The sequence below is a fragment of the Enterobacter sp. RCC_40 genome (assembly GCF_041360735.1).
Lineage (GTDB): Bacteria > Pseudomonadota > Gammaproteobacteria > Enterobacterales > Enterobacteriaceae > Enterobacter > Enterobacter ludwigii.
On sequence record NZ_JBFUPR010000010.1, the window covers coordinates 57,672 to 104,641 of the forward strand.

The 46,970-nt window shown below is 55.7% G+C and carries 41 protein-coding genes and 1 riboswitch (1 of these 42 only partly in view); of the genes, 20 read left to right on the top strand and 21 right to left on the bottom strand.

The features are described from left to right. The 5 genes from fieF to AB6731_RS21770 all read left to right on the top strand — a co-directional run. Nucleotides 1–754, top strand: the 3' portion of a protein-coding gene (gene fieF, locus AB6731_RS21750; protein WP_020883958.1) for a CDF family cation-efflux transporter FieF. 140 nt of this gene lie to the left of the window's left edge; the window shows 754 of its 894 coding nt (coding positions 141–894); its start codon lies beyond the left edge, outside the window; its stop codon occupies nt 752–754. 173 nt (nt 755–927) lie between these two features. Then, nucleotides 928–1,890, top strand: coding sequence for a 6-phosphofructokinase (gene pfkA, locus AB6731_RS21755; RefSeq protein WP_014172210.1), 963 nt, complete (start codon nt 928–930; stop codon nt 1,888–1,890). A 209-nt stretch (nt 1,891–2,099) separates the two neighbouring features. Further along, nucleotides 2,100–3,089 (top strand): sulfate ABC transporter substrate-binding protein, encoded by a 990-nt coding sequence (locus AB6731_RS21760; protein ID WP_371006793.1) that lies wholly within the window; start codon nt 2,100–2,102, stop codon nt 3,087–3,089. Nucleotides 3,090–3,198: 109 nt separating this feature from the next. Continuing rightward, nucleotides 3,199–3,942 carry a CDP-diacylglycerol diphosphatase gene (locus tag AB6731_RS21765; protein ID WP_047954827.1) on the top strand — a complete coding sequence of 248 codons (744 nt, stop codon included), beginning with the start codon at nt 3,199–3,201 and terminating at the stop codon, nt 3,940–3,942. Nucleotides 3,943–4,015: 73 nt separating this feature from the next. After that, nucleotides 4,016–5,320 (top strand): SLC13 family permease, encoded by a 1,305-nt coding sequence (locus AB6731_RS21770; RefSeq protein ID WP_149377051.1) that lies wholly within the window; start codon nt 4,016–4,018, stop codon nt 5,318–5,320. A 33-nt stretch (nt 5,321–5,353) separates the two neighbouring features. On the opposite strand, the gene tpiA is transcribed toward AB6731_RS21770, so the two are convergent. Then, nucleotides 5,354–6,121, bottom strand: a complete 768-nt coding sequence (gene tpiA, locus AB6731_RS21775; protein WP_014172206.1) for a triose-phosphate isomerase — start codon at nt 6,119–6,121, stop codon at nt 5,354–5,356. 111 nt (nt 6,122–6,232) lie between these two features. Then, on the bottom strand, nt 6,233–6,829 hold the full coding sequence (locus AB6731_RS21780; RefSeq protein ID WP_020883954.1) for a DUF1454 family protein: 597 nt from the start codon (nt 6,827–6,829) through the stop codon (nt 6,233–6,235). A 112-nt stretch (nt 6,830–6,941) separates the two neighbouring features. Here AB6731_RS21780 and AB6731_RS21785 point away from each other — a divergent pair, with 112 nt between their 5' ends. Then, nucleotides 6,942–7,361: a DUF805 domain-containing protein gene (locus AB6731_RS21785; protein WP_025202755.1), complete on the top strand. Its 420-nt coding sequence runs from the start codon at nt 6,942–6,944 to the stop codon at nt 7,359–7,361. Here the strand turns inward: AB6731_RS21785 and fpr are convergent, their stop codons facing one another. From fpr to AB6731_RS21805, 4 genes are all read right to left on the bottom strand, one after another. After that, nucleotides 7,362–8,108 carry a ferredoxin--NADP(+) reductase gene (fpr, locus tag AB6731_RS21790; protein ID WP_014172203.1) on the bottom strand — a complete coding sequence of 249 codons (747 nt, stop codon included), beginning with the start codon at nt 8,106–8,108 and terminating at the stop codon, nt 7,362–7,364. 96 nt (nt 8,109–8,204) lie between these two features. Further along, nucleotides 8,205–9,215, bottom strand: a complete 1,011-nt coding sequence (glpX, locus tag AB6731_RS21795; RefSeq protein ID WP_040018287.1) for a class II fructose-bisphosphatase — start codon at nt 9,213–9,215, stop codon at nt 8,205–8,207. Between the two features lie 108 nt (nt 9,216–9,323). Continuing rightward, on the bottom strand, nt 9,324–10,832 hold the full coding sequence (gene glpK / locus AB6731_RS21800; RefSeq protein WP_014172201.1) for a glycerol kinase GlpK: 1,509 nt from the start codon (nt 10,830–10,832) through the stop codon (nt 9,324–9,326). A 21-nt stretch (nt 10,833–10,853) separates the two neighbouring features. Beyond that, nucleotides 10,854–11,699, bottom strand: coding sequence for an MIP/aquaporin family protein (locus AB6731_RS21805; RefSeq protein ID WP_014885705.1), 846 nt, complete (start codon nt 11,697–11,699; stop codon nt 10,854–10,856). Nucleotides 11,700–12,097: 398 nt separating this feature from the next. On the opposite strand from AB6731_RS21805, the gene zapB reads away from it, so the two are divergent. Continuing rightward, nucleotides 12,098–12,337, top strand: a complete 240-nt coding sequence (zapB, locus tag AB6731_RS21810) for a septal ring assembly protein ZapB (RefSeq protein WP_008501806.1) — start codon at nt 12,098–12,100, stop codon at nt 12,335–12,337. Nucleotides 12,338–12,397: 60 nt separating this feature from the next. On the opposite strand, the gene rraA is transcribed toward zapB, so the two are convergent. From rraA to priA, 7 genes are all read right to left on the bottom strand, one after another. Then, entirely contained in the window at nt 12,398–12,883 is a 486-nt protein-coding gene (gene rraA / locus AB6731_RS21815; RefSeq protein ID WP_014172197.1) for a ribonuclease E activity regulator RraA, read from the bottom strand. A gap of 92 nt (nt 12,884–12,975) precedes the next feature. Beyond that, nucleotides 12,976–13,896 carry a 1,4-dihydroxy-2-naphthoate polyprenyltransferase gene (gene menA, locus AB6731_RS21820; RefSeq protein WP_014172196.1) on the bottom strand — a complete coding sequence of 307 codons (921 nt, stop codon included), beginning with the start codon at nt 13,894–13,896 and terminating at the stop codon, nt 12,976–12,978. A gap of 68 nt (nt 13,897–13,964) precedes the next feature. After that, nucleotides 13,965–15,296 (bottom strand): HslU--HslV peptidase ATPase subunit, encoded by a 1,332-nt coding sequence (hslU, locus tag AB6731_RS21825; protein ID WP_014172195.1) that lies wholly within the window; start codon nt 15,294–15,296, stop codon nt 13,965–13,967. A 9-nt stretch (nt 15,297–15,305) separates the two neighbouring features. Then, nucleotides 15,306–15,836 (bottom strand): ATP-dependent protease subunit HslV, encoded by a 531-nt coding sequence (gene hslV / locus AB6731_RS21830; RefSeq protein WP_014172194.1) that lies wholly within the window; start codon nt 15,834–15,836, stop codon nt 15,306–15,308. A gap of 94 nt (nt 15,837–15,930) precedes the next feature. Next, on the bottom strand, nt 15,931–16,938 hold the full coding sequence (gene ftsN / locus AB6731_RS21835) for a cell division protein FtsN (protein WP_134180245.1): 1,008 nt from the start codon (nt 16,936–16,938) through the stop codon (nt 15,931–15,933). Nucleotides 16,939–17,031: 93 nt separating this feature from the next. Beyond that, the gene (gene cytR, locus AB6731_RS21840) at nt 17,032–18,057 is read right to left on the bottom strand and encodes a DNA-binding transcriptional regulator CytR (RefSeq protein WP_020883949.1); all 1,026 of its coding nucleotides are present in this window, start codon (nt 18,055–18,057) and stop codon (nt 17,032–17,034) included. 119 nt (nt 18,058–18,176) lie between these two features. Then, entirely contained in the window at nt 18,177–20,372 is a 2,196-nt protein-coding gene (priA, locus tag AB6731_RS21845) for a primosomal protein N' (RefSeq protein WP_371006794.1), read from the bottom strand. Between the two features lie 200 nt (nt 20,373–20,572). On the opposite strand from priA, the gene rpmE reads away from it, so the two are divergent. Further along, nucleotides 20,573–20,785 carry a 50S ribosomal protein L31 gene (rpmE, locus tag AB6731_RS21850; RefSeq protein ID WP_003862040.1) on the top strand — a complete coding sequence of 71 codons (213 nt, stop codon included), beginning with the start codon at nt 20,573–20,575 and terminating at the stop codon, nt 20,783–20,785. A 48-nt stretch (nt 20,786–20,833) separates the two neighbouring features. Here the strand turns inward: rpmE and metJ are convergent, their stop codons facing one another. Then, nucleotides 20,834–21,151 (bottom strand): met regulon transcriptional regulator MetJ, encoded by a 318-nt coding sequence (metJ, locus tag AB6731_RS21855; protein WP_007369220.1) that lies wholly within the window; start codon nt 21,149–21,151, stop codon nt 20,834–20,836. Nucleotides 21,152–21,427: 276 nt separating this feature from the next. On the opposite strand from metJ, the gene metB reads away from it, so the two are divergent. The 4 genes from metB (at nt 21,428) to katG (ending at nt 28,530) form a co-directional block, all read left to right on the top strand. Beyond that, nucleotides 21,428–22,588 (top strand): cystathionine gamma-synthase, encoded by a 1,161-nt coding sequence (metB, locus tag AB6731_RS21860; RefSeq protein ID WP_014172189.1) that lies wholly within the window; start codon nt 21,428–21,430, stop codon nt 22,586–22,588. Between the two features lie 2 nt (nt 22,589–22,590). Beyond that, nucleotides 22,591–25,023: a bifunctional aspartate kinase/homoserine dehydrogenase II gene (locus AB6731_RS21865; RefSeq protein ID WP_020883947.1), complete on the top strand. Its 2,433-nt coding sequence runs from the start codon at nt 22,591–22,593 to the stop codon at nt 25,021–25,023. Nucleotides 25,024–25,249: 226 nt separating this feature from the next. Continuing rightward, nucleotides 25,250–26,140, top strand: coding sequence for a methylenetetrahydrofolate reductase (gene metF / locus AB6731_RS21870; protein ID WP_014172187.1), 891 nt, complete (start codon nt 25,250–25,252; stop codon nt 26,138–26,140). 209 nt (nt 26,141–26,349) lie between these two features. Beyond that, nucleotides 26,350–28,530, top strand: coding sequence for a catalase/peroxidase HPI (gene katG, locus AB6731_RS21875; protein WP_025202761.1), 2,181 nt, complete (start codon nt 26,350–26,352; stop codon nt 28,528–28,530). Between the two features lie 49 nt (nt 28,531–28,579). On the opposite strand, the gene AB6731_RS21880 is transcribed toward katG, so the two are convergent. The 5 genes from AB6731_RS21880 to argE all read right to left on the bottom strand — a co-directional run bounded on the left by AB6731_RS21880 (nt 28,580) and on the right by argE (nt 35,388). Further along, the gene (locus AB6731_RS21880) at nt 28,580–29,683 is read right to left on the bottom strand and encodes a glycerol dehydrogenase (protein WP_371006795.1); all 1,104 of its coding nucleotides are present in this window, start codon (nt 29,681–29,683) and stop codon (nt 28,580–28,582) included. 12 nt (nt 29,684–29,695) lie between these two features. Further along, entirely contained in the window at nt 29,696–30,358 is a 663-nt protein-coding gene (gene fsa, locus AB6731_RS21885; RefSeq protein ID WP_032679238.1) for a fructose-6-phosphate aldolase, read from the bottom strand. A gap of 128 nt (nt 30,359–30,486) precedes the next feature. Then, nucleotides 30,487–31,251, bottom strand: coding sequence for an AraC family transcriptional regulator (locus AB6731_RS21890; protein ID WP_032680079.1), 765 nt, complete (start codon nt 31,249–31,251; stop codon nt 30,487–30,489). Between the two features lie 63 nt (nt 31,252–31,314). Further along, nucleotides 31,315–33,966, bottom strand: a complete 2,652-nt coding sequence (gene ppc, locus AB6731_RS21895; RefSeq protein WP_014172182.1) for a phosphoenolpyruvate carboxylase — start codon at nt 33,964–33,966, stop codon at nt 31,315–31,317. 270 nt (nt 33,967–34,236) lie between these two features. Further along, nucleotides 34,237–35,388: an acetylornithine deacetylase gene (argE, locus tag AB6731_RS21900; RefSeq protein ID WP_020883942.1), complete on the bottom strand. Its 1,152-nt coding sequence runs from the start codon at nt 35,386–35,388 to the stop codon at nt 34,237–34,239. Between the two features lie 88 nt (nt 35,389–35,476). Between argE and argC the strand changes: the two genes are divergently transcribed. The 4 genes from argC (at nt 35,477) to oxyR (ending at nt 39,960) form a co-directional block, all read left to right on the top strand. Then, on the top strand, nt 35,477–36,481 hold the full coding sequence (gene argC, locus AB6731_RS21905; protein WP_020883941.1) for an N-acetyl-gamma-glutamyl-phosphate reductase: 1,005 nt from the start codon (nt 35,477–35,479) through the stop codon (nt 36,479–36,481). A gap of 6 nt (nt 36,482–36,487) precedes the next feature. Further along, nucleotides 36,488–37,264, top strand: coding sequence for an acetylglutamate kinase (argB, locus tag AB6731_RS21910; RefSeq protein WP_086462987.1), 777 nt, complete (start codon nt 36,488–36,490; stop codon nt 37,262–37,264). A 78-nt stretch (nt 37,265–37,342) separates the two neighbouring features. Beyond that, on the top strand, nt 37,343–38,716 hold the full coding sequence (gene argH, locus AB6731_RS21915; protein ID WP_371006796.1) for an argininosuccinate lyase: 1,374 nt from the start codon (nt 37,343–37,345) through the stop codon (nt 38,714–38,716). Between the two features lie 326 nt (nt 38,717–39,042). Beyond that, on the top strand, nt 39,043–39,960 hold the full coding sequence (gene oxyR, locus AB6731_RS21920; protein WP_014172176.1) for a DNA-binding transcriptional regulator OxyR: 918 nt from the start codon (nt 39,043–39,045) through the stop codon (nt 39,958–39,960). Here oxyR and sthA read toward each other — a convergent pair. Continuing rightward, nucleotides 39,943–41,343 carry a Si-specific NAD(P)(+) transhydrogenase gene (gene sthA, locus AB6731_RS21925; protein WP_014172175.1) on the bottom strand — a complete coding sequence of 467 codons (1,401 nt, stop codon included), beginning with the start codon at nt 41,341–41,343 and terminating at the stop codon, nt 39,943–39,945. The two genes, oxyR and sthA, sit on opposite strands and share 18 nt — an antisense overlap. Before the next feature lie 196 nt (nt 41,344–41,539). Between sthA and fabR the strand changes: the two genes are divergently transcribed. Both fabR and AB6731_RS21935 read left to right on the top strand, forming a co-directional pair. Then, nucleotides 41,540–42,178 carry an HTH-type transcriptional repressor FabR gene (fabR, locus tag AB6731_RS21930; protein WP_008501784.1) on the top strand — a complete coding sequence of 213 codons (639 nt, stop codon included), beginning with the start codon at nt 41,540–41,542 and terminating at the stop codon, nt 42,176–42,178. Nucleotides 42,179–42,187: 9 nt separating this feature from the next. Next, nucleotides 42,188–42,547: a YijD family membrane protein gene (locus tag AB6731_RS21935; protein WP_020883939.1), complete on the top strand. Its 360-nt coding sequence runs from the start codon at nt 42,188–42,190 to the stop codon at nt 42,545–42,547. Nucleotides 42,548–42,588: 41 nt separating this feature from the next. Here the strand turns inward: AB6731_RS21935 and trmA are convergent, their stop codons facing one another. Next, nucleotides 42,589–43,689, bottom strand: a complete 1,101-nt coding sequence (gene trmA / locus AB6731_RS21940) for a tRNA (uridine(54)-C5)-methyltransferase TrmA (RefSeq protein ID WP_371006797.1) — start codon at nt 43,687–43,689, stop codon at nt 42,589–42,591. A 104-nt stretch (nt 43,690–43,793) separates the two neighbouring features. After that, nucleotides 43,794–43,970, top strand: a riboswitch (cobalamin riboswitch). A gap of 65 nt (nt 43,971–44,035) precedes the next feature. On the opposite strand from trmA, the gene btuB reads away from it, so the two are divergent. Then, nucleotides 44,036–45,883, top strand: a complete 1,848-nt coding sequence (btuB, locus tag AB6731_RS21945; protein WP_371006798.1) for a TonB-dependent vitamin B12 receptor BtuB — start codon at nt 44,036–44,038, stop codon at nt 45,881–45,883. Next, nucleotides 45,828–46,679 (top strand): glutamate racemase, encoded by an 852-nt coding sequence (gene murI, locus AB6731_RS21950; protein ID WP_014172170.1) that lies wholly within the window; start codon nt 45,828–45,830, stop codon nt 46,677–46,679. The genes btuB and murI overlap by 56 nt, the downstream gene beginning before the upstream one ends. Nucleotides 46,680–46,970 lie beyond the last annotated feature (291 nt).

Here is a 46,970-nt window from a genome sequence, read left to right on the forward strand (position 1 = left end):
GATGGATATTGCCGCCTCGCTGACGAACCTGCTGGTTGTGCGCTACTCGCTGCAACCGGCAGATGAAGAACACACATTTGGGCACGGGAAAGCCGAGTCGCTGGCCGCGCTGGCGCAAAGCATGTTTATTTCCGGCTCAGCGCTGTTTCTGTTTTTAACCGGTATTCAGCATCTCGTCTCGCCGTCACCGATGAACGATCCCGGCGTGGGTGTGGTCGTGACGATTGTGGCACTTATATGCACACTTGTTCTGGTAACGTTCCAGCGCTGGGTTGTTCGCAAAACGCAAAGCCAGGCTGTACGGGCGGATATGCTTCATTATCAATCTGATGTTATGATGAATGGCGCTATTCTTATTGCGCTCGGTCTGGCCTGGTATGGCTGGCATCGGGCCGATGCGTTGTTTGCGTTAGGGATTGGCATCTATATTTTATATAGCGCCTTACGGATGGGGTATGAAGCGGTGCAATCGCTTCTGGACCGCGCCCTCCCGGACTCAGAACGTAATGAAATTTTTTCTATCGTGACCTCCTGGCCTGGTGTCAGAGGTGCACACGATCTTCGAACGCGGCAGTCAGGGCCGACCCGCTTTATTCAGATTCATATTGAAATGGAAGACAACCTGCCACTGGTTCAGGCTCACGTTATTGCTGAGCAGGTCGAGCAGGCGATTTTGCAGCGTTTTCCTGGTTCAGACGTCATTATTCACCAGGATCCCTGCTCGGTTGTACCCGGACATGTTGAGCTTTCGTAATTGGTTGTAAAAAAGTGAGCCAGGCCAGCATTTTGTGTATAAATTACCGCCATTTGGTCTGACCTGAATCAATTCAGCTGGAAGTGATTGATATACTATTTGCAGTATTCGTTGGTCGATAAATTCTTCCGGCAACAGATTTCAATTTTGCATTCCTAAGTTCAGAGGTAGTCATGATTAAGAAAATCGGTGTGTTGACAAGCGGCGGTGATGCGCCGGGCATGAACGCGGCAATTCGTGGGGTTGTCCGTTCAGCGCTGACGGAAGGCCTGGAAGTTTTTGGTATCTATGATGGTTATCTGGGCCTGTATGAAGATCGCATGGTTCAGCTCGACCGTTACAGCGTGTCCGACATGATCAACCGTGGCGGTACCTTCCTCGGTTCTGCGCGCTTCCCGGAATTCCGTGATGAACACGTCCGTGAAGTGGCTATTGAGAACATGAAAAAACGTGGCCTCGACGCACTGGTTGTTATTGGTGGTGACGGCTCGTACATGGGTGCAAAACGTCTGACTGAAATGGGCTTCCCGTGCATCGGGCTGCCGGGTACGATCGACAACGACATCAAAGGCACTGACTACACCATCGGTTATTTCACCGCACTGGGCACCGTTGTTGAAGCGATTGACCGCCTGCGCGACACCTCTTCTTCCCACCAGCGTATCTCCATCGTGGAAGTGATGGGCCGTTACTGTGGTGACCTGACGCTGGCTGCGGCCATCGCCGGCGGTTGTGAGTTCGTGGTGGTTCCGGAAGTGGAATTCAGCCGTGAAGATCTGGTGGCTGAAATCAAAGCGGGTATCGCAAAAGGCAAGAAACACGCCATCGTAGCCATCACCGAGCATATCTGTGACGTTGACGAGCTGGCGAAGTACATCGAAACCGAAACCAAACGTGAAACGCGCGCTACCGTTCTGGGCCACATCCAGCGTGGGGGTTCCCCGGGTCCATACGACCGCATCCTGGCATCACGTATGGGTGCATACGCCATTGAACTGCTGCTGCAGGGTCATGGCGGTCGTTGCGTGGGTATTCAGAACGAAAAACTGGTTCACCATGACATCATCGACGCCATTGAAAACATGAAGCGTCCGTTCAAGGGTGACTGGCTGGACTGCGCAAAAAAACTGTACTGAGCGGTGACTTTCCCCCGGTCACGCTGAGTTAACCGGGTCTGCAGTCCACGCTCATAAAGGCCGGGTAAGGCGATATCGCCGCCCGGTTTTTTTATGCCTACCCGTTTTTTATTCCTCTACGTTATAGCCAATCTTTTTTTATTCTTTAATCATTGGTTAGCTTTCTGGCACGCTGCAAGCATCAAAACACTACACAAGAGATCCGGGCGATGAATAAATGGGGCGTGGGGTTAACATTATTGCTGGCATCGACCAGCGTTCTGGCTAAGGACATCCAGTTACTGAACGTGTCATACGACCCGACGCGTGAGCTGTACGAGCAGTACAACAAAGCCTTCGCGGCACACTGGAAACAGGAAACCGGCGACAACGTGGTGGTGCGTCAGTCTCATGGTGGCTCCGGTAAGCAGGCGACTTCAGTCATCAACGGGATTGAAGCCGACGTGGTTACCCTGGCGCTGGCCTATGACGTCGACGCCATCGCCGAGCGTGGGCGTATCGATAAAAACTGGATCAAACGCCTGCCAGACAACTCAGCGCCTTACACCTCGACCATTGTTTTCCTGGTGCGTAAGGGCAACCCAAAACAAATTCATGACTGGAACGATCTGGTTAAGCCGGGCGTTTCCATTATCACCCCGAACCCGAAAAGCTCGGGTGGCGCACGCTGGAACTACCTGGCGGCCTGGGGCTACGCGCTGCATCACAACAACGGTGATCAGGCGAAAGCCCAGGCGTTCGTGAAAGCGCTGTATAAAAACGTTGAAGTGCTGGACTCGGGCGCACGTGGTGCCACGAACACCTTCGTTGAGCGTGGGATTGGCGACGTGCTGATCGCATGGGAAAACGAAGCCCTGCTCGCCACCCACGAACTGGGTAAAGACAAGTTCGAGATCGTTACGCCAGGCGAATCTATCCTCGCCGAACCTACCGTTTCTGTGGTTGATAAAGTGGTTGAGAAGAAAGAGACCAAAACGGAGGCGGAAGCGTACCTGAAGTATCTCTACTCGCCAGAAGGCCAGGAAATTGCGGCGAAAAACTACTATCGTCCACGCGATCCGGCAGTGGCGAAGAAATATGAAAGCGTCTTCCCGAAACTGAAGCTTTTCACCATTGATGAAGAGTTCGGCGGCTGGGCGAAAGCGCAGAAAGAGCACTTCTCTAACGGCGGAACTTTCGACCAGATCAGCAAGCGCTAAATGTTAGCAGGACAGACACGGTGACCCGGCGCGAGAAATCCGCCGGGTTTTTTATTTGGTCATCATTTTGCGTTACTCTTTCGCCACTATCGAAAACAGGGAACGCATTGTGAAAAAAATACTATTACTGATTCTGGTTGTCATCATTCTTGCCGCGGGTGGCTGGTACTGGATGAAAGCGGGTAATCCGAATGCGTTGCGTCATATCGTTCTCGACCAGTGTCTGCCGAATCAACTCCAGCACCGTAACCCGGCCCCGTGCGCGCAGGTGAAGCCTGATGCGGGTTATGTGGTGTTTAAAGACCGCAACGGGCCGCTGCAGTATCTCCTGATGCCGACTTACCGTATCAAAGGAACCGAAAGCCCGCTGTTGACCGAACCGAATACGCCCAACTTCTTCTGGCTGGCCTGGCAATCACGCAACTTTATGAGCATGAAGCGCGGGACCGAGGTGCCGGACAGCGCAATTTCGCTCACCATTAACTCCCCGACAGGCCGTACTCAGAACCATTTTCATATCCATATCTCCTGCCTGCGCCCGGACGTGCGCGAGAAGCTTAATGCCGCACAGGGGCAAATCAGTACCCAGTGGTTACCGTTCCCGGGCGGGCTGGAAGGGCATGAGTACCTCGCCCGTCGCGTGACGGAAAATGAGCTGGTACAGCGCAGTCCGTTTATGATGCTGGCTGAAGAGCTGCCGGAAGCGCGTGACCATATGGGGCGCTTCGCGCTGGCCATGGCGCAGCAGTCGGATGGATCGTTTGTCTTACTGGCGACCGAACGTAACTTGCTGACCCTGAATCGCGCGTCGGCTGAGGAATTGCAGGATCATCAATGCGATATCCTGAAGTGACCTCACCATAAATAGCGTTTACTCGTCCTGCCTGTCGCCGTAGACTTGCTGAAAAAAACGACAGGAGACAGAAATGTCGCTCTGGTTAACGCATCCTCTGTTTGTGCCCTCATTGATAGTCGGCGTCACCATCGTGCTGTGGGCGACGTCGCTATTGCCGGAATTTATCACCGCGCTGCTGTTTTTCACGGCAGCGATGACCGCCAGAATCGCCCCGGCGGAGGTGATTTTTGGTGGTTTTGCCTCGTCTGCATTCTGGTTAGTGTTTAGCGGCTTCGTGCTGGGGGTGGCAATCCGTAAAACCGGTCTGGCGGACAGGGCCGCACGGGCGTTGTCGGCAAAACTCACTGATTCGTGGGTATTGATGGTGGCAAGCGTGGTGGGGCTGAGCTACGCGCTGGCGTTTGTGATGCCGTCGAATATGGGCCGTATCGCGCTGCTGATGCCGATTGTCGCCGCCATGGCCAAAAGGGCCGCCATCCCCGACGGTTCCCGCGCGTGGTATGGCCTGGCGCTGGCCGTCGGGTTCGGAACCTTCCAGCTCTCGGCGACCATCCTGCCTGCCAACGTGCCGAATCTGGTGATGAGCGGCACCGCGGAGGGCTCGTACGGGATCCATCTGAACTATGTCCCGTATCTGCTGCTGCATACACCCGTCCTCGGGATCCTGAAAGGGGGCATTCTGATCGGCCTGATCTGCTGGTTGTTCCCCGGCAGCCCGAAACCGGCCACCGATCTTACGCCGTCTGAACCGATGGGGCGGGATGAAAAACGTCTCGCCTGGCTGCTGGCGGTGGTGCTGGGGATGTGGGTGACAGAGAGCTGGCACGGCGTTGGACCGGCGTGGACGGGGCTGGCGGCATCGGTCATCGTCATGTTGCCACGCGTCGGGTTTATCACCGGTGAAGAGTTTTCTGCGGGAGTGAACATGCGCACCTGCATTTACGTGGCGGGGATTCTCGGGCTGGCGATTGTAGTGACCCAAACGGGTATCGGTTCCGCGGTGGGGGAGGCGTTATTGCGGTTTATGCCGCTTGATGCCAACAGACCGTTCACCAGCTTCCTGGCGCTTACCGGTATTACCACAGCGCTCAACTTCATTATGACCGCGAACGGTGTACCGGCGTTGTACACTACGCTGGCACAGAGTTTTTCGGACGCCACCGGCTTCCCGCTGTTGTCGGTGATCATGATTCAGGTACTGGGGTATTCCACGCCGCTGCTGCCGTATCAGGCGTCGCCGATTGTGGTGGCAATGGGTTTAGGGAAGGTGCCTGCAAAGGCGGGGATGTTGCTCTGTCTGGCGCTGGCGATTGCAACGTATCTGGTGCTGCTGCCGCTGGATTATCTGTGGTTTAGCGTGCTGGGGAAAGTGTAATTTCCCTCCCCGGTGGGGGAGGGAAGTCGGTTTTTACGCCTGTTTAGCCGCTTCTGCTGCTTTAACGATCACCGCGAAAGCGTCAGCTTTCAGGGATGCACCGCCAACCAGCGCGCCATCGATGTCTGGCTGGGTGAACAGCTCAGCAGCGTTGGATGCGTTAACGGAACCGCCGTACTGAATAATTACCTGCTCAGCCACTTTCGCGTCCGCTTTAGCAATGTGGTCACGGATAAATTTGTGAACCGCCTGCGCCTGCGCAGGGGTCGCTGATTTGCCGGTACCGATCGCCCAGACTGGTTCGTACGCGATAACCGCGCCTTCGAATGCTGCAGCACCCTGCGTTTTCAGCACGGCGTCGATCTGACGAGCACACACTTCTTCCGTTTTGCCTGCTTCGTTTTCGGCTTCGGTTTCACCGATGCACAGAACCGGGATCAGACCCTGCTCTTTCAGCACCGCGAATTTCTTCGCGATAAATTCGTCGGATTCTTTGTGGTAAGTGCGACGCTCAGAGTGGCCGATGATGATGTATTTCGCGCCGATATCTTTCAGCATTTCAGCAGAGGTTTCACCGGTGAATGCGCCTGACAGGTTAACGTCAACGTTCTGTGCGCCCAGAATGATGTGGCTGCCGTCAGCGGCATGTTTAGCCAGATCCAGGTACATATCCGGCGGAGCGATAGCAACCGCGCAGCCCGTCACGCCCGCCAGCTCTTTACGCAGGTTCGCAACCAGTTCGTTTACCATGTGGCGGCTGCCGTTCAGTTTCCAGTTACCCATCACTAAAGGATGTCGCATTTCAATTCTCCACGCTAAATTAGCGAATTAAGGAATATGGCCGCCCTGTCGGGCAGCATGGTCTGTGAATCAGTATAGAGATTTTCCCTCGAAAGGCTTTGCTTTTTGTCATTAATTCGCCCCTCCGAGTGTGTCTGATAGTGCCAGCTTAATCGGTTCAACAGCGAAGGTCAGTCCTTTTTCGCCGTTATCTGCCACCACATAGCGTATGGCCCCTTCGGTATCGGCGTAGTAACGCTTATTTTTACCGGCGGTGAGGAGTTTTTGCAGCTTTTGCTGGCTTTGCTTTTTGGTCAGCGCGGGCGTAAAAGCCTGCAGTATCGCGCTCATGTACTCGAGCGCTTTTGCCTTAGCGGCTTTCTGCTCTGGCCCCTGAATCGGCAGCCAGGTTATTTGCATGCTTTTGATTTTTAGCGTGCCGCGCTCCAGCGCAGTGGAGGCATATAAATTCTCGTTGATCTTGCTCGCAGCCCGGGTCAGGGTTGGCGTATCCCGGGAGCTGTCAATGGCGCGGAATTCATCCAGCGGTAGCGTGGGGTTGGTTTTATTGAAGGTTTCACGAAACTGGCTGATTGACTGATCGAACGAGGGCGCACCTGCCAGCAGATAGGGAGCTGTCGTCGGGGCAGTGGTTTCGGCGGCGTGCAGGGGGACACCCGCGATGAGCATCGCTAAACACAGGAAAAGAGAACGTGCCGAACTTTTCATCAACATTGCCCCTGGCCGTAAGTGTTCATGATTAAATCGATATCTGGTCGGCTTGTCAAAAGGTCACAACTCCAGGGTAAAATGCGCGCTATATGATAATAAGGAACCTTACATGACCATACAGCAGTGGTTGTTTTCATTCAAAGGGCGTATTGGACGCCGTGACTTCTGGATCTGGATGGCGACGTGGATCGTTGCCATGCTGCTTCTGTTTTTCGTGGCCTTCAACGCATGGCTCAGCACACAAACGGCGGCGTTTGCGCTGGTCTGTTTACTGTGGCCAACCGCGGCCGTGGTGGTGAAACGTCTGCACGATCGCGGCCGTTCCGGCGCGTGGGCTTTTCTGATTATTCTGGCGTGGATGCTGGTGGCCGGGAACTGGTCGATACTTCCGTCCATCCTTCCCTGGGTGGTGGGCAGACTGCTACCAACCATTATTTTTGTCATGATGGTGGTCGATCTGGGCGCGTTTATCGGCACCCAGAGCGAAAACAAATACGGCAAAGACACCCTTGAGGTGAAATACCGCTGATCACCAGTAGTGTTCGGCAGTCATATGGCCCGGCCGGCGGCGAAGATGTTTCGTCATCTGCCGGGTATCCTTCAGAAGCTGCTGCGTGTCGCGAACCATCTGCGGGTTGCCACACAGCATGACGTGGCTGGTTTCAGCGCTCATCGGCAAGCCAATTGCGTCTTCCAGTGCACCACTCTCAATCAATGCCGGTACGCGGCCCGTCAGTGAACCCGCTGCGGTTTCGCGGCTGACCACGGTCTGAATTTTCAGTTTCCCGCCGTACTGCTTTTCCAGCGCCTGCATCTGCGGAAGATAGCTCAAGTCTGCGGCATAGCGCGCGGCGTGAACCAGCACGATGTTTTTAAAGCGCTCAAGGTCTTTGCCGTACTGCAAAATAGAGAGATACGGGCCAATGGCCGTGCCGGTTGCCAGCATCCAGAGGGTGTCGCAGTCCGGGATTTCGTCCAGTACGAAGAAACCGGCCGCTTCACTGACAATTTGCACATCGTCACCGGGCTTAAGCGCGGCAAGGCGTGGGCTGAGTTTGCCGTCCGGGACGGTGACCAGATAGAACTCGAGATCCGGGTTATCGGGGGCATTAACGTAGGAATAGGCGCGCTGCACGCGCTCGCCGTCAACATCCAGCCCCAGCTTCGCAAATTGCCCGGCCGTAAACGGATGGACGGGAGCATGCAGGGTGAGACTAAATAGCGCATCGGTCCAGAACTGTATCTTTGTGACTTTACCTGTTACCCAGTCCGCCATGATCTTCTCCTGTGCTTTTTCTCTGTTCTATCTTCCGGACTTGTGGTGAAGATTTCCAGCCCATTTGGGCCGGAAAGCTCTATCGATCAAACGGTTTTACAGAATGTGCGCCTGCACGTCAGGGTCTTTACGATCCAGATAGTGAACAGACTGAATGCGGCGAATGGTGCGCGATTTACCGCGGATCAGCAGAGTTTCAGTGGTGGCCATATTGCCCTTACGGGTGATGCCATCCAGCAGGTCACCTTTGGTGATGCCGGTTGCGGAGAAGACAACGTTGTCGCTGCGCGCCATGTCATCCAGCGCAAGCACCTTGTTGGCTTCAATACCCATCGCTTCGCAGCGTGCCAGCTCTTCTTCCCCAATACGGCGATTCTCTTCGCTGTCGCCTTTGACTTCATGACGGGGCAACAGACGGGCCTGCATGTCGCCATCCAGAGCGCGGATCACCGCGGCGGAGACCACACCTTCCGGCGCGCCGCCGATGCCGTAAAGCACATCCACTTCGCTGTCTGGCATGCAGGTCAGGATAGACGCTGCCACGTCGCCATCCGGAATGGCAAAGACGCGAACACCGAGCTGTTGCATCTGGGCAATGGTGGCATCGTGGCGCGGTTTCGCCAGAATAGTCACGGTGAGCGCGCTAAGCGGTTTTTCCAGCGCCCTGGCAACGTTACGCAGATTCTCTTCCAGCGGCAGGCTCAGGTCGATAGCCCCTTTGGCGCCGGGGCCGACAATCAGCTTTTCCATGTACATATCCGGTGCGTTCAGGAAACAGCCTTTGTCCCCTACCGCCAGCACGGCCAGCGCGTTAGCCTGGCCCATTGCCGTCATGCGGGTACCCTCAATCGGGTCAACCGCGATATCCACGGCATCACCTTTGCCGGTGCCCACTTTCTCACCGATATAGAGCATTGGCGCTTCGTCGATCTCGCCTTCGCCAATGACGATGGTGCCATCGATATTGACCTGGTTAAGCACAATGCGCATGGCATGGACAGCCGCACCGTCTGCGGTATTTTTGTCGCCACGGCCAAGCCATTTATAGCCCGCCAGTGCGGCAGCTTCGGTGACGCGGGAAAACTCGATAGCCAGTTCACGTTTCATGAGGTACTCGTGCAATCAAAAGGAATTGCACGAAGTTTATCACAGAGTGGGAGTGGGTGCGGTTGGTCCCCTCTCCCCGCGGGGAGAGGGGACGGGTGAGGGGAGAAATTACTGCTCGTGCTCTTCCCACGCCAGGGCGCGTTTCACCGCTTTCTTCCAGCCGCTGTAGCGGTAGTTACGCTCAGTGGTTTCGATGCCAGGGCGGAATTCGCGTTCGATAACCGCTTTTTCCTGCAGTTCATCCAGATTCTGCCAGAAGCCGACAGCCAGACCTGCAAGATACGCCGCACCCAGCGCGGTGACTTCACGTACTTCCGGGCGCTCTACGCGGGTGCCCAGAATGTCGGACTGGAACTGCATCAGGAAGTTGTTGGCAACGGCGCCGCCGTCCACGCGCAGGGCGTGCAGACGAATGCCGGAGTCAGCCTGCATCGCTTCCAGTACGTCGCGCGTCTGATAAGCGATGGATTCCAGCGTAGCGCGGATAATGTGGTTCGAGTTTACCCCACGGGTCAGGCCGAAAATCGCGCCGCGTGCATACGGGTCCCAGTAGGGTGCGCCCAGACCGGTAAAGGCCGGAACCACATACACACCGTTGGTGTCCTTCACTTTGGTTGCGAAATACTCGGAGTCAAACGCATCGCTGATGAGTTTCATCTCGTCACGCAGCCACTGAATAGACGCACCTGCCATGAACACCGCACCTTCCAGCGCATAGTTCACTTCACCGCGTGGGCCGCAGGCGATGGTGGTCAGCAAGCCGTTTTCTGATTTCACCGCTTTCTCACCGGTGTTCATCAGCATAAAGCAGCCGGTACCGTAGGTGTTTTTCGCCATCCCTTCCTTAACGCACAGCTGGCCAAACAGCGCCGCCTGCTGGTCACCGGCAATACCGGCGATTGGAATACGCGTGCCGCCTTTGCCGCCGATATTGGTCTGACCGTAAACTTCAGAAGATTTACGGACTTCTGGCAACATCGCGCGCGGGATATCCAGCGCGTCCAGCATCTTGTCATCCCACTCCAGGGTATTGATGTTGAACAGCATGGTGCGCGAGGCGTTGGTGTAATCAGTGACGTGGACACGCCCCTGGGTCATCTTCCAGATAAGCCAGGTGTCGACGGTACCGAACAGCAGCTCACCGCGTTTTGCACGTTCACGTGAACCCTCAACGTGGTCGAGGATCCATTTCACTTTGGTACCGGAGAAATACGGGTCAACGACCAGACCGGTTGCGCTACGTACATAGTCTTCCATACCGTCGCGCTTCAGCTGTTCGCAGATTTCTGATGTACGGCGGCACTGCCAGACGATGGCATTGTAAATAGGCTTACCGGTTTCGCGCTCCCAGACGATAGTGGTTTCACGCTGGTTGGTAATACCGATAGCGGCAATCTCGTCGGAACTGATATCGGCTTTCGCCAGCACTTCTACCAGCGTGGAGCTTTGTGAAGCCCAGATCTCCATAGGATCGTGTTCGACCCAGCCTGGACGAGGATAGATTTGCTCAAATTCGCGCTGTGACACGCTGACGATATTCGCGTCATGATCCATTACGACAGCGCGGGAGCTGGTAGTGCCCTGGTCGAGCGCAACGATATATTTTTTTTCGGTCATGGTATGTGTCCCGTAGTCAGATTACAGCGAAGCTTTTTGTTGTGCGGTAGAAGTCGTTTCCTTCTCCTCTTCCACACAGGTGTCGCACGGTAAATGGCGACCAATTAATTTGCGGTAGCTAAATGCACCCAGCGCAGCCCCGACAACCGGTGCAAACAGCGGTACCAGGAAGTAAGGGATATCTTTACCGCCGGTGAAGGCCACGTCGCCCCATCCTGCGATAAAGGCAAAAGCTTTAGGTCCGATATCACGCGCCGGGTTCATCGCAAACCCGGTCAGCGGGCCCATGGATGCGCCGATCACCGCAATCAGCAAGCCAATCAGCAGCGGTGCCAGCGGGCCGCGCGGAATGCCGTTTCCGTCGTCGGTCAGCGCCAGGATAACGCCCATCAGAATAGCGGTAATCACCATTTCAACTGCGAACGCCTGCACAAAATTGATATGCGGGTTGGGATAGGTTGAGAAAATGCCTGCCAGATCCAGACTTTCGACACTGCCACGCACCATATGATGTGTCTGTTCGAAGTCTATGAAAAGATTGTAATAAAGCCCGTAAACTAACGCCGCTGCGCAAAACGCGCCGGCAAACTGAGAAAGGATGAAGGGAACAACTTTGCGTCCGTCGAAGCACGCGAACAGCCACAGCGCGATGGTCACCGCCGGGTTAAGATGTGCGCCGGAAACCCCTGCGGTCAGGTAGATGGCCATCGCCACGCCCAGACCCCAGATAATACTGATTTCCCACTGACCGAAACTGGCACCCGCCACTTTCAGTGCAGCAACACAGCCCACTCCGAAGAATATCAACAACCCGGTACCAAGGAACTCGGCAATGCACTGGCCTTTTAAGGTTGATGTCTGACTCATAATCGGAATCCTGAAGAAATTGATGTTTATTGTTAGCATGACCGCCCGTGACAGCCACGATGCCCTGTAGACATAGTGTTAATTTATCGTTAACGAGCAAAAACGAGAAATATCGAAATCAAAATGTGTGGTCTGCGTCAATAAAATGAGCGTTTTCGCGCCATAAAGCGCATTTTTACACCAATAGCAAAATGTGAGCTGAATCATTTCATTAACGAATGAGTTAACAATTTAGGGGTATATGCCGCGAACGCACCAGGACGAGGCCGAAAAGTGTTGCAAACCACGATCTGCGCGGTCTGCCGCTGGACAGGGGCGACGGGGCTTCATACAATCGGCATATCTGTTGTGCGCGTTTACGTTAAAGCGTCGCCTTGCAATTCAGGAGAGGTAGGATCATGTCTTTAGAAGTGTTTGAGAAACTGGAATCGAAAGTACAGCAGGCGATTGACACCATCACGCTGCTGCAGATGGAAATTGAAGAGCTGAAAGAGAAGAACAACAGCCTGGCGCAGGAAGTTCAGAACGCTCAGCACAGCCGTGAAGAACTGGAGCGCGAAAACAACCAGCTGCGTGAACAGCAGAATGGCTGGCAGGATCGTCTGCAGGCGCTGCTGGGGCGTATGGAAGAAGTGTAATTTCTTTCGGGAAATGCAGAACAGGCCGGGTAAGGCGTCGCCGCCACCCGGCTTTTTTTATTACTCGATATCCAGCGGATCTTCGGAAAGGATAATCCCGGTGTTATCGGCATAGAGATGGTCACCGGAGAAGAAGGTCACGCCGCCGAAATTGACGCGCACGTCGCTTTCGCCGATACCTTCACCCGCAGCACCCACCGGAATGGCCGCGATAGCCTGAATGCCAATGTCCAGGTCTTCGAGATCGTCCACCTGGCGCACTGAGCCATACACCACAATGCCTTCCCACTCGTTCTGTACGGCAAGACGGGCGAGCTCAGCATCAATGAGGGCACGACGTACGGAGCCCCCGCCATCAACCAGCAGAACGCGGCCACGGCCGTTCTGTTCGAGCAGATCATAGAGCAACCCGTTATCCTCGAAACATTTCACCGTGACGATTTGTCCGCCAAACGACGACCGCCCACCAAAGTTGGAGAACAGCGGTTCAACGACGTTGACATCTTCCTGGTAGATGTCACAAAGCTCGGAGGTATCGTATTTCATAGGTTTAACGCTCAGTTGCTGCGAATGTGTTCAGTATATCGTGCTAAATGCGTTGTTGGCAAAATCATCAATTGTTAATTGATATTTGTCAGTTAACCCAGCGTCTGACTTAAGACAATCCCGATGACGAACAACAGGTTAGTCAGCAGCGCCCCTTTTACCGTACGCTCCAGCATTGGCGGCATGGCCGCAGGGCTGAGTTCACGCATGACGAATCGCGCCTGCTTAATCAGCAGCGGTGCGGCGAGTACAAACAGCCAGCCCCATATGCTGTGCAGCGAGATAACGTTAAACAGCGCCAGGCACAGCAGAGCGCCCAGCAGCAGACACGCATGATAACGGCGTGCATTAACGGGCCCCAGACGCACGGCCAGCGTGTTTTTGCCGTTCTCACGGTCGCTGTCGATATCGCGCAGGTTGTTGATGTTAAGCACCGCCGTCGCCAGCATGCCGCAGGCGGTTGCCGGCAGGAACAGGGCCGGGATCAGGGTATGTGCCTGTAAGTACCCGCTCCCCATCACGCTCAGCCAGCCGAAGAACACCAGCACGGAGATATCACCCAGCCCAATATACCCATAAGGGCGGGTACCGACGGTATAGGTAATGGCGGCAATAATGGCGAGCAGACCCAGTACCAGGAACCCAATGAAATCGCTGGGGGTTTTAGACGCGACCGTTACCAGCGCCAGGCCGGAAAGACAAATCAGCGCCACGGTAATGATCAGCGCGCGCTTCATCTGCGCCTGGGTAATGACCCCTTTCTGCATACCGCGCAGTGGCCCGATACGGTCGGGTTTGTCGCTGCCTTTAACCGCATCGCCATAGTCGTTGGCGAGATTGGAGAGAATTTGCAGCAGACCGGCGGTAATCAGTGCCAGCCCTGCAACCAGCGGATCGAAATAGCCTTGCCACCAGGCAAGCGCCGTACCGACGATAATGGCGGCAAAGGCCAGAGGAAGAGTTTTAGGGCGCAGACTTTCGAGCCACGCCTGAGTACGGCTGATGTCAGTCATAGTAATTTAGCCAATAAAAATGGGGGCATTAGCCCCCATTAAACGTGATGAGAATGCAGTAACCGCGATTATAGGATAAAACGGCTCAGATCTTCATCTGCCACTAACGCATCCAGGTGTTTACCCACATATTCTGCGTCAATGGTGATGCTTTGACCGTTCAGGTCGCTCGCATCATAAGAGATATCTTCCATCAGGCGCTCCAGCACGGTGTGCAGACGACGGGCACCGATGTTCTCGGTGGTTTCGTTGACCTGCCAGGCGGCCTGGGCGATGCGTTTGATACCGTCTTCAGTGAACTCGATGTTCACACCTTCGGTTGCCATCAGCGCTTTGTACTGTACGGTCACAGAGGCATTTGGCTCGGTCAGGATGCGTTCGAAATCTTCAGTGGTCAGCGCCTGCAGCTCCACGCGAATCGGCAGACGACCCTGCAGCTCCGGGATCAGGTCAGACGGTTTCGCCACCTGGAATGCGCCAGAGGCGATAAACAGGATGTGGTCCGTTTTGACCATACCGTGTTTGGTGGAGACGGTGCAGCCTTCAACCAGCGGCAGCAGGTCGCGCTGAACGCCTTCACGGGAGACATCCGGGCCTGAGGATTCGCCACGCTTACAGATTTTGTCGATTTCGTCGATAAACACGATACCGTGCTGCTCAACCGCGTCGATAGCATCCTGCTTCAGCTCTTCCGGGTTCACCAGTTTCGCCGCTTCTTCTTCGATCAGCAGCTTCATCGCGTCTTTGATTTTCAGCTTACGCGCTTTCTGCTTCTGGCCGCCCAGGTTCTGGAACATGGACTGCAGCTGGCTGGTCATCTCTTCCATGCCAGGCGGTGCCATGATTTCCACACCCATAGGGGCAGCAGCAAGATCGATCTCAATCTCTTTGTCGTCCAGCTCGCCTTCACGCAGTTTTTTGCGGAACGCCTGACGCGCCGCTGACGGCTCAGCCTGCTGTTCAGCCTGGCCCCAGTTGTTCTTCGCCGGTGGGATCAGGACGTCAAGAATGCGCTCTTCTGCCATCTCTTCGGCACGGTAGCGGTTTTTCTCAATCGCCTGGACGCGCACCATTTTGATCGCCGAGTCGGTCAGATCGCGAATGATAGAGTCCACTTCTTTACCCACATAGCCCACTTCGGTGAACTTGGTGGCTTCGACTTTGATGAACGGGGCGTTAGCCAGTTTCGCCAGACGACGGGCGATTTCGGTTTTACCGACACCGGTCGGGCCGATCATCAGAATGTTTTTTGGCGTCACTTCATGGCGCAACTCTTCTTCGAGCTGCATGCGGCGCCAGCGGTTACGCAGGGCAATAGCCACGGAACGCTTGGCGTTGTCCTGGCCGATAATATGTTTGTCCAGTTCGCTGACAATTTCGCGTGGGGTCATTTCAGACATGGGAGATCCTTACGCTTTAGACGGTAATTCTTCGATGGTGTGGTTGTGGTTGGTATAGATGCAGATATCACCTGCAATATCCAACGCCTTCACCGCGATATCGCGCGCGTTCATGTCGGTATTTTCCAACAGCGCACGGGCTGCAGCCTGGGCGTACGGGCCACCAGAGCCAATAGCAATCAGGTCGTTTTCAGGCTGAATGACGTCACCGTTACCGGTGATGATAAGCGAAGCGGTTTCATCGGCCACCGCCAGCAGCGCCTCAAGTTTGCGCAGCATGCGATCGGTACGCCAGTCTTTCGCCAGCTCAACGGCGGCTTTCACCAGGTGACCCTGGTGCATTTCCAGTTTGCGTTCAAACAGTTCGAACAGCGTGAAGGCGTCAGCCGTGCCGCCTGCAAAACCGGCGATCACTTTGTCGTTGTATAAACGACGAACTTTCTTCACGTTGCCTTTCATTACGGTATTACCCAGCGTGGCCTGGCCATCACCGGCGATTACCACGTGGCCGTTACGGCGTACACTTACTATTGTTGTCACGAGCAGACCCCCTGGTTACAGAATCGGGAAACAGAAGCCCTGAGCCTGTGCTCAGGGCTGAATAGAATGATAGATGGGGGGGAATTTGGGGGTTTCAACCCCCGGTAGCGAGTCGAATGCAGTTTGTGTGTCCCGCCACTTTCAAACGGGAAATGGTTCCGTCGGCATTTTCTTTGCCTTTGACCGGGCCAATCACCACGCGATTCCAGCCGTTATTGGTGGTAATGCGTGAATCAAACCCTTCAAAAGCCAGCTGTGCGCGCACCGTTTCCGCCTGCTCAGCACCTTTGAATGAACCACATTGAACCATCCAGCGGCGTTCGTCTTTTTTCTCAGCAGTCTGCTTCGGCGCATCGGTCTCTTTGGTTACCGGTGCGGCCTGCTGCGTTTTCGGCTGCTGCGCAGTGGTATGCGCCGGCGTCTGCAGCAGATCCTGATACGGCTGAGCCGCCTGTTTCTGCGGCTGGGCCTTCGGCGGTTGCTGCACTGGCTGGGACTGCGCCGTTCGCGTTTGCTGCTGATACGGCTGTTCCGTCACCCGCGGCTGCGTTTTAGGCTGCTGCACTGGCTGGGTTTGCGCCCACTGCTGTTGTTGCTGCTGCTGCTGTTGCTGTTGGAGCTGCTGCTGCGCCTGACGACGCTGCAGCGTTTGCTGACGCTGTTCCGGCGTCTGCTCGTTCCACGGCACTTCGTTCAGCTGCGTAGGCTGCTGGCGCATATCGGCCTGCATTTGTGCCAGCAACTGACGCTGTTCATCCGTCAACTGGCTGGCATTTTGCACTTCGCCACCCGCTGAAGGTTCGGTCGGCGCACGTACGCCAGGCTGACGGCTTTCCAGCTCTTTGATATAGCGCCAGCGCTCTTCAGGCTTCGGCGGAAGGCCGTTTCCGGCAACCTTGCTGGCCTGAAGCGCCTCGGACTCTTCTTTTTTATGGTGCGTGATAAAGTACAGACCACCAATAAAGGCCACGACTACAGCCGCAGCAATAGCGACCATCGCTGGCGAGACAGCAGGCAGGTTACGTTGCTTTTTCCTTGAGCTACTCTTTTTGCGTCGCGAAGGTGCCGGCTGGCCGCGACGTACATAATCTCGTTGTGCCACTATCGTTTCGCTGTATTTATTCGTTCGTCAGCCCGCCATGTTACTTAAGCGGCGGGGCTTTGACCAGATAAGGGTGTCTGAAAGACATTTACTTTAAGTCAATGCCTGGGTAGAACCGCGCACAATCAATTCACAGTCCAGCAACCGCGAGCCGCTGTTAACTGTTTGACCATGCAGCTGATCCAGCAGAAGAAGCATCGCTTCACGCCCAATATCATAGCGCGGCTGCGCCACGGTCGAGAGTGGAGGATCGCAAAATTCTGACAGCGAAATATTATCGAATCCGATGATCGACAAATCTTTCGGTATGCGCAGGCCGCGGCGCTTCGCATACGATAATGCCCCCAGTGCCATCACATCGCTGTGACAGAACACCGCGGTCGGCGGCTCGGGCAGATCCAGCAGCTTCTCCAGCGCCTGTCCACCAGCTTCAAAGGTGAAATCCCCGCGAGCAATGTAGTGCGGATCGACGGTGACGCCGGTACGGCGCAGCGCCTGAACGTAGCCCTGCAGGCGGTAGTGGCACAATGGCATCTCTTCCGGCCCGGCAATGCAGCCAATACGCTTGTGCCCCAGCTCCTGAAGATAGTTGACGGCATTGAACGCGGCGGTCAGGTTATCAATATGTACCGTCGGCAGCTCCAGCTCGGGTGCAAACTCGTTGGCCATCACCATCGGCGGTAAATTGCGCTGCTCTTCAATGCTGGCATCAAACGGCAGGCGAGACCCAAGCAGCAACATGCCGTCGATCTGCTTGGTGATAATGAGGTCGATAAAGGTTTTTTCCTGCTGGTTCTGGTGAGCACAGTCGCCAATCAGCACCAGATAACCTTGCTCTGCCGCCGTCACTTCGATACCGCGAATAATCTCGCTGAAGAAGGGATCGCAGATGTCCGGCACAATCACCAGGATGGTGCGCGACTCATTGCGTTTAACGTTTCGTCCCATCGCCTGCGGGAAATAGCCCACTTCCAGCGCAGCCTGCTCTACCCGGTTACGGGTCGCCTGGGAGACTTTATCCGGGTTCATTAATGCGCGGGACACGGTTGCCGTAGAGACTTGTGCTTTCTGGGCAACGTCTTTCATGGTCGCCGTGGCAACCTCTTTCCTGGACTTCAACGTCTTCTCCTCGCCTGAACACCGAACTTCTGACGCCACCATTTTTACAGATAGTTAATGGAATCGGTTACAGAATTTTCATAAAAAGTGTGAGGAGCGTTAAATTTTTCGATCCGTCTTCAGCCTTCGATAGGATCAACGTCCAGCACCCACTTCACTTTGCGCGCTTCCGGTAGGGTATTGATCAGCACCAGCGCGCCGCTGACGATATGTTGCAGGCGGATGCGCGAAGGGTGCTGGAGCAAAATCTGCCAGCGGAAACGTCCACCACGTTTTGGTGCCAGCGCCGGCACCGGCCCCAGTATCCACAGCGGGTTATCCACCAGCGGACTGGCCTGCAGGAGGTTTCTCAGCTGCTGCAGGAAAAGCGGTGCCTGCTGGTTGTTGTGATCTTCTGCGCGGATGATGACGTGGCTGGTCCACGGCGGAAGCTGCATCGTCTGGCGTTCTGCCAGCGCCTGCTCCGCAAACGCGTCATAGCCTTTATGCAGCAGGGTTTGCAGTAGCGGATGTTCAGGATGGTGGGTCTGTAAAACCACCTCACCCTGTTTGCCTGCGCGACCGGCACGTCCGGCAACCTGGGTATAAAGCTGGGCAAAACGTTCTGCTGAGCGAAAATCGGCCGAAAACAGCGCGCCGTCTACGTCCAGCAGGGCGACCAGCGTTACGTCCGGGAAGTGATGCCCTTTGGCCAGCATCTGCGTGCCAATCAGAATGCGTGCGCCACCGCGATGCACTTCCGCCAGCTGCTGTTCCAGCGCCCCTTTGCGGCTGGTGGTGTCACGGTCGATGCGGGAAAGAGGAACGTCAGGGAAGAAAGGCTTAAGGGCCTCTTCCAGTTGCTCCGTCCCCAGGCCGACCGGCACGATATGCGTTGAGCCACATGACGGACACTGGCGTGGTACCGGCCGCTGGCTGTCGCAGTGGTGGCAGCGCAAATGGCGCTGGGCCTGATGGAACGTGTAGTAGTGGTCGCAGCGCGGGCATTCGGCAATCCAGCCGCAGTCGTGACACAACAGCGCCGGGGCAAACCCGCGGCGGTTAAGGAATAAAATGACCTGATTACCGGCCTGCAAATGCTGGCGCATCCGGGTGATAAGCGCAGGCGCTAACCCCGCCTGCACCTGCTGGCCTTTTAGATCCAGCACATGCTGAATAGCAGGGCGCGCGTTCCCTGCGCGCCGCGTCAGGCGCAGCATGTGGTATTTACGCTGGCGAACGTTATGCAGCGTTTCGAGGGCGGGCGTCGCGGAGCCAAGAATAATCGGGATTTGCTCGCTGTGGGCGCGATAAACGGCCAGATCGCGGGCGTGATAGCGCCAGCCTTCCTGTTGCTTATAGGAGCTGTCATGCTCTTCATCGATGACGATAACGCCGAGGTTTTTAAACGGCGTAAACAGCGAGGACCGGGTGCCAATCACAATCGCCGCTTCGCCGTTTTTGGCTTTCAGCCAGGCGCTGAGGCGCTCGCTGTCGTTCAGGCCCGAATGTAACACTTCAACCGGCGCATTAAACCGCTCGCGAAAACGGGCGATGGTTTGTGGTGTAAGGCCGATTTCCGGAACCATCACCAGCGCCTGTTTACCCTGCGCAAGCACGTTTTCCAGTACGCTGAGATACACTTCTGTTTTGCCGGAGCCGGTGACCCCTGCCAGTAGCCAGGCGGAGAAATGATCGGAGGCGCTGTGAATGGCCCCTACGGCGGTGGCCTGCTCGGTGTTGAGTCGCAGACGATCCCCTGAAACGGAGAAACTGTCCCGCCAGTCATAAAGGGCGGGCGCCTCGCTTGCCAGTTCGCTCAGCCCTTTTTTGCGCAGGGCCTGCAGCGCCGTTTCACTCACCGCAAGCTCATCAACCTGATGCCGCCAGATTTTCCCCTGACGCAGGGCCGCCAGCGCCTGCTGCTGTTTCTGCGAGCGTTTCAGGCTATTGATATCGACCGCCTGACCCTCTTCAGTGGCAAACCAGTACCACAGGGGAGCGTGGCTGGCACTTTTACCCTGACGAAGCATAACAGGCAGGGCGTGGAACAGGACATCGCCGATAGGGTGATGGTAGTAATCTGCCGCCCACAGCAGGAGTCGCCAGGTGCTGGTGGAGAAAACGGGCTCGCTGTCCAGTACCTCTGCGACGGCTTTCAGCTCATTGAGCGGCAATTCGCTCTTATCGCTCACCGACACCACAATCCCAATACGCTGCTGTTTGCCAAATGGCACGGTCACGCGACAGCCCGCTTTGGCGCTCATGCTGTCAGGCAGCAGATAGTCAAAGGTGCGGGGAAGCGGAACGGGCAGGGCAACGTGAGCGACGGGCATCGAATCTTCCTGACTTGAAAAGTGGCGCGTTAGTATACACATTAGTGAAAGCGGCGTGCGGATCAGTTTGCATACGTTGGTCAAATTCTGTATGATTCGCCGCCTTTGGTGTACTTTACGCCAAAGAACTTACATTCAACATCGCGTGGTGTCTGGCGTTAGGGCTGGAAGAGCGACGCGGCCTTAACTGAGGTTCTCCCATGAAAAAAGATATTCACCCGAAATACGAAATGATTACTGCAAACTGTTCTTGCGGTAACTCTATCCAGATCCGCTCTACCGTGGGTCACGATCTGAACCTGGACGTGTGCGGCAAATGCCACCCGTTCTACACTGGTAAGCAGCGTGATGTTGCAACCGGTGGCCGTGTTGACCGCTTCAACAAGCGTTTCAGCATCCCGGGCGCTAAGTAAGTTTCCCGAAAAAAAGGCACCGCAAGGTGCCTTTTTTGTATCCGCTTCTCAGTATTCCCACGTATCCGGGTCGATACCCAGTTCACGCATGATCACCTTCGCCTCTTCCGGAATTTCATCACTACGCTCTTTGCGCAGATCTTCATCGTTTGGCAACGGTTGACCGGTAAACGCATGCAGAAACGCTTCGCACAGCAGTTCGCTGTTGGTCGCGTGGCGCAGGTTGTTCACCTGACGACGCGTACGTTCATCGGTGAGGATCTTCAACACCTTCAGAGGAATGGAAACCGTAATTTTCTTTACTTGCTCACTCTTCTTACCGTGCTCAGCGTATGGGCTGATATATTCGCCGCTCCATTCAGCCATGAGATACCTTTAATCCTCTCAGTCATTAATCTAAAGGTGCAAAACCCGTCATCGCCAGTTTTGACCGTAATCCAGCGTAGTTTACCGTAGAGACGATACCGTGGCACGGATATTGCCGCTGCAGCGTGCACTAAAGCATATAATTTTAACGGCTATTTGCGCATTGCTCAATCTATACGCAAAGAAGTTTAGATGTCCAGATGTATTGACGTCCATACTTTCAGTGTTTACTCTGGTGCCTGACTTTTCACCTCTTTTAGCCAGGAAGCCTTCACCATGACGCGTAAACAGGCCACCATCGCAGTGCGTAGCGGATTAAATGATGACGAGCAGTACGGCTGTGTTGTCCCGCCAATTCATCTTTCCAGTACTTACAATTTTACCGGTTTTAATGAACCCCGTGCGCATGACTACTCCCGTCGCGGCAACCCGACGCGTGACGTAACCCAGCGCACGCTGGCGGAGCTGGAAGGCGGTGCAGGCGCCGTGTTAACCAACACCGGGATGTCTGCGATTCACCTGGTGACGACGGTATTTCTGAAGCCGGGCGACCTGCTGGTGGCACCGCACGACTGTTACGGTGGTAGCTATCGTCTGTTTGACAGCCTCGCAAAACGCGGATGCTACCGCGTGCTGTTTGTCGATCAAAACGACGAACAGGCGCTGAAACAGGCGCTGGCAGAGAAACCGAAGCTGGTGCTGGTGGAAAGTCCAAGCAATCCATTGTTGCGCGTCGTCGATATTGCGAAAATTTGTCAGCGCGCAAGGGATGCGGGAGCGATAAGTGTAGTGGATAATACCTTCCTCAGTCCGGCCCTTCAGAACCCGCTTGCGCTGGGTGCCGATCTGGTATTGCATTCATGCACTAAATATCTGAACGGTCATTCTGATGTGGTAGCGGGCGTGGTGATTGCAAAAGATCCCGACGTTGTCACCGAACTGGCATGGTGGGCCAATAACATTGGCGTCACTGCGAGCGCTTTCGACAGCTACCTGTTGTTGCGCGGTATCCGCACGCTGTCGCCGCGCATGGAAGTGGCGCAGCGCAATGCTCAGGCGATTGTCGATTTTCTGAAGACCCAGCCGCTGGTGAAAAAGCTCTATCACCCGTCGCTGCCGGAAAACCAGGGGCACGAGATTGCCGCGCGTCAACAAAAGGGATTTGGCGCGATGTTAAGTTTTGAACTGGACGGTGACGAGCAAACGCTGCGTCGCTTCCTGAGCGGGCTGTCATTGTTTACGCTGGCGGAATCATTAGGTGGGGTTGAAAGCTTGATCTCCCACGCCGCGACCATGACGCACGCAGGTATGGCACCAGAAGCACGTGCCGCCGCCGGTATTTCTGAGACGCTGCTGCGTATCTCGACCGGTATTGAAGATTCTGAAGATTTAATTGCCGATCTGGAAAATGGCTTCCGGGTCGCAGCCAAGGGGTAATCATGAGTGTGATAGCGCAGGCAGGGGCGAAGGGTCGTCAACTGCACAAGTTTGGTGGTAGTAGTCTTGCTGATGTGAAGTGTTACCTGCGTGTCGCAGGGATCATGACAGAGTATTCGCAGCCGGGGGACATGATGGTTGTCTCCGCGGCTGGCAGCACCACCAACCAGTTGATTAGCTGGCTCAAACTGAGTCAGACCGATCGCCTCTCTGCGCATCAGGTGCAACAGTCCTTACGTCGTTACCAGAGTGAGCTGATTGCCGGCTTACTGCCAGCGGACGTCGCGGACGGGTTGATTAGCGCCTTCACGCATGACCTTGAGCGTCTGGCTGCCCTGCTGGACAGTGGTATTACCGACGCGGTGTATGCCGAGGTGGTCGGCCACGGTGAAGTGTGGTCTGCACGCCTGATGGCGGCCGTGCTGCAACACCTGGGCGTGGATGCGGCCTGGCTTGACGCGCGTGACTTCCTGCGCGCCGAACGCGCCGCTCAGCCGCAGGTGGATGAAGGCTTGTCATATCCGCTGCTGCAACAGCTGCTGGTTCAGCATCCGGGCAAACGTATTGTGGTGACCGGCTTTATCAGCCGCAGCAGTGCCGGTGAAACCGTGCTGCTGGGACGTAACGGCTCTGACTACTCAGCGACGCAAATTGGTGCGCTGGCAGGCGTTTCCCGCGTCACTATCTGGAGCGACGTGGCCGGTGTCTACAGTGCTGACCCGCGTAAAGTGAAAGATGCCTGCCTGCTGCCGCTGCTGCGTCTGGACGAGGCCAGCGAGCTGGCACGCCTGGCGGCACCGGTTCTGCATGCGCGTACGCTACAGCCCGTTTCCGGGAGCGACATCGACCTGCAGCTGCGCTGTAGTTACACCCCGGATCAAGGCTCTACCCGCATCGAACGCGTCCTGGCGTCCGGTACAGGGGCGCGAATTGTGACCAGCCATGACGACATCTGCCTGATTGAGTTCCAGGTCCCGGCGGGCCAGGATTTCAAACTGGCACACAAAGACATCGACCTGATCCTCAAACGTGCCCAGGTGCGTCCGCTCGCCGTTGGCGTGCATAACGACCGCCAGCTGCTGCAGTTCTGCTACACCGCCGAAGTGGCGGACAGCGCCCTGAAAATTCTTGATGAAGCGGGCCTGCCGGGCGAGCTTCGCCTGCGTCAGGGTCTGGCGCTGGTGGCGATGGTGGGGGCGGGCGTTACCCGCAACCCGCTGCACTGCCACCGTTTCTGGCAGCAGCTGAAAGGCCAGCCGGTTGAATTCACCTGGCAGTCGGAAGAGGGCATCAGCCTTGTGGCCGTACTGCGTAAAGGACCCACCGAGAGTCTGATTCAGGGTCTGCATACCTCTCTGTTCCGTGCGGAGAAACGCATTGGACTGGTGCTGTTTGGTAAAGGAAACATCGGCTCACGCTGGCTGGAGCTGTTCGCGCGCGAGCAGGTGACCCTCTCAGCGCGTACCGGGTTTGAATTTATTCTCGCGGGCGTGGTGGACAGCCGCCGCAGCCTGCTGAACTACGAAGGGCTGGACGCCAGCCGGGCGCTGGCCTTCTTTAACGATGAAGCGGTTGAACAGGACGAAGAGTCGCTGTTCCTCTGGATGCGCGCGCACCCGTATGACGATCTGGTGGTACTGGACGTGACCGCCAGTGAACAGCTTGCCGATCAGTATCTTGATTTCGCCAGCCACGGTTTCCATGTTATTAGCGCCAATAAGCTGGCGGGGGCGAGCAGCACGGACAAGTACCGTCAAATCCACGACGCGTTTGAAAAGACAGGCCGTCACTGGCTGTATAACGCCACGGTGGGCGCTGGCTTGCCGGTTAACCATACCGTGCGTGATTTGATTGAAAGCGGCGACAGCATTCTGGCGCTGAGTGGCATCTTCTCCGGCACGCTCTCCTGGCTGTTCCTGCAGTTTGATGGCACCGTACCGTTCACTGACCTGGTGGATCAGGCATGGCAGCAGGGCTTAACGGAGCCTGACCCACGCGTTGACCTCTCCGGTAAAGACGTTATGCGTAAGCTGGTGATCCTGGCGCGTGAAGCCGGTTATGACATCGAACCTGATGCCGTCCGCGTTGAGTCGCTGGTGCCTGCTGGCTGTGAGGACGACTCTGTCGACCATTTCTTCGAGAACGGCGAAGAGCTGAACGAGCAGATGGTGCAACGTCTGGAAGCGGCAAACGAGATGGGGCTGGTGCTGCGCTACGTGGCGCGTTTCGAAGCGAACGGAAAAGCACGTGTGGGTGTCGAGGCGGTTCGTCCTGAACATCCGCTGGCGGCGCTGCTGCCGTGCGATAATGTTTTCGCCATTGAAAGCCGCTGGTACCGCGATAACCCACTGGTGATCCGTGGCCCGGGTGCGGGGCGCGATGTGACCGCCGGGGCTATCCAGTCCGACATCAACCGTCTGGCTAAACTGCTGTAATCCTTCTTGTTCCCTCTCCCGGTGGGAGAGGGACAGGGTGAGGGCATCAGACCGCACTCACCCGCTATCATGAACTCCCTTCATCTTCCCTGAGCATTCCTCACCATTCCTGGCGATTATTTCTGTTGACGTCCCTCCGCTTTTCCGTCATTTTTACATCTGGACGTCTAAACGTATAGAAGTTCGAAACACAACACACAATGACACGCGATTGATGAGGTAAGGTATGAGCTTTTTTCACGCCAACCAGCGGGAAGCCCTGAATCAGAGCCTGGCCGAAGTAAATGGTCAGATTAACGTCTCTTTTGAATTTTTCCCGCCGCGCACCAGTGAAATGGAGCAAACCCTCTGGAGCTCTATCGATCGCCTGAGCAGCCTGAAACCGAAGTTTGTCTCCGTCACCTACGGTGCCAACTCCGGTGAGCGTGACCGTACGCACAGCATCATTAAAGGCATTAAGGACCGTACGGGTCTGGAAGCGGCTCCGCACCTGACCTGTATCGACGCGACGCGCGATGAGTTGCGTGCCATTGCCCAGGACTACTGGAACAACGGTATTCGCCATATCGTCGCCCTGCGCGGTGACCTGCCGCCGGGGAGCGGTAAACCGGACATGTACGCCACCGATCTGGTCGCGCTGCTGAAAGAGGTCGCAGACTTCGACATTTCCGTTGCCGCTTACCCTGAAGTTCACCCGGAAGCGAAAAGCGCCCAGGCGGATCTGCTTAACCTGAAGCGTAAAGTGGACGCCGGTGCGAACCGCGCCATTACCCAGTTCTTCTTTGATGTGGAAAGCTACCTGCGCTTTCGTGACCGCTGTGTGTCCGCGGGCATCGACGTCGAAATTATCCCGGGAATTTTGCCGGTCTCTAACTTCAAACAGGCGAAGAAATTTGCCGATATGACCAATGTGCGCATTCCACACTGGATGTCTAAAATGTACGAAGGGCTGGACGATGACCCGGAAACACGCAAGCTGGTGGGCGCAAACATCGCGATGGACATGGTGAAGATCTTGAGTCGTGAAGGGGTGAAGGATTTCCACTTCTATACGCTCAACCGCGCGGAAATGAGTTACGCCATTTGCCATACGCTGGGTGTTCGGCCTGGAGCATAACAAATAGAAGCCCTCTTCGGAGGGTTTTTTGATTTATAAGGGTTTTATTTACCCGCCATATCAGCAATGCTGCCTTTGATGTACAGAAAACACATACTTTCAATGGGAAATTAAACGGAATTAACTATCGAATCTGTGGGTTATCTCAACTATACCTTATCAACAAGGGCGTATATCGTAACGGTAACACTGTAAAAGGGAGCATAGCGATGAGCACGTCAGACGACAGCAATAATGCGGCATCAATCGGCAAGTGCCCGTTCCATCAGGGCAGCGTCGATCACAGCGCGGGGGCAGGCACAGGCAGCCGCGACTGGTGGCCAAAACAACTCCGCGTCGATCTTCTTAATCAACATTCCAACCGTTCTAACCCTCTGGGTGAAGACTTTGACTACCGCAAAGAATTCAGCAAACTTGATTACTCAGCGCTCAAGGGCGATCTCAAAGCACTTCTGACCGACTCTCAGCCGTGGTGGCCAGCCGACTGGGGCAGCTATGCGGGCCTGTTTATCCGTATGGCCTGGCACGGCGCAGGTACCTATCGCTCCGTTGACGGTCGCGGTGGCGCAGGGCGCGGTCAACAGCGCTTTGCCCCCCTGAACTCCTGGCCAGATAACGTAAGTCTGGATAAAGCGCGCCGTCTCCTGTGGCCTATCAAGCAAAAATACGGTCAAAAAATTTCCTGGGCTGACCTCTTCATCCTTGCCGGTAACGTGGCGCTGGAGAACTCTGGTTTCCGTACCTTTGGTTTTGGGGCCGGGCGTGAAGATGTCTGGGAACCGGATATGGACGTGAACTGGGGTGATGAAAAAGCCTGGCTCACCCACCGTGACCCGGAAGCACTGGCGAAGCGCCCACTGGCAGCCACCGAAATGGGGCTGATTTACGTTAACCCGGAAGGGCCAAACGCCAGCGGTGAACCGCTGTCAGCGGCCGCGGCGATCCGTGCCACCTTTGGCAACATGGGGATGAACGACGAAGAGACCGTTGCGTTGATTGCAGGCGGTCATACCCTCGGTAAAACCCACGGTGCAGGTGAAGCGACCCATGTCGGTGCCGACCCGGAAGCCGCGCCAATTGAAGCGCAGGGTCTGGGCTGGACCAGTACGCACGGTACCGGTGTTGGCGCAGATGCGATCACCTCCGGGCTGGAAGTCATCTGGTCGCAAACGCCGACCCAGTGGAGTAACTACTTCTTCGAGAACCTGTTCAAATACGAGTGGGTGCAGACCCGCAGCCCGGCGGGTGCGATTCAGTTCGAAGCCGTGGATGCACCAGACATTATGCCTGATCCGTTCGACCCGTCGAAAAAGCGCAAACCGACGATGCTGGTCACCGATCTGACGCTGCGTTTTGACCCCGAGTTCGAGAAAATCTCCCGCCGCTTCCTGAACGATCCGCAGGCCTTTAACGAAGCCTTTGCGCGCGCGTGGTTCAAGCTGACCCACCGTGATATGGGGCCAAAAGCGCGTTACATTGGTCCGGAAGTGCCGAAAGAAGATCTCATCTGGCAGGATCCACTGCCGCAGGCGGTGTTCAACCCGACCAAAGAGGACATCGAGAGTCTGAAAGCGGAAATCATTGCCTCGGGTCTGTCCGTGAGCGACCTGGTTTCCGTTGCCTGGGCATCTGCATCGACCTTCCGCGGTGGCGATAAGCGTGGCGGCGCCAACGGTGCGCGTCTGGCACTGGCACCCCAGCGCGACTGGGAAGTTAACGCCGCAGCGGTTCGCGCGTTACCCGCCCTGGAAGCTATTCAGCGTACCACCAACAAAGCGTCACTGGCCGATATCATCGTGCTGGCAGGTGTGGTGGGTGTTGAACAGGCGGCGAAAGAGGCCGGCGTTTACGTCAATGTACCGTTCACGCCGGGCCGCGTTGATGCGCGCCAGGATCAGACGGATATCGAGATGTTTAACCTGCTCGAACCGATTGCCGATGGCTTCCGTAACTACCGTGCACAGGTTGATGCCTCCACTACCGAGTCTCTGTTGATTGATAAGGCCCAGCAGCTGACGCTCACTGCACCAGAACTGACGGTGCTGATTGGCGGTCTGCGCGTACTGGGGGCGAACTTCGATGGCAGTCAGAACGGCGTGTTCACCCATCGTGAAGGCGTGCTGAGTAACGATTTCTTCGTGAACCTGCTGGACATGAATACCCAGTGGAAAGCGACCGATGAATCAAACGAGCTGTTTGCCGGCAGCGATCGCGCCAGCGGTGAAGTGAAATACACCGCCACGCGTGCCGATCTGGTATTCGGTTCGAACGCCGTGCTGCGCGCGCTGGCCGAGGTTTACGCCAGCAGTGACGCCCATGAGAAATTCGTCCGCGACTTTGTTGCCGCTTGGGCGAAGGTGATGGATTTGGATCGGTTTGATCTGCAGTAAATACAATCCCCGCTTCGGCGGGGATTTTTTTACCATCCGGCAATACCAGTTACGCCCACTCCCGCATGAACCGTTGCCCGTACTGATCGGCCACCAGCAGCGCCGCGTAAACCTGATCCGGTGACACCCCGCCTGGCATGTTGTGAATGGTTTCACCCTCTGCGCAGGCAGCCTCGGCAATCAGCCGCATTTTAAGCGGAATATCCTCTTTAATGTTCAGTTGTGCCAGCGTGATGGGCAAACCTACGCTGTGACACAGCGCCGCGACGGTTTCAATTTCCTCTACCGGGGCATTTTCCAGCACCAGTTGCGTCAGCGTCCCGAACGCCACTTTTTCACCGTGATAGAACGAATGTGCCTCCGGCACGGCGGTCATTCCGTTGTGAATGGCGTGTGCGGCCGCCAGTCCACCGCTTTCAAATCCAACGCCGCTCAGATAGGTATTGGCTTCAATGATGCGCTCCAGCGCCGGTGTGACTACGTGCTGCCCGGCTGCGAGCATCGCTTTCTCACCCTCTTCAATTAACGTGTTGTAGCACAACTCGGCGAGGGCTAGCGCAGCCTGGGTACATTTTCCGCCCGCCATGGTGATCGCGCCACTACGGGAACAGGCGCGCGCTTCAAACCAGGTGGCAAGGGCATCGCCTATCCCGGCGGCCAGCAGACGCGGCGGAGCGCCAGCCACCACCCGGGTGTCGACAATCACCATGTTCGGGTTATGCGGCAGCATCAGGTAGCGATCGAATTCACCGCTGTCGGTATAAATGACAGAAAGGGCGCTGCACGGGGCGTCGGTGGAGGCGATAGTCGGGGCGATGGCAACGGGCACGTCCATAAAATGCGCCAGCGCTTTGGCGGTATCCAGCGTTTTCCCGCCGCCGATACCGAGCACCGCCATACAGTCGGCGCCGTCGGCCCGTTTTTTCAGGCGATCGATTTCGTTTTGCGAACATTCGCCACCGAAGGGCGCGATTTCAGCATGAATTTCCGCTTTTTTGAAACTCTCAAGCAAGGTCTCTTGTGCAAAACCCAGCACAAACTTATCGCCCACAACCAACCAGCGTGTTGCCAGTGGTTTTAGATAGTCGCCGAGACGGGTGAGAACATCAGCGCCCTGGATATATTTCCCCGGCGATTGAATGATACGGTCCATAACAGATCTCCCTTAGAGGTTGAGGTTACCAAACGCGTTTTTCCAGTCGTGCTCAAACTTCTCTATGGCTGACTCTACCGCCGGGGTGCCGAGCATTTGTTGCGCTACATCTAAAGGAAGCGTGATTGCTTCACATCCGGCGAGCAGGCAGTCCAGCGCCTGACGTGGTGTTTTGAAGCTGGCGGCCAGCACGCTGCTTTCTGGGGCGTGCCGTTCGAGCAGGGATTGCAGCTCCTGTACCATACGAATGCCGTCCCCGCCCTGAGCGTCGACGCGGTTAACATACGGTGCGACATATTTCGCTCCCGCCAGCGCGGCCAGTAAACCCTGGGCGGCGCTGTAAACGGCCGTGCCCAACGTGGTTATGCCCTCTTTTTTCAGCATTTTTATCGCTATAAGGCCCTGCGCGGTCACCGGGATTTTCACCACGATGTCAGGAATGGCGTTACTCAGGCGTTTGGCTTCTGCCACCATCCCTTCGGCTTCACGGCTCATGGTCTGGGCAAACAGCGTACCCTGTGGCCCGATGGCGTTTTGCAGACGCGGCAGTACGTTCCAGAGGGTTTCGCCGCTGGCGGCTACAATGCTCGGGTTGGTGGTGACGCCGGCAATCGGAAAAATGCGCGCCAGGCGCTCAACCTCTGCCACGTTGGCGGTATCCAGATACAGTTCCATTATTTTTCCTTAAGTCAGAAAGGTTAACTTAAGGATAAGGTGGGGCTGCTGGCCGGGGATACAGGTCAATTTTGCCAAATACTGGACAAATGTAATGTGCTTAGTGAAGTGAGAGGGCGATCACAATGCTAGTTTTTGGCAGTCAGCTGGCTGTGATACTGGCGGCGGTACTCGGAAGGGGAGCGTTCGGTATGTTTACGAAAGAGGCGGCAGAAGTAGTTGCTGTCTGTAAAGCCGCAGCGGGCGGCAATGTCTTTGATTTTTAGATCATAACCCTTGAGCAACTGGCGCGCGTGTTCCAGACGCGTTTGGGTCAGGTATTCATTGAACCCCACGTTCCCGGTCTTCTGAAACAGATGTGAAAGGTAGTTGGGTGAAATATAAAACGCCCGCGCCACGGAATCGCGGGTCAGCGGTGAGGCGTGATGTTCATCGAGATAGCGCCGGATGGCTTCAAACAGAGCGCGACTGCGGCTGTCAGTGTGAATGTCGCTGCCAAGAAGATCGCGACAGTGGCTGAGCATACTCAGTACCACCAGTCTGGCCGTTTCCTGTTCATCAGGCTGCATCTGCAGCTCGGCCAGCGTTTGCAGGAGAAACGCTCCGGTTCGGGGGCCGCGCCGGGCAACCTGCTGGTGCTGTATAAGCACGTTATCCCGATAAAGACGAAACGACAGCTGCTGTTTACCGAAGCTGATGCTGAGCGCGTGTCCGGTATGAAGTAACCCCTCCGCAGAGGAAGAAAACCACGCTTCGCAGGCATTATCGAGGTTAATGACCAGGCAAGGCGATGTGCGGGAGTGTGGGTCGGGCGGGGCGACAAACCGTACGTCACGTAGCGCTATGGTGCCATTAATGAGGTCGGTCAGAAGGGTGCTGATGTCGTGGTGCATGGCGTGAATACCGGATATCGCCCGGCAGCGTTAGCGCTGCCGGGCCTGTATGAAGCCAATGGATTAGCCTGTGTTACGCATACCTGCCGCAACGCCTGCAATCGTCACCATCAACGCCTGTTCGACGCGTGGATCCGGCTCTTTACCTTCTTCTTCCGCCAGACGTGAACGGTGCAGCAGCTCCGCCTGCAGGACGTTCAGGGGGTCGGTGTAGATATTACGCAGCTGGATGGACTCGGCAATCCACGGCAGATCCGCCATCAGGTGCGAGTCGTTAGCAATGTCCAGCACCACTTTGATGTCGTCTTCCAGCAGTTCGCGCAGCTCTTTACCCAGCGTCCACAGCTCAGGCTTCACCAGACGCTGATCGTAGTATTCCGCCAGCCACAGGTCTGCTTTCGAGAAGACCATCTCCAGCATACCCAGACGGGTGGAGAAGAATGGCCAGTCGCGGCACATGGTTTCCAGTTCGTTCTGTTTGCCATCTTCCACCACTTTCTGCAGCGCCGCGCCTGCGCCCAGCCAGGCGGGCAGCATCAGACGGTTCTGGGTCCAGGCGAAGATCCACGGGATGGCACGCAGAGACTCTACGCCACCGGTCGGGCGGCGCTTAGCCGGACGTGAACCCAGCGGCAGTTTACCCAGCTCCTGCTCAGGGGTAGCTGAACGGAAGTAAGGCACAAAATCTTTGTTTTCACGTACGTAGCCGCGGTACAGATCGCAGGAGATATCTGACAGCTCGTCCATGATATGGCACCAGGACTCTTTCGGCTCTGGCGGTGGCAGCAGGTTCGCTTCCAGAATCGCACTGGTGTAGAGCGACAGGCTGCTGATGGTCACTTCCGGCAGGCCGTACTTGAAGCGGATCATCTCGCCCTGTTCGGTCACGCGCAGGCCACCTTTCAGGCTTCCCGGCGGTTGTGACAGCAGTGCCGCATGCGCTGGCGCACCACCACGGCCAATCGAGCCGCCGCGTCCGTGGAACAGCGTCAGTTCGATGCCCGCTTTTTCACAGGTTTTGATCAACGCATCCTGTGCCTGATACTGCGCCCAGGATGCCGCCATGACGCCCGCGTCTTTTGCGGAGTCGGAATAGCCAATCATCACCATCTGTTTGCCCTGAATAAAGCCGCGGTACCAGTCGATATTCAGCAGCTGCGTCATGACGTCGTTGGCGTTGTTCAGGTCATCAAGGGTTTCAAACAGCGGTGCAACCGGAAGGGCATAGTCGATACCGGCTTCTTTGAGCAGAAGGTGAACGCCCAGCACGTCAGACGGCGTTTTCGCCATGGAGATCACATAGGCAGCCACCGATCCTTTCGGCGCATCAACGATCGCTTTACAGGTGTTGAGCACCTCGCGGGTTTCGTTGCTTGGCTCCCAGTTACGTGGCAGCAGGGGGCGCTTGGAGTTCAGTTCGCGGATCAGGAAGGCTTGTTTGTCCGCTTCAGACCAGCTTTCATAGTCGCCGATGCCGAGATAGCGGGTCAGTTCGCCCAGCGCTTCGGTATGTCGGGTGCTTTCCTGACGGACGTCAATACGCACCAGCGGCACGCCGAAACACTTCACGCGACGCAGGGTGTCGAGCAGTTCGCCATTCGCGATGATGCCCATTCCGCAGGCCTGCAGTGATTTATAGCAGGCATACAGCGGCTCCCAGAGCTGCTCGTTCTGGCTCAGCAGGCCTTCCGGCTTTGGCAGGCGCTGGCCTTTCAGACGCGCTTCCAGCCAGGCCTGCGTCGCCATCAGCTGGCCACGCAGTTTTTTCATCAGGAAACGATACGGCTCGCTGGCACCTTCTTCGCCGGCCAGCGCGCGCAGTTCCGGCGTGGCCTCTACCATCGACAGCTCGGAGATCAATACCTGAATATCTTTCAGGAACAGGTCGGTTGCTTTCCAGCGGCTCAACAGAAGCACGTGGCGGGTAATTTCCGCGGTGACGTTCGGGTTGCCGTCACGGTCGCCGCCCATCCAGGAGGTGAAGCGCACCGGCACAAAATCGACCGGCAGGCGGTAATCCAGATTCGCTTCCAGCTGCTCGTTCAGCTCACGCAGGTAGTTCGGCACCCCTTCCCACAGGCTATTTTCCACCACTGCAAAGCCCCATTTGGCTTCGTCGACCGGGCTTGGACGATGCTTACGAATTTCATCGGTGTGCCAGGACTGGGCAATCAGCTGGCGCAGACGGCGCATCAGCTGGTTGCGTTCGTAGTCAGCAATGTCTTTGTTATCCAGCTGCTTGAGGCAGTTGTTCACTTCCACCATTTTGTGGATCAGGGTGCGGCGAGTGATTTCGGTTGGGTGAGCGGTCAGAACCAGCTCCAGCGAAAGGGATTCCACCGCTTTTTTGATGATGTCTTCGTTGAGGTCTGGCTGGTCTTTCAGTTTACGAAGCGTACGGGCAATGACTTCCGGGTTGCTGGCAGCTTCGCCATTCGGCGAAATGCTGTGGTATTGCTCAGCGGTGTTTGCCAGGTTCAGAAACTGGCTGAAGGCGCGGGCAACGGGCAGCAGCTCATCGTTAGAAAGGTTCTGCAAGGTGGTGAGCAGCTCCTGACGACTGGCCTCGTTACCTGCACGGGAAGATTTTGACAGCTTGCGGATGGTTTCAACGCGGTCGAGGATGTTTTCCCCCAACGCATCTTTGATGGTATCTCCAAGCACTTTGCCGAGCATACTGACATTACTACGCAACGCGGAATATTGTTCGTTCATAAAAACCCAGTCACCCCATCATTTTTGTTTATGCCCAATCGAAAATCTTTTGGACAATATTTTGTCATCTCCCTTTATAAAGCCACGTAAAACCCCCGTCGTCAATTGCTGCGAAAACGGTTCAGCAAACGAATAAATGTGGGTAATTTACGAAATTTAATTCGCTTTGCGTCAGATAAGAGATGCTTATGGGAATGTGACGAAGATCGCGGGATTTGTTGCCCTTACCCTGACCCTCTCCCACCGGGAGAGGGAACCCTCAGGGGCATTTTAATGCCAGCAGAAGTGATGCACGACCTGGGTAATCAGTTCACGGGTCGGTTTGATAAAGCGCGTTTCCAGATATTCATCCGGCTGGTGAGCCTGGTTGATGGAACCCGGGCCAAGCACCAGCGTAGGACACAGGGTCTGAATAAACGGTGCTTCGGTGCAATAGTTCACCACGTCGGTTTTCTCGCCGAGCAGCTTTTCCACGACTTCAACCAGTTGATGATCCGGTGGACATTCGTAGCCAGGGATCGGCGGATGAAGCTCGGAGACCGTCAGGCGGCCCGGCCAGCGCTCGCTGACCGGCGCCAGCGCTTCGGTCAACAGGCCGTCGAGATCGCTCAGCGTCATGCCCGGCAGCGGACGGATATCCATATGCAGTTCGCAGCAGGCGCAGATACGGTTGGATGCATCACCACCGTGCAGGCTGCCGAGGTTCAGCGTCGGATAAGGCACGGTGAATGCGTCGTAGTGATAACGCTCTTTCAGCGAGTCGCGCAACTGCATGATGCGGCCAATGGCGTCGTGCATCAGTTCGATGGCGTTGACGCCGCGCGCCGGATCGCTGGAGTGGCCTGACTGGCCCAGCACGCGCACCGCCGTGGAGATATGGCCTTTGTGGGCGCGGATTGGCTGCAGTGACGTTGGTTCACCAATAATGGCGCAATCCGGGCGAATCGAGGTGTTTTCAGAGAAGTAGCGCGCCCCGGCCATGCTGGTCTCTTCATCGGCAGTGGCCAGAATGTAGAGCGGTTTCTTCAGCGTTGTCACGTCCACGTCACGCAGCGCATCGAGGATAAAAGCAAAAAAGCCTTTCATGTCGGCGGTGCCCAGACCGTAAAGCTTGTTGTCATGCTCGGTCAGGGTGAACGGATCGCGTGTCCAGCGGCCATCGTCAAAGGGAACGGTATCGGTATGACCGGCCAGTAGCAGGCCGCCAGCACCCTGTCCGGTACTGGCGAGCAGGTTAAATTTATGGCGTGTTCCGGGAACGGGCTGAACCTCAACGTTAAACCCAATATCGCTAAACCAACCTGCCAGCAGATTGATTAAAGACTCATTGCTCTGATCCAGCGCTTCTTCGGTCGCACTGATGGAGGGTGTGGCAATCAGGGCGCGGTAAATCTCGATAAATGGCGGTAAGTTCATTTTCATTGTTGACACACCTTAGGTCGTGATAGTATCAATATTCATGCAATAAATGTGAATAAAAATACATTAACGTTGAGCATAAAGGAACCCGATGTTGAATACGCTGATTGTAGGCGCTAGCGGTTATGCGGGCGCAGAGCTTGTAAGCTACGTGAATCGCCATCCTCATATGACCATAACCGCTTTGACCGTGTCAGCGCAAAGCAATGATGCAGGAAAGTTAATTTCCGATTTGCATCCGCAACTTAAAGGCATTGTTGATCTGCCGCTGCAGCCAATGTCTGACATCCGCGCGTTCACCGACGGCGTCGACGTGGTGTTTTTAGCTACCGCGCACGAAGTCAGCCACGACCTGGTTCCGCAATGTCTGGCGGCCGGCTGTGTGGTGTTCGACCTCTCCGGCGCCTTCCGTGTGAATGACGGCGCGTTCTACGAAAAATATTACGGTTTCACCCATCAACACCCTGAACTGCTGGAAAAAGCGGTATACGGCCTGGCGGAGTGGAGCACAGATAAACTGAAGGAAGCGGATCTGGTTGCCGTGCCGGGCTGTTATCCGACGGCGGCACAGCTTTCTCTGAAGCCGCTGATCGACGCAGACCTGCTGGATCTGAACCAGTGGCCGGTGATCAACGCCACCAGTGGTGTCAGCGGCGCGGGGCGTAAAGCCGCTATCGCTAACAGCTTCTGCGAAGTGAGCCTTCAGCCGTATGGCGTGTTCAATCACCGCCATCACCCTGAAATCACGACGCATCTGGGTGCGGATGTCATCTTCACGCCGCATCTGGGCAGCTTCCCGCGTGGGATCCTCGAAACCATCACCTGCCGCCTGAAACCCGGCGTGACCCACGAACAGGTGAGCGAAGCCTTTACGCAGGCCTATGCGGACAAACCGCTGGTGCGCCTGTACGACAAAGGCGTGCCGGCGCTGAAAAACGTGGTTGGCCTGCCATTCTGCGACATTGGCTTTGCCGTGCAGGGTGAGCACCTGATTGTGGTGGCTGCGGAAGATAACTTACTTAAAGGCGCTGCCGCGCAGGCAATGCAGTGTGCAAATATTCGTTTCGGTTTCCCGGAAACCCAGGCTCTTATTTAAGGTGTGATGATGAACCCATTAATTATCAAACTCGGTGGTGTACTGCTGGACAGCGAAGAAGCGCTGGAGCGTCTTTTTACCGCGCTGGTGAACTATCGCGAATCACACCAACGTCCGCTGGTGATTGTGCACGGCGGCGGCTGCGTGGTTGATGAGCTGATGAAAGGGCTCAACCTGCCGGTGAAAAAGAAAAATGGCCTGCGCGTCACGCCTGCTGACCAGATTGATATTATTACCGGTGCCCTGGCGGGGACTGCGAACAAAACGCTGCTGGCGTGGGCGAAGAAACACCATATCGCCTCTGTCGGTCTGTGCCTGGGTGATGGTGACAGCGTAAAAGTGACCCAGCTCGACGAAGAACTCGGACACGTTGGACTGGCACAGCCTGGTTCGCCTAAGCTGATTAACATGCTGCTGGAAGGAGGATTCCTGCCGGTGGTGAGCTCTATCGGGGTGACCGAAGAGGGCGAACTGATGAACGTCAATGCAGACCAGGCGGCAACGGCTCTGGCGGCTACGCTGGGCGCGGACCTGATTTTGCTCTCTGACGTAAGCGGTATTCTCGACGGCAAAGGCCAGCGTATTGCGGAAATGACCGCAGCGAAAGCCGAACAGCTTATCGAGCAGGGCATTATTACCGACGGCATGATCGTCAAAGTCAATGCGGCGCTGGATGCCGCACGTACGCTCGGACGTCCGGTGGACATCGCCTCCTGGCGCCACGCGGAGCAACTCCCGGCGTTGTTTAACGGCACGCCGATTGGCACGCGTATTCTGGCGTAAGCAATTTACCGATTCTGCAGGCCCGGTCAGCGCAGCGCAGCCGGGCAATGAAATTCAAAGATATTAAGGAAGCATGTTATGGCACTTTGGGGTGGGCGTTTTACACAGGCAGCGGATCAACGGTTCAAACAGTTCAACGACTCTTTGCGCTTCGACTACCGCCTGGCCGAGCAGGATATCGTCGGCTCTGTGGCCTGGTCCAAAGCGCTGGTCACCGTGGGCGTCCTGACCGCAGACGAACAGCTGCAGCTGGAAGAGGCGCTGAATAACCTGCTGGAAGAGGTGCGTCTGGACCCGCAGCAGATCCTCGCCAGCGATGCGGAAGATATTCACAGCTGGGTGGAAGGGAAACTCATTGATAAAGTCGGCCAGCTGGGTAAAAAACTGCATACCGGGCGTAGCCGTAACGACCAGGTCGCGACTGATCTGAAATTGTGGTGTAAAGATACCGTTGGTGAACTGCTGGCAGCCAACCGTCAGCTGCAGGGTGCGCTGGTGGAAACCGCGCAGAACAACCAGGACGCGGTGATGCCGGGTTATACCCACCTGCAGCGCGCGCAGCCGGTAACCTTTGCGCACTGGTGTCTGGCCTACGTTGAGATGCTGGCGCGTGATGAAAGCCGTCTGCAGGATACCCTGAAGCGTCTGGACGTGAGCCCGCTGGGCAGCGGTGCGCTGGCAGGGACGGCCTATGAAATCGACCGTGACCAGCTGGCAGGCTGGCTGGGCTTTGCTTCAGCCACCCGTAACAGCCTGGACAGCGTCTCTGACCGTGATCACGTGCTGGAGCTGCTTTCCAATGCGTCTATCGGCATGGTGCATCTGTCGCGCTTTGCCGAAGACCTGATTTTCTTCAACTCCGGTGAAGCCGGGTTTGTTGAGCTGTCTGACCGCGTGACGTCAGGCTCCTCCCTGATGCCACAGAAGAAAAACCCGGATGCGCTGGAGCTTATCCGCGGTAAGTGTGGCCGTGTGCAGGGCGCGCTGACCGGCATGATGATGACCCTGAAAGGGCTGCCGCTGGCGTATAACAAAGATATGCAGGAAGACAAAGAAGGGCTGTTCGACGCGCTCGATACCTGGCTGAACTGCCTGCATATGGGTGCGCTGGTGCTGGACGGCATTCAGGTGAAACGCCCGCGTTGTCAGGAAGCGGCGCAGCAGGGCTATGCAAACTCGACCGAGCTTGCCGATTACCTGGTGGCGAAAGGCGTACCGTTCCGTGAAGCGCACCATATTGTCGGTGAAGCGGTGGTTGAAGCCATTCGTCAGGGTAAGGCACTGGAAGCATTGCCGCTGACCGACCTGCAGAAATTCAGTGCGGTTATCGGTGATGATGTGTATCCGATTCTGGCGTTGCAGTCTTGTCTGGATAAGCGTGCAGCGAAAGGCGGCGTGTCACCGAAGCAGGTCGCGCAGGCGATTGCGGATGCGAAAAACCGGCTGGTTTGATGAGCGCGGGCTGGTGCCCTCACCCCGCCCTCTCCCACGGGGAGAGGGAGTAAACACTATAAATGGCAACTTCGGTTGCCATTTTGCTTTTATCCCCGGGCTTTTTTACGCAAAAAAAAAGCGGACCACGGGGTCCGCAAAAGTTCACGTTGGCTTTAGTTGTTCGAGTTTTGAGAGAAACTCGCTGACGGTGCGGGGACGTCAAGGGTCAAACACGTGCCGCCTCGTCTATGTGGTGTATTATTCAACAGAATGCTTGATAGGGATAATCGTTCGTTGCTATGCTATCTATCGCCATGAACTATCGTGGCGACGGAGGATGAATAATGAATATTCGTGATCTTGAATACCTGGTAGCGCTAGCCGAGCACCGCCATTTTCGCCGCGCGGCAGATTCCTGCCACGTCAGCCAGCCTACCCTGAGCGGCCAGATCCGCAAGCTGGAAGACGAGCTGGGCGTGATGCTGCTGGAGCGCACCAGTCGTAAGGTACTGTTCACCCAGGCAGGTCTGCTGCTGGTGGATCAGGCGCGCACCGTGCTGCGCGAGGTCAAAGTGCTCAAGGAAATGGCAAGCCAGCAGGGGGAGGCGATGTCCGGCCCGTTGCATATTGGCCTGATCCCAACCGTTGGCCCGTACCTGTTGCCGCACATCATTCCAATGCTGCATCAGACGTTCCCGAAACTCGAAATGTATCTGCATGAAGCGCAAACCCATCAGCTGCTGGCGCAGTTAGACAGCGGCAAGCTCGACTGTGCCATTCTGGCGCTGGTCAAAGAGAGCGAAGCTTTTATTGAGGTGCCGCTGTTTGATGAGCCCATGATGCTGGCGATCTATGAAGATCACCCGTGGGCGAACCGCGATCGCGTGCCGATGGCCGATCTGGCCGGTGAAAAACTGCTGATGCTGGAAGATGGTCACTGCCTGCGCGATCAGGCGATGGGCTTCTGCTTCGAAGCGGGTGCTGACGAGGATACCCATTTCCGCGCAACCAGCCTTGAAACGCTGCGTAATATGGTGGCGGCGGGCAGTGGGATCACATTGCTGCCGGCACTGGCCGTGCCGCGCGAACGTAAACGTGACGGCGTGGTTTATCTGCCATGCATTAAACCAGAGCCACGTCGTACCATTGGTCTGGTTTATCGTCCGGGTTCACCGCTGCGCAGCCGCTATGAGCAGCTGGCAGAGGCCATCCGTGGTTCGATGGATGGCCATTTTGACAATGCGTTAAAACAGGCGGTTTAAGCCGTTCAGTGCCGCGACCCGATAGGCTTCCGCCATGGTCGGGTAGTTGAAGGTGGTGTTAACGAAGTACTCGATGGTGTTACCACCACCTTTTTGCTCCATGATCGCCTGGCCGATATGAATAATCTCCGCCGCGCGTTCACCGAAGCAGTGAATACCGAGGATCTCTTTCGTCTCGCGATGGAACAGGATCTTCAGCGTACCCACGCTCATTCCCACGATTTGCGCCCTCGCCAGATGTTTAAACTGCGCGCGACCCACCTCGTAAGGCACCTTCATTGACGTCAGTTGCTGCTCGGTTTTCCCGACGGAGCTGATTTCCGGGATGGTATAAATACCTGTCGGAATATCTTCGATCAGATGTGCCGTCGCTTCGCCTTTCACCAGCGCCTGCGCCGCGATGCGTCCCTGATCGTATGCTGCAGAAGCCAGGCTTGGATAACCGATAACATCACCGACGGCATACACATGCGGCAGGGCTGTCTGGTACATGCTGTTCACCTTCAGCTGACCGCGGCTGTCGGTTTCGAGCCCGATATTTTCCAGAGCCAGAGAATCAGTGTTACCGGTACGGCCGTTGGCGTACAGCAGGCAGTCTGCTTTCAGCTTCTTGCCCGATTTCAGATGCATGATCACACCGTCGTCGCAGCCTTCAATTTTCTCGTACTCTTCGTTGTGGCGAATCACCACGCCGCTGTTCCAGAAGTGGTAAGAGAGCGAGTCTGACATTTCCTGATCGAGGAAGGCCAGCAGGCGGTCGCGGGTGTTGATCAGGTCAACTTTCACGTCCATACCCCGGAAGATCGACGCATATTCGCAGCCAATCACCCCTGCGCCATAGATAATCACATGACGGGGTTCGTGGTGCAGGCTCAGGATGGAGTCGCTGTCGTAAATGCGCGGGTGGGAGAAGTCCACGTCTGCCGGATGGTACGGGCGTGAACCACAGGCGATGACAAATTTTTCCGCCGTGATGGTTTCGACTGACCCGTCGTGGCATTCGAGTGCCAGGGTGTGTTCATCAACAAAGTGCGCATTGCCCTGCAAAATTTCACAGTGGTTACGCTCATAAAACCCCTGGCGCATCCGCGTCTGCTGGTTAATAACGGTATCCGCATGATTCAGGATGTCAGCAAAGGAGGAACGAAGAAGTCGGGAGTGGTCGCTGTAAAGAGGGTTCTGGTTAAATTCAATAATGCGGCTAACGGCATGGCGGAGGGCTTTGGAAGGGATGGTGCCCCAATGGGTGCAACCGCCGCCAACGTTATGGTAGCGCTCTATCACCGCTACTCTGGCTCCCTGTTTCACCAGTCCCATAGCAGCGCCTTCGCCGCCGGGGCCGGAACCTATCACAATTGCGTCGTAATCGTAGGAATGTGGCATGGTAAGGCTTACCTGTTCTTATACATAAAAGCAACAGAATCATAACATCATTGCCCGAGTAACCCAATTATCGTTGTGCTTTTTTCCGGCAGTGGAGCACAAACCGTACGTAAACAATCATTCACAAAGCCAGGCAAACAGATTAATTTTATTCTCTGGTATAGTGCCATCAGGCCTTTGGAAGGATTCAACTATCGTGATGGGCGTAAGAGCACAACAAAAAGAGAAAACCCGGCGTTCGCTGGTGGAAGCCGCATTCAGTCAACTGAGTGCCGAGCGTAGTTTTGCCAGTTTAAGCCTGCGTGAAGTTGCGCGCGAGGCCGGGATTGCGCCAACGTCCTTCTATCGTCATTTCCGTGATGTGGATGAACTGGGTCTGACCATGGTCGACGAGAGCGGGCTGATGCTGCGTCAGCTTATGCGCCAGGCGCGGCAGCGTATCGCTAAAGGGGGGAGCGTGATCCGCACCTCTGTGTCGACCTTTATGGAATTTATTGGCAATAACCCCAACGCATTTCGCCTGCTGTTGCGGGAACGTTCCGGAACATCAGCCGCGTTCCGTGCCGCTGTGGCGCGTGAAATTCAGCATTTTATCGCGGAACTTGCCGACTATCTTGAACTCGAAAACCATATGCCGCGTGCATTCACTGAAGCACAGGCTGAGGCGATGGTGACGATTGTTTTCAGCGCGGGTGCCGAAGCGCTGGATGTCAGCATCGAACAACGCAAGCAGCTCGAAGAGCGACTGGTATTACAGCTCAGGATGATCTCCAAAGGCGCGTACTACTGGTATCGCCGTGAACAAGAGAAACTGGCACATCAAACCGAAGAGTGAAGGTGAGTAATGAAACAGTCAGGTCAGGATAAGGGTACGCTGTTGCTGGCATTGATCGCTGGCTTATCAATTAATGGCACGTTTGCGGCTGTGTTCAGCTCGATCGTTCCATTTTCTATTTTCCCGCTTATTGCGCTGGTGCTGACGGTGTACTGTCTGCATCAGCGTTACCTGAACCGCACCATGCCGGTCGGGTTGCCTGGGCTGGCCGCGGCCTGCTTTATTCTTGGCGTGTTGCTGTATAGCACCGTGGTGCGTGCAGAGTATCCGGATATCGGTTCTAACTTCCTGCCGGCGGTACTTTCCGTGGCACTGGTGTTCTGGATTGGCTCGCGCATGCGTAGCCGCAAGCACGAGCTGCCGGAGTAAGAGAGTGGGGTTGCAGGCAGGTTGACCTGCCTGCCATCACGTTACTTCGCGGTAAGAAGTACGCCGCACTCCATATGGTGCGTATACGGGAACTGATCGAAGAGAGCCAGACGTTCAACATTGTGCGTCTGGCTTAATGTTTCGAGATTCTTGCACAGCGTTTCCGGGTTACAGGAAATGTACAAAATACGCGGGTACGCCTGCACCATCTTCTCGGTTTCGCTGTCCAGGCCACTGCGCGGCGGATCGACAAAAATCGTCTCACACTGGTAGCTCTTCAGATCGATCCCCTCCAGGCGATTAAACTGTCGTACGCCATTCATGGCCTGCGTGAACTCTTCTGCAGACATACGAATGATCTGCACATTGTCGATGTGATTGGCGGCAATGTTGTACTGTGCAGCGGCAACGGACGGCTTGGCAATCTCCGTCGCCAGGACGCGCTCAAAGTTACGCGCCAGCGCCAGGGAGAAGTTGCCGTTCCCGCAGTACAGCTCTAGCAGATCGCCCTTTGACCCTTCGGTCGCCTTCAGCGCCCAGTCCAGCATCTGTACGTTCATTGCTGCGTTTGGCTGGGTAAAGCTGTTCTCAACCTGGCGGTACACCATCTCTTTTCCCGCCACCGACAGACGTTCGTCGATGAAATCCTGATCCAGCATGATTTTGGTTTTTGTTGCACGACCAATCAGGTGAACGTTGATGTTCTGCGCGCGCAGGGCATCGCGCAGCGCTTCTGCCTGCTCGCGCCATTCGTCATTCAGCGCTTTGTGATACAGCAGAGAGACAATCGCCTGGTTGCTTTGCGTGGTCAGATAATCAATCTGGAACAGCTTGTGGCGCAGCACAGGGTTGTTGCGTACGCCGTCGATCATCAGCGTCATGAGCTGGTTGATGAGTTCACTCGCCGCCGGGAAACTGTCAACCCGAATGCGGGACTTCGTCTGCTGATCGAAAATGATGTGGTACAGGTCGTCACCGTCGTGCCAGATGCGGAACTCCGCACGCATGCGGTAGTGGCTAACGGGCGAGCGGAACACCTCAGGAACGGGCGCGTTGAAAGGCGTCATCATACTTTGCAGGCGGACAACTTTCTCTGTCAGCTGTGCGTCGTACTGTTCTGTTGGGAGGTGTTCGGGGGTCATGATGCGTCCTGAGTGATAAAGAATTACGCGGGGATTGTAGGGATTGTGCAGTGGATGTCCAGATTTAATGGCCAATAGCTATCTGGACATCTATACGTGTCTAATTGTAGCATTCTGTTTCCGGTCTCCTGAGAGTGAAAAGGGAATCCAGTGAAAATCTGGAGCTGACGCGCAGCGGTAAAGACTGGCGGGATGAGAATTGTAGACACTGTGAAAATGGGAAGTCTTCATCCGCAAAACGCCACCTAGCCCGAAGACCTGCCGGGATCACGTCGCATTTGGTTTCGTCATCGCGTGCTATAGATGAAGCCTGCGGCATCCTTCTTATATTGTGGATGCTTTAACAATGATTAAAAAAGTATCGCTGTTGACGGCGTTGTCCGTCACGGCATTTTCGGGCTGGGCGCAGGATAGCGACGACTCGTTGGTGGTGACAGCAAACCGTTTTGAGCAACCTGTTAATACCGTTCTTGCACCAACGTCTGTGGTGACGCGCGAGGATATTGATCGCTGGCAGGCAAACACCGTCATTGACGTTATGCGTCGCTTGCCTGGCGTGGATACCGCCCAAAACGGCGGAATGGGGCAACTTTCCTCTCTTTTTATTCGGGGAACTAATTCCAGTCATGTTCTTATTCTTGTCGACGGGATCCGTCTTAACCAGGCTGGGGTAACGGGGTCGTCCGATCTCAGTCAGTTCCCGATCGCCCTGGTGCAGCGCATTGAATATATTCGCGGGCCACGCTCTGCAGTCTATGGTTCTGATGCGATTGGTGGCGTAGTGAACATTATTACTACCCGCGCAAAGGACGGCACGACGTTGAATGCGGGCGTAGGCTCGCATGGCTACCAAAATTACGGCGGCAGCACCCAGCAAACCCTGGGTGACAGCACGCGCGTGACGCTGGCGGGTGATTATACCTATACCAAAGGCTTTGACGTGGTTGCGGATGGCAACAACGGTGGTCTGGCTCAGACCGATCGTGACGGCTTTATGAATAAAACCCTCTACGGTGCGCTGGAGCATGCTTTCTCTGATCAGTGGAGCGGGTTCGTTCGCGGCTATGGCTACAGCAACCGTACCGCCTATGACGGCTATTACAGTTCATTTACGCCTGATGTTTTGGTTGATACTCGCCAGCTCTATAGCCAGACCTGGGACGCTGGGCTGCGCTTTAATAATGACGTCGTCCATTCACAACTTCTCACCAGCTACAGCCACAGCAAAGATTATAACTACGACCCGCATCTGGGACGTTATGATTCCAATGCCACGCTGGATGAGATCAAACAGTACAACGTGCAGTGGACCAACTCCGTTGAGGTGGGCCATGGCAATATTGGCGCAGGTGTCGACTGGCAGAAGCAGAGCACCGAACCAGGAACAAGCTATGTCACAAACGGCTATGACCTGCGTAACACCGGCGTCTACCTGACTGCGCTGCAGCAGTTTGGCGACTTTACCCTGGAAGGGGCAGCGCGTAGCGACGATAACTCTCAGTTTGGTCGACATGGCACCTGGCAGAGCAGTGCGGGCTGGGAGTTCATTGAAGGTTATCGATTCATTGCCTCGTATGGCACTGCCTATAAAGCACCCAACCTCGGGCAGTTGTATGGTTTCTATGGCAACGACCATCTTGATCCTGAGGAGAGTAAACAGTGGGAAGGCGCGTTCGAAGGTCTGACGGCTGGCGTGAACTGGCGCGTATCGGCCTATCGCAATGACGTTGATAACCTGATCGACTTTAATAACAACCTTCAGGAATACTACAACGTAGGCAAGGCGCGTATTAAAGGGGTTGAAGCCACAGCGTCCTTTGATACAGGTCCACTGACTCATACGGTCGGTTACGATTATGTGGATGCACGCAATGCGGCAACAAACCAGCTATTGGATCGCCGGGCTAAGCAGCAGGTGAAGTATCAGCTTGATACGCAGGTCTATGAATTCGACTGGAGCCTGACTTACCACTACCTGGGAACACGTTACGACACTGACTTTGGTACCTACCCGTCTGAAAAGGTGAAAATGGGCGGCGTAAGCCTGTGGGATGTCGCAGTTTCATATCCTGTCACCTCTCACCTTACAGTTCGTGGTAAAATAGCCAACCTGTTCGACAAAGATTACGAGACAGTTTATGGCTACCAAACTGCAGGACGGGAATACACCTTGTCTGGCAGCTACACCTTCTAATCCGCGTCCCACCGTGCTGGTATTTGATTCCGGTGTCGGTGGGCTTTCGGTCTATGATGAGATCCGACATCTCCTGCCGGATCTCCATTACATTTACGCCTTTGATAACGTCGCGTTCCCGTATGGGGAAAAGAGTGAAGACTTTATTGTTGAGCGTGTGGTTGAAATCGTCAGCGCGGTACAAAAGCGTTATCCCCTCTCGCTGGCGGTCATCGCCTGTAACACGGCCAGTACAGTATCGCTTCCTGCATTGCGCGAAAAATTCCAGTTCCCGGTTGTGGGCGTTGTTCCTGCAATAAAGCCTGCCGCGCGTCTGACGGCAAACGGCATTGTTGGTTTACTGGCAACGCGAGGCACGGTGAAGCGACCTTATACGCGCGAGTTAATCGACCGCTTTGCCAACGAATGCCAGATTGCAATGCTCGGTTCGGCGGAACTGGTCGAGATCGCCGAAGCGAAGCTGCACGGAAAGGCAGTGCCGCTCGAAGAGTTGCGCCGTATTCTCCGCCCGTGGCTGCGGATGCCGGAGCCACCGGACACCGTTGTGCTGGGGTGCACCCATTTCCCTCTATTACAGGAAGAGTTATTAGAAGTTCTGCCTGAGGGCACGCGGCTGGTGGATTCGGGGGCGGCTATAGCCCGACGTACGGCCTGGTTGCTGGAACATGAAGCTCCGGATGCAAAATCTGCCGATGCAAACATCGCTTTTTGTATGGCCATCACTAATGAGACCGAGCAACTTTTGCCCGTTTTACGCCGTTATGGCTTTGAAACGCTCGAAAAACTGGCGCTGTAGCACGATTTTGAGCAAAAAAGAGACGGTTGAACGTTTTTTTTAAAAGAGGGGTTGTCAACGTCTGAGAACTCCCTATAATGCGCCTCCACTGACACGGAACAACGGCTTGCAAGCCGCCGGGTTAGCGGGGTTCAGAGATGAACACCAACAGAGAAAAGCAAAAATAAATGCTTGACTCTGAATGAGGAAAACGTAATATACGTGACCTCGCGATGGTGAGCTGTAAGCCGCGTCGCAACTGCTCTTTAACAATTTATCAGACAATCTGTGTGGGCACTCAAAGTGACATGG

What these genes read in the sequence shown, in the direction of transcription:
- pfkA (WP_014172210.1), top strand. Translation starts at nt 928, where the DNA reads ATGATTAAGAAAATCGGTGTGTTGACAAGCGGCGGTGATGCGCCGGGC.
- AB6731_RS21760 (WP_371006793.1), top strand. Translation starts at nt 2,100, where the DNA reads ATGAATAAATGGGGCGTGGGGTTAACATTATTGCTGGCATCGACCAGC.
- AB6731_RS21770 (WP_149377051.1), top strand. Translation starts at nt 4,016, where the DNA reads ATGTCGCTCTGGTTAACGCATCCTCTGTTTGTGCCCTCATTGATAGTC.
- tpiA (WP_014172206.1), bottom strand. Translation starts at nt 6,121, where the DNA reads ATGCGACATCCTTTAGTGATGGGTAACTGGAAACTGAACGGCAGCCGC.
- AB6731_RS21780 (WP_020883954.1), bottom strand. Translation starts at nt 6,829, where the DNA reads ATGAAAAGTTCGGCACGTTCTCTTTTCCTGTGTTTAGCGATGCTCATC.
- AB6731_RS21785 (WP_025202755.1), top strand. Translation starts at nt 6,942, where the DNA reads ATGACCATACAGCAGTGGTTGTTTTCATTCAAAGGGCGTATTGGACGC.
- fpr (WP_014172203.1), bottom strand. Translation starts at nt 8,108, where the DNA reads ATGGCGGACTGGGTAACAGGTAAAGTCACAAAGATACAGTTCTGGACC.
- glpX (WP_040018287.1), bottom strand. Translation starts at nt 9,215, where the DNA reads ATGAAACGTGAACTGGCTATCGAGTTTTCCCGCGTCACCGAAGCTGCC.
- glpK (WP_014172201.1), bottom strand. Translation starts at nt 10,832, where the DNA reads ATGACCGAAAAAAAATATATCGTTGCGCTCGACCAGGGCACTACCAGC.
- AB6731_RS21805 (WP_014885705.1), bottom strand. Translation starts at nt 11,699, where the DNA reads ATGAGTCAGACATCAACCTTAAAAGGCCAGTGCATTGCCGAGTTCCTT.
- zapB (WP_008501806.1), top strand. Translation starts at nt 12,098, where the DNA reads ATGTCTTTAGAAGTGTTTGAGAAACTGGAATCGAAAGTACAGCAGGCG.
- rraA (WP_014172197.1), bottom strand. Translation starts at nt 12,883, where the DNA reads ATGAAATACGATACCTCCGAGCTTTGTGACATCTACCAGGAAGATGTC.
- menA (WP_014172196.1), bottom strand. Translation starts at nt 13,896, where the DNA reads ATGACTGACATCAGCCGTACTCAGGCGTGGCTCGAAAGTCTGCGCCCT.
- hslU (WP_014172195.1), bottom strand. Translation starts at nt 15,296, where the DNA reads ATGTCTGAAATGACCCCACGCGAAATTGTCAGCGAACTGGACAAACAT.
- priA (WP_371006794.1), bottom strand. Translation starts at nt 20,372, where the DNA reads ATGCCCGTCGCTCACGTTGCCCTGCCCGTTCCGCTTCCCCGCACCTTT.
- rpmE (WP_003862040.1), top strand. Translation starts at nt 20,573, where the DNA reads ATGAAAAAAGATATTCACCCGAAATACGAAATGATTACTGCAAACTGT.
- metJ (WP_007369220.1), bottom strand. Translation starts at nt 21,151, where the DNA reads ATGGCTGAATGGAGCGGCGAATATATCAGCCCATACGCTGAGCACGGT.
- metB (WP_014172189.1), top strand. Translation starts at nt 21,428, where the DNA reads ATGACGCGTAAACAGGCCACCATCGCAGTGCGTAGCGGATTAAATGAT.
- AB6731_RS21865 (WP_020883947.1), top strand. Translation starts at nt 22,591, where the DNA reads ATGAGTGTGATAGCGCAGGCAGGGGCGAAGGGTCGTCAACTGCACAAG.
- metF (WP_014172187.1), top strand. Translation starts at nt 25,250, where the DNA reads ATGAGCTTTTTTCACGCCAACCAGCGGGAAGCCCTGAATCAGAGCCTG.
- katG (WP_025202761.1), top strand. Translation starts at nt 26,350, where the DNA reads ATGAGCACGTCAGACGACAGCAATAATGCGGCATCAATCGGCAAGTGC.
- AB6731_RS21880 (WP_371006795.1), bottom strand. Translation starts at nt 29,683, where the DNA reads ATGGACCGTATCATTCAATCGCCGGGGAAATATATCCAGGGCGCTGAT.
- fsa (WP_032679238.1), bottom strand. Translation starts at nt 30,358, where the DNA reads ATGGAACTGTATCTGGATACCGCCAACGTGGCAGAGGTTGAGCGCCTG.
- AB6731_RS21890 (WP_032680079.1), bottom strand. Translation starts at nt 31,251, where the DNA reads ATGCACCACGACATCAGCACCCTTCTGACCGACCTCATTAATGGCACC.
- ppc (WP_014172182.1), bottom strand. Translation starts at nt 33,966, where the DNA reads ATGAACGAACAATATTCCGCGTTGCGTAGTAATGTCAGTATGCTCGGC.
- argE (WP_020883942.1), bottom strand. Translation starts at nt 35,388, where the DNA reads ATGAAAATGAACTTACCGCCATTTATCGAGATTTACCGCGCCCTGATT.
- argC (WP_020883941.1), top strand. Translation starts at nt 35,477, where the DNA reads ATGTTGAATACGCTGATTGTAGGCGCTAGCGGTTATGCGGGCGCAGAG.
- argB (WP_086462987.1), top strand. Translation starts at nt 36,488, where the DNA reads ATGATGAACCCATTAATTATCAAACTCGGTGGTGTACTGCTGGACAGC.
- argH (WP_371006796.1), top strand. Translation starts at nt 37,343, where the DNA reads ATGGCACTTTGGGGTGGGCGTTTTACACAGGCAGCGGATCAACGGTTC.
- oxyR (WP_014172176.1), top strand. Translation starts at nt 39,043, where the DNA reads ATGAATATTCGTGATCTTGAATACCTGGTAGCGCTAGCCGAGCACCGC.
- sthA (WP_014172175.1), bottom strand. Translation starts at nt 41,343, where the DNA reads ATGCCACATTCCTACGATTACGACGCAATTGTGATAGGTTCCGGCCCC.
- AB6731_RS21935 (WP_020883939.1), top strand. Translation starts at nt 42,188, where the DNA reads ATGAAACAGTCAGGTCAGGATAAGGGTACGCTGTTGCTGGCATTGATC.
- trmA (WP_371006797.1), bottom strand. Translation starts at nt 43,689, where the DNA reads ATGACCCCCGAACACCTCCCAACAGAACAGTACGACGCACAGCTGACA.
- btuB (WP_371006798.1), top strand. Translation starts at nt 44,036, where the DNA reads ATGATTAAAAAAGTATCGCTGTTGACGGCGTTGTCCGTCACGGCATTT.
- murI (WP_014172170.1), top strand. Translation starts at nt 45,828, where the DNA reads ATGGCTACCAAACTGCAGGACGGGAATACACCTTGTCTGGCAGCTACA.